Here is a 57671-nt window from a genome sequence, read left to right as displayed (position 1 = left end):
TTGGCCGTATACAAAGTTGCTTTTATTTACTCCCAATCGCCGATGGGATGGAAAGCTGAAAAAGTTTAGATATAGCAACCAGGGTTATAGAGAGAAATATACCTTTCTTCCTTTTACAAAGCCGCTTTTTCGTTACTTAAAGGGCATTTACAAGTTGGCGGAAGAGCGAAGAGACGCTACCATTTGGGCCAGATTCGCTTATATGTGGGATCAGCGCTTTTTATACCAGCCTCATATGGTGATCAGTCCGAATACCAAAAGGTATTTGCAACGTCGGGCCTGGCGGACATTACGTCAATTGGGGGAACAGGGTTCACCAGATTATGTACATATGGCCACAGAGCTTTTGTTGTGTTATGAAGACAATGACATGAATTGGTTTAATGGCTCTCGTATTCCGTATGGTACACAAAAAGTGATCTGTCAGATTTTGTATCGTCATAGCCGTTATATCAAACTGGAACATGGTGCCATCAAATTTAAGCATGATAAGGATATTCCCCGTTTTTTAAAGGAGAGGGCAGAGGCATTTCCTGAGTTATGGGATCAACATCCCGAGCAGTTATTAAGGATCATTCAAGAAGCAAAAGCCACTCCCGTGGTGCAGTTTGCTATTCGTGCCTTAAAACAGGGAAATCCTGCATATCTGGAAAAATTATCCCTTTCGTGTTTATGGGATCTATTGAAACGCTTTCATGAAGAAGACATTGTCGCTTTTGCGATGGAAAACATCACAAAGCGTATGGATATGAAAGAGCCTGATCTGGATCAATTATTCGGGTTGTTGAATCACTCTAACTATCATGTACGGACACGAGCGATAGAATTTGTGAAGCAAAACCGGCATCATTGGACTTTTGAGCAAATTGCCTGGCTGATCCAAAAGATGATCCAGCATCCATATACTTGGTATCTAGATGAATGGATTAAACTGATTGAACAGTGTTGGATGGAAGAGTTTAGACAGCTTGCCAGCTTTGAATGGATTCGGCCACTTGGCAGGTGTTATTGGTTAAGTACTGGACAAGAACAGCTGACTTGTATGGTATTGGATTTATTAATGGAAACAAAGTCCGGATGTAAATGGGAAGATCTGTTGCCTTTCTTGGGAAATTGCATACCCCTACATGTCCGTCAAAAAATCTATGATCTGTTTATGCGAGAGAAAGACCTTGTTGATATCAATGGAATGGTTGGTCTCATTTATGCCAATGTTTTCTATGAAGATGTGCATCAACAGTTTATCCGAAACTGGTTTCAAGAACATAAGGAGTGGTTGGAGCCGAGGCAATCGGAGTTGATCCAGGCACTGTTGAAAAAAGTAACCAGCAAGCAAACATCTTCAAATAAAAATGCTTTTGTAATAAAAGAATTGTTCGGTGAAGTTTTGTGGGAAAAATTTTGCACCCTTTCGTTAGAAGAGCTGTTACCACTGTTGGAAGTGAATGACAATATACCAGAGTGCCAAAACCTGGTGAAACAATGGTTTTTGAAGCATCGCCTGCATCTGATACAAAGCGATCCTGAATGGCTTCATTTGCTTTGGAGCTGGATGGTGAATGAACAGCTGCCTGCTGAGAATAGGACCTTCATAGGGAAAGATTTATTGAGTGGAATGTTTTGGAAAGAAACCTGTCAAGCAATTCCGCTCGAAAAAATATTGAAATTACTCCATAGTGATCTGCAGTCCCTGCGGGATTTTGCGCTGAAACTTTTGGAGTCCAAGCAAGTGCTTGCAGGGCAATTTCCTTCCCCCGAACTGCTGTCATTGGCACATGCTCGTGATGCAGCTGTACGTGCCTGGGCGCGAGACCGGTTGATTCAAGTCATGGAAAAGGTAGATGAAGATGGGCTGGTCTATTTAACGCAAACCGATTGGGATGATACACGGAACTGGATGTTTGGCTATCTCAAAACATTATCGGATGAAAAAGTGACACCGAAGCTGATTTACGGTTTATTGGATAGCGCTCGCACTGATATTCAGCAGTTTGCCATGGAAATGGCAGCGATCTATGAAAAACGGATCGATCTCACGGAGTTAATGCTAAGAGCAAGTGAGAGCCCTGATCTGAATGTCCAAGCCTATGCGCTTGATTTGGCAGACCGGGTACGCTGGGATGAAGAGATATTGCGAAGAATGGAATATTTCTTCCGCACGGTTCTCTTTTATGTAGGCAAAGGGCGGAAGTTAAAGCAAAAAGCGCTTCGATTATTACTGCAATTGGGAGAGAGCGATTCCAATATGGCGCAAATCGTTTTGTCGCTTTTGGCAGATGTGGCACGTACCAGCGGGCAAAAAGATTTTGAAGAAATATTGCGGATGATGGCGAAAATCAAACAGCGTTATCCAGAGACGAAGACGGTTATCCAAATGAAAAGAATCGAGGAGGCTAGATAGATGCTGTTTCAACAGACGTACGCCAAACCCAGTGGCATCCAGCATTTGAATGGGCAAACCCTGGTTGACTTTGCTCCGGATCTTGGGCGTGAGCCTACCTTTTTCCGGGGAAAAATTGCTGATCCTCTTCGTTATCGGGATGCGATGATTGCCCTTCGGGATGTAGTGGTATCGGATTTGAATTACAAGCCGAGAGATCATGGTGCTTATCAAGCCTGGGTACAAGAACAGTATATGTTGATGATTGCTGATGTATTGGAAGAACATCGAAAAGTCTCAGAACGCATGAAGGAAATCATCCTTCGGATCAGAGAGCTGGATGCGATTCAGGATCAGCGTAATCGTGACTTTTATAAAGCGAGGCAGCGATATTTTGACTGGCTGTGGGAAAACGACAAACCTGGCTGGTATGTGCTTGATCCAGTCATTACAGTAGCTCCGGATCAAGTCTTCTTTGAAGCTTTTTCTTTGGACGAATCGGCATATGGGCGTTTGGCCGTGCATGAACAGTTGTTTAGTGAAGTGAAAGAATTTCAGTATGGCACAACCAATATAGACTTTTCGGATGCGCTGTTGGGGGAGATCAAGCGAATTCGCTCCTATCGACCCACGGAATTTCAAATCGATCCTTCCGGTTTTGAAGTGGCAACGGCAGGGCGGGAAGTATATAAAGAGCAGAAGATCGATGTCCCGGAAAGCTGGATTCGAGGCTTCTTGCAAGTCCAGTCGGCTATGAACCTGCCAACTGTTTCATTTGATGTCCAGCCGATCGATATCTACAATCTCTGCCTATTCTTGCGCCGTCATCGTGAAAAACATGGTCCACGTTCGCTACGCTTTGTATTAAAACCAGGTGCAGAAGTCAAAGTGATCATTGAACCTTGGAATGAAATCTTGGTTTTCCGCGGCTCTGTTTATGGTGGAAGTGAAGCACGGGAAATTCGCACATGGGGTCGGCGTAGATTATTCTTGCTAGAGCGACTTTTACCATTAGCCAAGAAAATCACTGTACATCTGTTGGGAACCGGTTTGCCCAGTTTCTATATTGTTGATATGGGAGCCTTAAGCTTTACACTCGGTTTATCCGGTTGGACACGGAATGATTGGGGAGCAGCAGGAAATTTTGATTTGATGGTGGGCCAGAGTACAACCGTAACACCTGAGCAAAGTACCCTTGTTTTTGAACGATTAAAACAAAAGAAAACGGCCAGTATCGGGGAATTGGCCGCATCAACAGAGTTGTCAACCGATCTGGTTCAATCGGCCGTTCGGCAGCTATGCAGTGCAGGGCGTGTCATGTTTGATTTGGAGATCGGAAAATATCGTTTGCGTGAACTGACCCGTGATCCGCTACCCATGGATCAGCTCAAATATGCAAATCCACGAGAAGAAAAGGCGGACAAGCTCGTAATCAATGGAAATGTCCATCTGGAAAAAGTAGAGCGGCATGATGAGGGTACCATGCTGGCTGGAGTTATCCATGGACAATCTATTGAAATTCAACCATCTGTGGTTCTGGATCATGATCAACGGATCACAGATGCAAACTGCAACTGCTTTTTCCATCGCCAAAATCGCTTAATGAAAGGACCGTGTGAACATATTTTGGCCTTAATTGCTTTGTACAGGCAGAAAGAAAAGCATTGAGAACGGGGAGGAGAGAGCACTGTGTCAGAAGAACAGTTCCAGCCAATGACGCGAGAAGAATGGATTGAACGTATAAAGAAAGAAGGAAGAGAAGAAGTTATCAAAAAAGAAATGATCCGCCTGGGCTTCTGGAAAGAAGAACCGGTCGACCCTGCCACTGCTGAACAAATTGCTAAGGAACAGGAAGAGCGAAAACAGCTGGTGGAGGAGTTAAACCAACTCAAAAAGGAAAGTGAAAAGCTGCCCAATATTAAAGAAAAATTGAAAGAAGCAAGAGAAAAACGAATCGAAGAAAGTAAGAGAAAACGAGCGGAACGAAAAGCAGAGCGGGAAAAAGAACGGCAAGAGGCGAAAAAGCGCTGGGAAGAATACAAAGCCACTCATGTGATCCATGTAGGGGATAGCTTTTCAGCAGGCTTGCAAAATTTTGACCACGATGAAGAGAAACTCATCCGCTTGGGACTTCCGCTCATCCGTAGTGCCATGGAAATGGCTGAAGTCATGCATTTGCCTTTATCTCGACTCAAATGGTTAACCTATCATCGCAACACAGCTACTTTGTGTCACTACGCCCGCTTTACCATTCCAAAGAAAAATGGAGGCGTCAGGGAGATTTCCGCTCCCAAAAAGGAATTGCGTCAAGCACAAGCATGGGTCAAGGAACGAATATTGGATCGGATTCCCGTTCATCAGGCAGCCTATGGTTTTGTTCCAGGTAGAAGTACGGTTGATCATGCCAAGCAACATCTAAAACAGGCAGCTGTGATCAAAATGGATCTCAAAGATTTTTTCCCTACCATAAACTTTTGGCGAGTGAAAGGTGTTTTTCGCTCTTTTGGATATAGCGAAGCGATCAGTACTTTGTTTGCGCTCCTTTGTACGGAACCTCCCCGAACAGAAGTGGAATTTGATGGCAAGTATTACTATATTGCGATGGGTGAACGGCAACTGCCACAAGGGGCTTGTACCAGCCCGGCTCTAACCAATATTATCTGTCGCAGGCTGGATCATCGTTTAAGCCGTTTGGCAGAAACCTTGGGTTTTACCTACACACGTTATGCAGATGATCTGGCTTTTTCTTGTGATGAATCGGCACTCTGCCGGATCGGTGCGCTGATGACCAAAGCCAGAGACATTATTGATAGTGAGGGATTCATGGTTAATGAAGAGAAAACACGGGTATTGCGTTCTTCCCAGAGACAGAAAGTAACGGGGATCGTGGTCAATGAAAAGCCAAATATTAGCCGAAAAGAGTTAAAAAAGTTTCGGGCGCTCTTACATAATGTGGAGCGAAATGGTTTAGAGAAAGAAAATCGCCAGAACCATCCTCGTTTTTGGGAATATATCCAGGGATATGTCAGTTATATACGGATGGTACGTCCGGATTTGGGAGAGAAATTTTCAGAACAGCTTGTTCGCATTGCCAGGAAGTATCAGTTGCGTCTATCTGCACCTGTAAGTAAATAAAGAGAGAAAAAGGATCTGTTTCTTTAAAGGACAGTTCCTTTTGCTATAGACTTTTATTGTAATTGCTCAGAAAGCGATTCAGAGTGATTCATCGATCCTGATTTTGGGTTTCTTCCCTCTCCTTTCTACTTTCTCGTTTTTGGTGTCTATGATAAACTGAATAGGTGTATTTTGTTCAGGAAATTGTCCTTTGCTGTCATCATTTAAACCAGATATAATTTTAAATAACGATAAAAAATGGGAGTTTTTATATAAGATGTACTACACTTCAATTAACTAAATTTTCCAATAACTGATCAAAAGGGGAAATTTGCCTTGGAAAACGAAAAAAAAGATTGGCTGTCGAAGGCAGTCGAGAACGCAGGAAGTAAAGAGTTGACAAGACGCCAACTGTTAAAGCAAATTCCGAAGGCAACAGGTGTATTATTAGGTTCAGCACTTGTTACCCCGCATCTCCTTAAATCGATGGGGGTATCTTTTAACGCTCCCAATCAGGGCAAGCTGCTGCCGGCCCATCCACGTACGGTCAAAAAACTGGGACATGTAGATATTCGTGCAGAAAATCAAAAACCTGGAACAACTAAATGGAAAATTACCAAACCAGCACGGCCACAGCAATTACAGGGCTATGCTTCTGATTTTTCCGTTCAACCTGAGGGGACCATTACCTTTTTTGTGCATAGTACGAAGCCATATCGAATGGAAATTTACAGAATGGGGTATTATGGAGGCGCTGGTGGACGGTTGATGAAAGTGATTGATGGCATCCGTCCGACTAAACAGAATTTGACCCCCGATCCACATCATTTTGGAGCAGCATGGGCTCCGAGCCAAATTTTACGTATTCCATCGGATTGGCCAACAGGTGTCTATATCAATAAAATGACCAATGTAGATGGAAGGGAAAGCTATATCATCTTTGTGGTTACAGAAACTCACCCAGAAGCTGATTTCGCTGTTCAAATTGCGACCAACTCTTATCACGCTTATGATAACTGGGGTGGTAAGAGTTTGTATAGTTATAACAGTAAGGGTGGAAAGCAGGCATATCAGGTTTCTTTTAACCGTCCATTTCGGAATTACTATGGTTCAGGACTATTTTTCCAATATGAATACAATCTTATACGCTGGTTAGAAAAAGAAGGATATTCGCTTACCTATATTACTGACTGGGACATTCATTACGACATTTTGGAACGGGTCAATATCAAAGCACTCTTGATCGCGGGACATGCCGAATACTGGACGATGAAGATGCGCCAAAGTGTCGAAAAGTTGTCGGCAACGAAATTCAACCTGGCAAACTTTAGCGCCAATGTTTGTTATTGGCAAGTACGTTACCATGAGGATTCTACAGGCCGCCCTGGTCGCTTGATGGTATCATATAAACAGTTTGCCCAAGAAATGGATCCTTATCGAGTGACAAACAAAACGCTTACTACAACCAGATGGCGTGATCAACCTGTAAACATGCCCGAAGACAGTCTCTTTGGAGTTATGTATACAGGTATTCCAAAAGCGACCGTCCCGATGGTTGTAAGCGATGCTAAGCACTGGTTGTATGAAGGAACCGGTCTGAAAAATGGCGACAAGATTCCTGGGGTGATTGGTGGGGAAGTGGACAGTTATGTACGCAATCTCCCAGGTGTTGAAGTCATTGCCAAATCTCCAGTCATTTTGTACGGAAAGAAAAAATTGGCCAATGTTGTTTGGTACAATAAACCGACTGGAAAGAAAGCATTTTCTGTAGGTACATTCTATTGGAATTGGTTCCTTGATCCCATTCACCATACTGTCCAGGCGAAGGAAAACAAGCATATTCAACAAATTACCAAAAATGCCTTGCGTGAGCTGGCGAAATAAAGAGAACTGCTACCTGTTTTAGGTAGTAGTTTTTACTTGGGTTGTTAAAGGCTATTCTGCTTTGGGATCAGTTTTAATTGCAAAGAAAAAGGCCACCATCTGGTGGCAGTAGTCATTTCTAAGAAGAGTTTTTCTGTGGAATAGAGAAAGGAATGGAAGAAGAGAGGTCATTTTCTGTCCAAAGGTTTCCAAGAAGCGATTCCAGCCAAGCTTTGACGGGTATTATTTATGCTGGTCATTTTCTTTTTGTTCAGGATTGGTGGGAGACGTGTTGGTTTGGGCCAGGTTTTTAATCATTTCGTTGATATCAATGCCAGAGACCTGTTTCACCATTTCTGGTGTTTGAGCCATCAATTGAGTCACATAATTGCTGACTTTGTTGGCTCCACCGTCACTGCCAGAAGAATCGATGACGGTAATCTTATCGATATTCCCAAGCGGTTGGGCGATATGTTTAGCCAGCTCAGGCAGCATTTTGGCAATGAGGTCCAAGACGGCTGCTTGACCGTATTTCTCGAATGCTTCCGCTAGTTTTTGTTTGGCTTCTGCTTCTGCCAACCCTTTGGCACGAATGATTTCTGCTTCTGCCATCCCTTCCATTTTTTCCACTTCTGCTTTTGCAGCACCACGTGCTTTTTCTGCTTCTGCTTCCGCGAACCCTTTGGCACGAATGGTAGCTGCTTCCGCTTTTGCTTTGGCTTCCTGTTCAAAACGATAAGCTTCTGCAGCTTGCTCTTTGGCGTAACGTTCTGCATCCGCTTTTTTGCGTACTTCCGCATCATACTGTTTTTCGCGGCGGAGGATTTCTTTTTCTTCCAGCTCAATTTCTTTTTGCTTCCGTACCAATTCGATTTTCATCTGTTCTTCAACAACTTGTTGTTGATAACGATTTGCCTGTAAATGATAGGCTTGATCTGCTTCCGCTTTTTTCATGTCTTGTTCAATTTTAAACTCCGCGATACGAATTTCTTTGTTTTTCGTTGCTTCAGCAATATTGGTTTCGGCAATTAAGGATGCTTTGGTTCCTTCTTCACGAGCTTTAGCAGTTTGAATTTCTGTATCGCGAATGGCTTGGGCTTCAGCGATGTCCGCATCGCGCTTGACTGCGGCGATCCGGGGACGGCCGAGTGCTTCCAGGTAACCATTTTTATCGCGAACATCTTTAATGGTAAAGGAGATAATTTGCAAGCCCATTTTTTTCAGATCGACTGCAGCGACGGTTTGTACTTCTTGAGCAAATCTTTCACGATTCTGGTAGACTTCTTCAACTGTTAATGTACCAAGAATTGCTCTTAAATGCCCTTCCAATACCTCACGGGCTTCATCATTCAGCTGCTCATTGCTCTTTCCCATGAATTGTTCAGCAGCTGTGGCCAAATCTTCAAGGGAACTGCCAATTTTGATGATCGCGACACCATCGACGATAATAGGAACGCCTTTGGCGGTGTATACTTCCGGGGTGGAAACCTGTAATTTATGCGATAAAAGGCTAAGTCTTTCAGCCCGTTGGAAAATGGGAATGATAAAAGTACCGCCACCACGAATGATTTTGATTTTTCGACCGGATTCATCGGTCAAGACGTTTTTACGTCCCAGCATGCTTCCGGTTACGATTAATGCGTCTTCAGCCCCTACGGTTTTATAGCGGGACCAAAAAGCGATGGCTAGCACCAGCAGTACTCCCACGATCACTAAGACAAGAGACAGAGGGCCAGAAAGGAATTCCATTTATATCACTCCACTTTCTCATTGGCTAAGAAAGGCTGAACCAATAAAGTATGCCCAATGACATCAGAGACCATGATTTTGGTGCCTTGAGGGATCTCCTCTCCTGTTGCACTTTGGGCGATTTGATTGGTATTTCCTCCACTCGTTGTAATAATGACTTCACCGAGTCCCGTGGCAGGGATCGTCGTCGTTACCATTCCGGTTCTTCCTTTTAGGTCACTAAGGCGAAAGCCTACGGATGCTTCGATATTTTGGGCTGGTCGTATGAGTAAGTAGTAAAGGAGGAAAAAAGAAGCGACAGCCAGGATGAGTGAGAAGATGAGGCTCATGCTCCGGGTAAATGATGTATAGTTGGTGAATATCACTCCCGCTCCGCCGAAGACGGTTAATCCCCCAAAGACTGTAACGGAAGAGAGCATCGGAAGTTCAAAGGGGAAAAGGCTGTCCAATAAGCCGTCAAGAATATTGCTAAAAATGAAGCTAAGTAGGGTGACGGCTATTCCCAATAAAAAACAACACCAAAAAATAATCTCAAGTATGAAAATCCCCCCTTCGTTGTCTCTATTTTTATTATACAGAATCATATTCTGGAAAACGCGTAGAGAAAATAAAAAATCCATGGACAAGCCATGGAATATGAACGGAAATGAAAAGATGGAAACGGTTTTTAGTTTGTTACTTCAATGACTGACACGTGACTGTCTTTTATGGTTAGGAGATTTTAAGTGTCACGAAAAGCATGAGGACAGCCATAAACAATAGAGAAAGATTTAAAATCATAATGTATTTCTTTAAAATTGACTGCGCTTGTGCGGATTGAATCCCATTTTCCTTTAAGTTTTTTAAAAGTTTCGGCCCATAAAAGGAAATTGTAAAGATAAAGAGAAGAACAAATAGCAAACCAAATCGTTCCTTCACAATGTACCATAACTCTTTGGTACCAGAGTATTGCAAGAGCATGTATACACCCGCAAGCGTAGCGAGGACAGCTGTAGGAATAAACATGGTGAGGTTCCAGCGATGTGACTTGGAAAGGGCATACTCCATAGTCTGAACATTGTTAGAGCGAATGGCATCTCGCAGATACATGGCCATGAGCGCCGTACCACCGAACCAGGTGGCTATACACACTACATGAATAAATAAGGCAATTTTGTAATCCATTCTTTACACCTCTTTACTTAGGAAATAATAACCATATAATTGTTGATATTGGCATTTTTCCGTTCGCCACCTTTACCACCGTGAGCGCGTTTGAAGTGATCACTCTCTAGCCAGTTGAGGAAGTCTTCTTTGCTTTGAAAAACCGTTTCTGCAATGAGATGTGAATGATCCTCTGCTTGCAGTAGACGAAATGAAATAAATCCTGGTACTTGTTTCATTGACTCAGGTGCTTTGCTAAACCGTTCTTTCAGCCTGGTGAGTTGCTCTTCTGACTCGACTGGTAGTCGGTTTTGAACCAAATACATATTGAACCCCCATCTATTCATTATTGAAAGCAACCTCCAATAACAAACTATATCATCTTTTGGGGTGAAGCTAAAGAGAGCGAAAGGGCTATATACGAAAGGAAGCAGGGGTAATTGGATCACGATCTTCCAATCTCTAATGAAATTGTCTTTAATGACTCAAATGTCTAGAAAGTTGATCTAGAGATAGATAATAGATGAAATCGCTTTCAAAAAATTGGAATAATAGTTAGGAGGAACTTTTCATGGCAAGAAGGAGTAGGAAATGGGTGAGTCTGATCATCCTTCTCTGTATTTGTCTCACAGCTTGTAGTATGGTGGATCCTGTTGGAACAGATCAGCTTAGTTTGAGTCATGAACAAATATTACGTATTGCTGATACAAATGAATTCACTCATCTGGATCCAGCCAAAGCGGTAGATAATGGTTCGTTCATTCTTTTAAATAATGTTCAAGAAGGTTTGATGCGCATTAAAGATAAACAGCCCGTCAAAGGCATTGCTGAGGAAGTGAAAGTCAGCCCGGATCACCTCACTTATACATTCAGATTGCGAAAAGATGCCAAATGGAGTGATGGAGTTCCAATCACAGCCTATGATTTTGAATATGGTTGGAAGAGAATACTTGATCCTGAGCTGAAATCATCATACTCCTTTATCTTGTATCCGATTAAAGGAGCAGAAGCTTATCACGAGGGCAAAGGATCCGAAGAGCAGGTAGGTGTGACAGCGATTGATGAGAAAACGCTGGAGGTTAAACTGAAAGAGCCGATGTTGAACTTTTTAAGCCTGACCACATTGCCTGCTTATTTGCCCCAGCGAAAAGATCTGGTCAAAAAATATGGAGATCAGTATGCGACAACGCTTCAACATGTAGCTTACAGTGGCCCCTTTGTGGTAAAGGAATGGACACGGGCGAAAGTTGTTTTGGTCAAGAATGACAAGTATTGGGACCGAAACAGTGTCAGCTTGCAAAGAGTGGATATTCGTTTGGTCAAGAATATTGACAGTGCTGTTCAATTGTACCAATCCAACCAGGTAGATATTGCACCGATTAGTCGGGAATATATTGACTCTTTCAAGCAGTCGGAGGATCTGAAACGAGCAGAGAGAGCCACTTCGTACTATCTGGTCATGAATCAGAAGGATCATTTCCTTAAGAATCCAAATGTGAGAAAGGCCATCAGCCTCAGCATTGACCGTCTACAAATTACAAGCCAGATTCTCAAAGATGGATCTACACCTGCTGAAGCTTTGGTTCATCCAGCGATTACCGGATTGGGAAACAAGTCATTTCGAGATGTAACCAGAAAAAAATGGGTTACTTACAATCCGGATGAAGCCAAGGCTTATTTGGAAAAAGGACTGATGGAACTGAAAATGAAAAAGCCGCCAGAGAAGATTCGCTTACTTAGCTATGATGATGACAAAAGAGAAGTGGCAGTGGCAGTGAAGCAACAATTACGCAAGGTATTGGGATTAAATGTACAGGTAGAATCGGTATCCAGTGAGGAAAAGCTGAAGCGTCAAGAAGAAGGAAAATTTGATATTGCTGTTTCCAGTTGGGGAGCAGACTATAATGATCCGATCGCTTATTTGGAACTATGGTCCTCAAATGGGAAATTGAATATAGCTAATTTCGAGAGCAAAGAGTATGACACCCTGTTGAGACGAGCGCATAAAGAAGCCGATCCAGAAAAAAAGATTCAATATTTAAGTCAGGCAGAAAAAATACTGGTTCAAGATGAAGCGGTGATTGTTCCTATTTTTTACCGTGTCAGTTCCTATTTACAGAAACCTTATGTGCGGGATTTCTATAATCATGCCATTGGAGCCGATTATAGCTTGAAGTGGGTGTACTTGCGAGCTGAGAAAAAGTAATGGATCCTATTTCTCTCTCCTGCCAATTGAGTAAAAATACGAGGCCATCCTGAAAATATGGATGTGTTTCTCCAGCGCTTCGGGATGGGTTCTTCCTTCGTGACGACTTCTGTACCATCACAGTCACACCGTGGGAACCCATCCTTCCGCTTTATGGAAAACAGAACACCTTTTTCATTCCTTTGATGGTGTTGCTCATGAGGGTCTGTTGACAAACCCGGTTTTCCTTTTCCAGTTGCCCAACTTTTACTCATTTTTAAGAACCGGTATATAACGAAACTCTGTCAACAAGCGATTTCCTCCTTGATTTCTCAAAATCAAGGAGTTTTTTTTTGGGAAAGAAGATAAAAAGACAATGATAAACGAAAATCAAGAAAAATATTTTAATAATAGATGAAAATTTGATATTATAGAATGTGTATTACTTTTATTATTATAGCAATGATCTGGATAGGGGGAGATGGGATTGAAAAAAGGGTGGACTATTGCTCTAATTGCCTTATTATTTAGTATTTTTATATCAGCTTGTGGGTCAGCTGGGAACAAGACCGAAACCAGCGATAAGAATGTGCTCAGAATTGCTGAAATGGAGGAATTTACAAGTATTGATCCAGCAACAGTAGTAGATGGGGGCTCATTCATTTTGGCCAATCATATTTATGAAGGGCTCATGAGAATAGGCAAGGATAAAAAACCGGTTGAAGGAATTGCTAAAGAATATACGGTCAGTCCGGATAAGCGAACTTATACATTTAAATTACGTGATGCCAAATGGAGTGATGGTAAGCCCATTACGGCGAAGGACTTTGAGTTTGGCTGGAAACGGGTGTTGAATCCAGCTACAAAATCGGAATACGCTTATATACTGTTTCCGATCGACAAAGGCGAGGAATTCTACAATGGAAAAGCTAAAGAGCAAGATGTTGGAGTGAAAGCAATAGATGACAAGACATTACAAGTCACGTTAAAAACACCGATGATTAACTTCCTCGACTATACCATTCTTCCAGCTTATCTCCCCCAACGGCCTGATATGGTTGAAAAGCTGAAAAATGACCCGTTTCGTCATCCTGATCAAATCGTTTACAGTGGCCCTTTTATTTTGAAGAGTTTCCAGGCGTCAAAAATTGTTCTGGCAAAAAATGATAAGTACTGGGATCAAAAAAACGTCCATCTGCAGCAAGTGGATCTGCATGTGCTAAAAGATGTTGGAACCGCTATAAACTTGTATAATACCGGGCAAGTAGACATTACACCTCTGAATAGTGCTTTTATCGATAGATACAAAGACTCACCGGACTTGATAAAAGCAGAACGGGCTACCTCCATCTATATGGTTATGAACCAACGTCAGAAATTCACGCAAAACGTAAACATTCGGCGAGCGATTAGCTTGGCGTTGAATCGCCAGGTAATAGCGGACCGTATTCTGAAAGATGGGTCTCAACCCGCTCATGCTTTGGTTCATCCATCGATTGCGGGACTTGGAAGCAAATCATTCCGTGAAGCAACGAAAAAAGATCTGATTCCATATGATCCTGCTAAAGCGAAAGAATATTTCCAACGGGGACTAAAAGAGTTGGGAATGAGCCAGCCACCTGAGAAAGTCGTGTTACTGACAGGCAGCTATTATAGCAATATTGCTGCCGTGATCAAAGAGCAGTTACGGGTGACATTGGGACTGAATGTTGTGATTGAGACTCCAACTGCTAAGGTAGTGGATGATCGTAAAGAGCGTGGGGATTTTGATCTAACGATTTCTGCGTGGGGTGCAGACTATAATGATGCGATGGCTTATTTAGAACTGTTTAACACCAATGAAAACAAAAACTCTGCCGGTTTTAAAAGCGATGCATATAATCAACTGATTGTCCAGGCTCGTCAAGAAACGGATCAAACCAAACGGATCGAAATGTTGAGTCGGGCTGAAAAAATGTTGGTGGATGAGCAAGTCGTGCTGGCCCCCATCTATTTCCGTTATAGTGTGCTATTAAAAAAACCTTATGTTAAAAATTACTATACCCATCCGATTGGGGCCGATTACAGCTTGAAATGGGTCAAGTTAGAAAAATAAAGACAATGGCTTTTTGGTTTATGGAGTGGAAAAATTTCAACAAACGAGGAGCCCTCTTGTTTCGGTAAAGGCAAGAAGGCTCTTTTTTTAATTCAAATTTCCATCTTGTTTTTTATGGTATATATGGATCCAGCGAAGAAGATGAAAGTGAGAAGCAAACTGATGGAGCCAATGATCCAGAGGCTAGTATCAAGGATATCCCAATTCAGTTTTGCCATTGTGGCGATTCGTCGAAAGATGAAAAATGGGGAGGTGATTCCAAACAGGAACCATACAGGGATACTCACGAACTTGATATAGGAAAAGTTAAGCACGCCCCCGAAAATGCCTAGTGTGATCAAGTATGGAGCATATAGGAGATATTCACCCATTAGTTTGAGCTGATTTAGAATCAGAACTTCCCAGCTCATATTACCTAGAATATTCGGTTTGATAAGAGTGAAAAGATATATATTTACGTTTAGGATGATAAATATCAAACTGAGGATTTGTAGGGTGCGCAAGAACATGGCCGTACATTTTGTGGCGATTAACCACCAATGCGGGTAGGGAGAAGACAGCCACCAACCCATGGTTTTGTGATTCCACTCATAATAAATCAAAGCACTTGAAAAACCTGGGAGGGCAAACAGAAGCCAAGTATACATCCAATGGATCTGTGTAGCGTTTGGTACTTGTGTAACCGTGGAGAACAAATAAAGAAAGCCGAAGCTGATACTGAATAAAAGCACAGCGATAGCATAAAGGGTATATTTTTTAGGGAAAATCATTTGATAATCTTTTTTGACCATAGACCAGAAGGCTGTCATTGGAATACCTCCCGATATACTTTTTGGATGGAACCTACTTCTACCCGAAGTTGTTCTGCATCTCCTTCTTTGACAACTTTTCCATTTTGGAGCAAAATGACATGTTCAAATAATCCTTCTGCTTCATGGATTTCATGAGTACTGATGATTAGCGTCACTTCTCGCTCAGATAACAGCTCAATCAGTAAATCAATGATTTTTTCACGAGAGATCAAATCAATCCCCGACAGAGGTTCATCTAGCAGGAAGAGATCGACTTGCCGCGCCAGGCACAGGATTAACTGTAAGCGCATGGTTTGGCCTTTGGAGAGCTCTTCCACTTTTCTTTGCGGGTCGAGTTTCATAAAGTCGAGATATTCCTTCGCTTTCTCTATCTGAAAGTGTGGAAATATGTTTGCGGCATACTGAATGGCTTCATCAATACGCTGGAATTTATACCATTGGGAAAGGTCGCCGAGATAAGCAATACGCTCTCTGATCCGCCAATTAGGCGTTTCATCAAATACTTTTATCTCGCCAGATGTTGGTTTCATGATTCCAGCGATGAGTTTCAACAGCGTTGATTTCCCGGCACCATTTTCACCCAGCAAACCAATTGCTTTTCCTTTAGGAATCGCCATCGACACATCATGAAGTGCGATCTTTTTGCCGTAGCGACGGGTTACATGGCGCAACTCTACCGCTTTTTGCATTCCCAATCCATCTCCTTTAGCCACTGTTGGGCTGTTTTTTGATCAATGCCCAAAGAACGCATGGTTTGTACGAAAGCCTCCAAAGCCTCATTGGCCAACTTTCTTTTGATCTGGTAAACCGTTTCTTCTGAGGTTGTAATAAAGGTTCCTTGCCCTCTTCTTTTTTCACATAAACCGTCGTGTTCCAGTTCCAAGTAAGCACGTACGACTGTGCTCGGATTCACTTTCAGTTTTTGGGCCATCTCGCGTACAGAAGGTAATTTGGTACCTAAAGCAATCTCTCCTCTTGCGATGGCATGACGAATTTGTTCAACGATCTGTTCATAAAGCGGAATGGAAAAATCAATCGTGAAAGTGAGAGGTCCGACGCTTCTCGTTTCCATGGCTCCTTTCCTTTCATAGTGTATGAATTGTTTGGTTTCACTCCATACACTTTGTTCTTTTAAGTGTATTATAACACTCCATACAGTTAATGCAAGAGAAAATAAAAAATTTTTGGATGATATCTTTATCCTGGGGATGGTCCATGGTAATTCATAAGTAGTGTAGAATGGATATAATGAAGCTGATCGTAAAGGAGGAGCTTTCATGATTTGGGGGATTGGAACCGATATCATTGAGATGGAGCGAATTGAAAAAGCAGGATTGGATCGTTTGGCTGCAAGGGTTTTAACCGAATCCGAGAAGCAAATGATGCCGATGGCTCCGAAAAGAAAATTGGAGTTTCTCGCAGGGCGGTTTGCAGCAAAAGAGGCGATTTCCAAAGCATTGGGAACCGGAATCGGTGAGATCGTAAGTTTCCAGGATATCAGGATTATCAATAATGAAAATGGGGCTCCAAAAGCACAAATATCCGCTGAAACGATGCAGTGTTTATTTTCAGATAAGAAGGTAAACATTCATCTTTCTATTTCTCATAGTGAGAAGTATGCTTTGGCTACAGCAGTGGTGGAAGAGATCTGAGCATATCTGCTTTAGATTGGACATACATATATAACACGGTTAGGAGGGACAAAGGTGTATCTCGTGACAGCTCAAGAAATGAGGCGCCTGGATCATTATGCGATCGATACACTGGGAATTCCAGGTGTGGTGTTAATGGAGCACGCTGGAAAAGCGGTAGCGGAAAAAATCACAGCTCGGTTTCCTGAGCCAAAAACAGCAGTCGTTCTTTGTGGAACAGGAAATAATGGTGGAGATGGTTGGGTCGTAGCTCGGCATCTGCTGTTTGCTGGGTGGAAGGTGTATCCTTGGCTGATTGGAAAAGAGGAAAAACTTACACCGGACGCACGTGTTTTTTATGATGTTTGTTGTCGTTTAAATCCTGTTTTTACGGATTCATCCAATCAACTTGCCCAATTGAAACAACATTTGCAGTCAGCGCAGGTGATTGTGGATGCTCTTTTGGGAACGGGATTTAAAGGAGAGCTTCGGCAGCATGTACAGGATGTGACTTCTCTTGTCAATCAACACCCAGACGCCTGGGTGATGGCAGTGGATATTCCAACAGGAGTGGATGCAGATACGGGAGCAGTTTCCAGAGAGTCGATTCGAGCACATCAGACGGTTACTTTTGGCTATCCCAAATGGGGACATTATTTGCGTCCTGGTGCAGACTATTGTGGCGATGTGTCTGTGGTGGATATTGGCCTTCCCAAAGAATTTCCTGCCGATTTGCAGCCTAAAGCTCGTCTGAATGTTCCCTTGCTGTGGGAAGCACATCAAAAAACACGTGATCCATGGGCGCATAAAGGGACGTATGGGCATGTTCTGATTATTGGTGGTACAAGAGGAATGCTAGGGGCTGTTGTAATGGCAGGAGCGGCGGCTTATCGAATGGGAGCAGGGATGGTAACGATAGCCGTTCCAGACGGTCAAGCGACTGCACTGGCTGCCAAGGTTACACAAGAATTGGTATGGACCTGGCCAGGAGAGGATGTATTTACAGCGGAAAGTGCGAAAAGATTTGCTGACAGGGCTTCTCGCTTTTCTTCGGTAGCGATCGGACCTGGATTGGGACGTTTTCCAGGAGAAGATATTTGGCTATCCCAGCTGCTCAGAGAGGTGGAGGTTCCGCTCGTGTTAGATGCGGATGCCCTCAATATTCTAGCTGATCATCCTCACCTTTTTGCCGAACGTTCGTCAGCTTTTCCAACGATTCTCACACCACACCCAGGAGAAATGGCTCGTTTACTGCGTTGTTCAGTATCTGAAATTGAAGCAGCTCGTCCACAAATGGCTCAGACTCTTGCTGATCAAACAGGGATGATTGTCATATTAAAAGGTCGATTTACGATTATTGCTTTTCCAGAACGAGGACAAATTGTGAATACGACAGGTAGTCCAGCTTTAGCCAAAGCAGGATCAGGTGATTTGCTAACGGGTATGCTAGGTTCGTTCCTAGCACAGGACATTCCTGTAGATCAAGCAGTGCCAATGGCGGTTTATTACCATGGACGTGCGGGCGAGATTGCTAGCCGATCAATGTCAGCTCATCGTGTATGTTATTCTGATTTACTAGATGCACTGAAAAGCTGTCAATAGAAAGGTTCCCTTCCCTAACCGACACATTTCCCGGGAAATTGACGAGGTGAAGCCATAAATGTGTCGGACCAGATGGATATTTGTCTTTATTTTCCAGATATTTTTGCTTTTGGTTGGTTGTGGCGAAAAAGATGCAAAATCGGTTGTCAATGATTTGTCCAAGCGATCAGAGAAGATGGAATCTTATATGAGTCATGGAAAGTTAACGATTCAAACAGGTCAAGAACCTCAAGTCATTGATATCGAGGTTTGGTATAAAAAACCGCATTATTATCGTGTAGCCCTGAAAAATACAAAGAACAATATTACACAGATTTTATTACGGAATGATGAAGGGGTTTATGTTTTAACCCCAAGTATCAAGAAGAGTTTCCGTTTCCAAAGCGATTGGCCGGAATCAAGCGGTCAAATTTACTTGTATCAATCCATCCTCTCCAGTATTATTGATGATCAAAAGCGTCAATTTCAAAAAGGTGACAAGGAGTATTTATTTGAGGTAGCTTCTAAACATACACTCAACCAAAATTGGAAGAAACAAAAGGTTTGGTTGGACCAAGATCTGAATCCGAAGAAAGTAAGTGTCTTGAATGCCAAGGACGAAGTGATGGTGGAAATGGTATTTGACCGTTTCAAACTGGATGCTTCTTTTGATCAGGATGCATTTGATATGCAACGGAATTTGAACCACTTGACAGAAGAATCAAAGCAAACAATCGCTGGATTGGATATGAAAAAAGAACAGGATTTGGCTTCAGTGGTACCAGCTTATATTCCAATGGGCAGTCGGCTGGATGGAGAAAAAACGGTTCAGACGATCCATGGTCCAGCAGTGATTGTAAGATACGCTGGAGCTCAACCTTTTACCATTGTGCAAAAAAAGGCACAGGAAATGGAAACGTATTTATCGGAGTCAGTGAAGCCGGTCATGCTCTATCAAGGATTTGGCATTCTGTTTTCACAAGAAAATCAAAAACAGCTCAAATGGTTGGATGGAAAGCGAGAGTTTGAGCTAACAGGTAACTTGCCTGAAGAAGAAATGGTTAAAATAGCGAACTCCTTTGCTGGTCAACCAGATAAATAGGGGGATGTTGGCAAATGGACAGATGAAGGTTTCCTGTCCATTTTTTTATATTCTCTGGTATAATATCGAGTATGAAATTGAGTTATCGGTACAGATATTGATTGGATGAAAATGAATGTAGGCGAAATTTACGCTTAAGGATGACAGGATATGAGTGATAACCCCATTAGAGAAGAATGTTCCTCTTATCAGGTTCTTCTCACGCGAAAAACCCGAATGATGCGCATCATGGACAATCTTGTTGTTCTTTTGGGGCTTCTTGTACTGCTCCCGTTCTTTGAATGGCGGAGTACTCCATTTATACTTGCTTTTTTATTTTTTGTCTTGCTCGTGTTTATCATTTCTCCACTGATATATCTGTATATATTTCATCCACGTTACACACTTTATTCAGACCGGTTAGTTGTACGAATTGGAAAAAAGGTAGACACTATTTTATTGACAGAGATTGAACAAGAATACGATCTACGTTATTATTTCCGTATTCGCGGGAAAAGGACACCCTTATTGGTCAGTGATTCATTTATTGATGAATTAAATTATCAGCTGGAAGTGATAAAACGTGGATGGAAAACATAAAGATTTGAGTAAATATGGCAGAGATACGGTGATTGAAGTTGATCTTGACGCAATTCATCATAATATCCAGCAGTTTAAGCAACATCTTCCCGTCAATACAATGATCATGGTTGCAGTAAAGGCAAATGCTTATGGTCATGGGGCAGTCCTTGTATCCCAAGCAGCTTTGGAAGCTGGAGCAAATGCACTGGGTGTCGCATTTGTCGATGAGGGAATCGAATTGCGTGAAGCCGGAATCCAAGCACCTGTTCTTGTGTTTGGATTTACTCCATCTTATGCAATTGCCGATGCTTTAAAGCATCATCTTGCTTTAACGGTTTATGATGAAACCAACTTACTTGCGATTCATGAGAAAGCGAAGGAACTTGGAATAGAAGCAACGGTTCATGTCAAGGTCGATACGGGCATGGGGCGACTCGGTCTGACTCCAGATCAGGCAATTGACTTTTTAGAGAAGGTACGAGAGCTGCCTTATGTGCGATTGGAAGGACTTTTTACCCATTTGGCCACAGCGGATGAAGCGGGTAAAACTTATATGAACTATCAGTTATCTTCTTTTGATAAGGTGGTCAAACGGGCAAAAGAAATGGGAATAAATATCCCCATTATTCATTGTGCTAACAGTGCCGCCTCCATTGATGCGCCGAATCATGCTTATAATATGGTCCGAATTGGGATCAGTCTGTATGGGTTATATCCTTCACAAGAAGTAAACAGGCAAAAGGTTCAATTGAAGCCTGCTCTTACGTTCAAGTCTCGAATCATTCACTTGAAACAACCGCCAAAAGGTACAGGAATCAGTTATGGAAAAACGTATGTAGCAAGAGGCGATGAGTGGATCGCTACTGTTCCGGTTGGTTATGCGGATGGTTTTAGTCGTCAACTGTCTAACAGCGGCTTTGCTTTGGTCCGTGGGGTAAAGGTTCCCGTCGTCGGGCGGGTATGTATGGACCAATTGATGTTAGATGTAACGAATGCAATGCCTGTAAAAGTAGGAGATGAAGTTGTTTTTTATGGCAGGCAGGGAGAATTGGAGATTCATGTAGATGAAGTGGCTGCACAGTTGAACACAATTAATTACGAAGTCACTTCCATGTTATCACGTCGGATTCCCCGGATTTATCTGAAAAATGGCCAACCTGTAGCGATCGTCAACGATTTGAGAAGATCAAATTCATTTCTCTAGATTTCGAGGAGGAATTTGTACAACTGGAACGAATAGATTTTAATATGTGTGTGATTTCAACGATTTGTAGGAATTCATTTTAAGTATATTTTTGCATTTAATTAATCATAATGGTAGTATTGATAAGGGAATCGCTAATGGTGATGATTGGTTGGGGGTGCACGAACTTGTCAGGTACCAAGAGAATTATGATCAGTCTGCCAACGAATTTATTAAAAGAAGTGGATGGTATGGTAGAAAAGGATAAATCCAATCGCAGTGAATTTATTCGCCAAGCGATGAAATTATATTTACAGGAGCGTAAAAAGCGGCGTATTCGTGAAGCGATGCAAAGAGGCTATATGGAAATGGCTAAGATTAATTTAAATATTGCCTCGGAAGCGTTTGAAGCAGAGGAAGAAGCAGATCATACTTTAGAGCGCTTAGTTAGTGGGGTGTAAACAATTTGATTGTTAAACGTGGCGATGTTTATTTTGCAGATCTTTCCCCTGTGGTCGGATCCGAGCAGGGTGGGGTACGTCCTGTACTAGTGATCCAGAATGATATTGGTAATCGATTTAGCCCCACTGTGATCGTCGCCGCGATTACTGCCCAAATTCAAAAGGCAAAGTTGCCTACACATGTTGAGATTGATGCAAAAACGTATGGATTTGACCGTGATTCAGTGATTCTGTTAGAACAGATTCGCACAATTGATAAGCAAAGGTTGACTGATAAAATCACCCACTTGGATGAAGAGATGATGAATCGAGTCAATGAAGCACTACAGATCAGTTTAGGGCTCATTGATTTTTGAAACCAGGGGAGTGCGGGAGTGCCCGCTCTCTCTTTTTTTTGGAGATAAATTGGGTTCACTTATTTCATCGTCGCCCGTTCTGTGTTATTTTAATTACGAAAGCTGAAGATATAACCAATAAAAATAACTTCATTGAGTATGTATACAAATGACAGACATGTTATTTTGGGCTTTCAGAGTAAGATGGTTAAAAGATTGAAGTTTTACGTGTTTTTCTGGTTTTTTACATGGTGATCATTGAAGTGATCCTTTACTGCTTAAAAAGGAAAGAAATGATGACAGGTAAAAGCATCGGGCGGTGTGTTAGAGCCTGTCATGATTCGAAAATGGATGATGAAATCATTCATTTGTGAAAGAAATGTCGTTGTTCAGGATTGTCGATGATGTTTTAGGAGGAATATTTCAACTCTGTCATAAATAGTAAAAACATGCTGAACATTGATGTTTAACCGAAGATATCGGATCCAAGGGGATTTTTACATGAATATTGATTTGCAAAAACAATACGAGAGACTGTTGACTGCCTATATTCAAGATACGAGAGAAGATCATTTGTATGGTGCTCAACAATTAAGTAAGTGGATCTTGCAGCAGCGAGTACCACCAGAAGAAGTGGTGAACTTCCACATTAGTACCCTAAAGAAACTGTTGCCAAACCTCCCAAATGAGGTAAAAGTTTCTTTTGACTTTTTGATTGAAGTGATGATTGGTTATGGGGTGGCTTACCAAGATCGAACCAATTTGGTCAACCGACAACGAGAACTGGAAGATGAGATCGAAGTAGCAGTACGTATGCAACAGACTTTGCTGCCAAAGTGTCCTCCGCCTTTAAAGGGAGTGGATATTGGTGTACTAAGTGTCGCTGCCAATCGCATGAGTGGGGACTATTATAACTTTGTTGATCATGGAAAAGGTTCTCTTGGTATTGCCATATCGGATATCATCGGTAAGGGAATTCCTGCAGCGTTATGCATGTCCATGATTAAGTACTCGATGGACCGTTTGGATGATCAACCGCTTTCGCCATCAGAGGTTTTGCGAGGCTTAAATACTGTTGTGGAAAGAAATGTAGATTCAAGTATGTTTATTACCATGGTATATGGGGTATATGATTCGTTGAATCATCATTTTCGCTATGCAACAGCAGGCCATGAACCTGGACTTCTTTTCAGGGCAAGTGAAGATGAGTTTAGTGATTTGGAAACACAGGGTTTGGTCCTTGGAGTAGAGAAAGATGTCGATTACCCAGAGTATACCATTGAACTTTTTCCTGGAGATGCGATTATTCTGTTTTCAGATGGGGTAACTGAATGTAAAGTGGATGGTAAATTTTTACAAAGAGATCAGTTGAAGCAAATTATTCGGGAGCATTTGGAGTTGCCAGCTCAACAAGCAGTTGAGGGCGTTTACCAACGTTTGTTTGAAATGGCCAAATATCAATTGAAGGATGACCAAACCATTATGATCATAAAACGAGTCGAGTAGTTAAGAAAGCATAGGTTGGAGGGCGAAAGACGGTGAATGTGTTGATCAAAGAAAAGGAAGATGCACAAAAGGGTGTGACCATTTTTGTTGAAGGCGAAGTGGATGTGTATACTGCTCCACAGTTAAGGGAAAAGTTGCTTCCTTTGTGTCAGAACGGGAACACCGTATATGTAGACCTGTCCAAAGTGGATTATATAGATAGTACAGGATTGGGTGTGTTGATTGGAGCTTATAAGGCACAACGAGCCACAGCAGGAAGGTTGATTTTGACAGGAATGAACGCTCGGTTGAGCCGAATTTTTCGCATTACGGGACTACATGAGATTATTGAAATTGAAGATCGGAAGCAGGAGGATGGAAAAGAATGAAGGAGCAGCCCTTAGATTCAGTGAATTTGACCATTCCTGCCAAACCAGATTATGTAGGAATCGCTCGTTTGACAGTTTCCGGCATTGCTAATCGGATGGGCTTTTCCTATGATGACATTGAGGATCTGAAACTTGCCGTTTCTGAAGCCTGCACCAATGCAGTGGATCATGCATATAGCGGTGGAGATGGTGACATTGAAGTGTGTTGCAGTATCTTTGGAAACCGTTTGGAAATCGAAGTCATCGATCGTGGGCACAGTTTCAATATCAGAGAAGTGGAAGAGCGTACGGGACCCATTAGTTTTGAGCCATCCATGAATGCTTTGCGTGAACGTGGTTTAGGGATTTACCTGATGAAAACATTGATGGATGATGTGGATATCAAGGGAGATAATGGTGTCATTGTCAAGCTGACTAAGTATCTTCGAAAAAATGAGGTGGAGCCGCATGTCAAATCGCCCGCATCCTACCCCTACAGATGAAGAGCAGGTTTTGGAGATGATTGGGCGGTATCAAAAAAACGGCGATGTGCAGGCACAAGAATGGCTTGTTGAGTATTATCGTGACTTGGTTGAGACTCTTGCCTATAAATTTGCACGTGGTTCAGAGCCATATGAAGACTTGATTCAAGTAGGTATGATCGGCCTTCTTGCTTCGATCCGCAGATATGACCCTTCTTATGGCCGAAATTTTGAAGGGTTTGCTGTACCTACAATTGTTGGGGAAATCAAAAGGCATATCCGTGATAAGACATGGAGTGTCCATGTTCCCAGACGAATTAAAGAGTTAGGACCTCGGATCAAAAGTGCCGTAGAGGAACTGACGACCAAACTGCAACGCTCTCCGCAAATCAAAGAGATTGCTGAATATCTGGATGTGTCGCAAGAGGAAGTTTTGGAAACGATGGAGATGGGACGGAGCTATCAAGCCGTTTCGGTCGATAGTCCGATTGAGGCCAGCAGTGATGGGAGTCAGGTGACTTTACTTGATTTGGTAGGAACAGAAGATAGAGGATACGACCAGATTGATCGCAAACTGTTACTGGAGAAAGTATTTCATGTGCTTACGGATCGAGAACGAGAAATTTTGCAGATGACCTTCTTTGATCACCTCAGTCAAAAGCAAGTAGGAGAACAGCTAGGTATTTCGCAAATGCATGTTTCCCGTTTACAACGTCGTGCTCTGAAAAAACTACGCCAAGCGATTCGAATGGAATTGGCTGAAATTATTGGATAAAAAGAGTGTATCTAGCAAACCTGAGCTCAGGGTTTGTCAGATACACTACTTTTTATTTTGAAAGAGTTGCATTGCCATAAAAAAAGTTCCTTTTCTAGTTGGGGATAGTTGCTTAAGAATTGAAACATAACCAACATGGAAAAGGAATCCCACGGCATAGATTCTTTGTCAACAAACTTACTCTCAAATAGTGCTGGAAGGAGCGTATTTAAAGCTTCTCTTTGGATGACACATTTTCTTTTTTGGTTGTTTTTTTTGGATATGTAAGAGTATTTGGTTGTTTTTTCCTTTTGAAATATGTAATTTACCTTCCAAGTGCAATTGATGTTTCTTTTTGCCGGTTTGTTTTTCAATCAGTAGAGTAAAAGGATAGATGGAATGTTTCGGTTGCTTGAATGTCCATGTACAATGGAGCCGGTTTTTTAAATGAATAGTAAACGAGTTTGGCAATTGTGTATTTGAATCAGACAATAGTTTATTTTCAGGTAAATAATCGGGTAGGGAAAGTTTCGGTTTCGGTTGAAGCAAGTTGGGCTGCCAATGGGTACGATTCGAAAATTGATCCAATCGTTGATGAAGCGGAAGATGCTTTTTTTGTTGAAACGCGGGCTGAGGAGATTTATTGTGGGATGGTAGTTTTGTTATTATTTTGTCTTTTTGTACAGTGATCGAAGCCGTCTGATGATCAGCCGAAGATTCGTTGGATGCTTTTGACTCATTGTGAACTTGTTGTGTGAAGCGGCTCGGTTGGTGAACATCCCGCAAAATAGGCGATACCCGATTCTTTTTCGACGGCAAGTCTTGTGCTGTGTTCTCGGTTGTTTGTGTTTGCTTTTTATTCACTAGCAGATCAGGTAATAATTGGCGAAAAAAAGTTGGAGATGAGTATTGGGTGATGGTAAATGCTCCACCCGCAAGAAAGAGTGTGACAAAGATGGTAGTACTTGTTTTCCTCATCCAATTTTTTCTTTGTTTCGTAGAGTTTGCATTTTTTTCATTGGGTTGACAGGGAAATAGTGGCTCAAGATCTGTGCGGAAACCTTCCAATAGCTCAAGGGCTTCCTCCAACTCATGATCTTTCATGGGGAATTCCTCCTGTTATTTTCGTTGGTTTCCACTATTTTACACGATTCGGCATAATTAATTCAATATAAAAAATATATAGAATTCAATTTCGAAGCATTTTTGGAGCAAGAGAAGAGATGTTGAATGAGATTTTGTAACCGATTATAGAATGCTAGTTTGGAAAAACAACTTTTCACCGCTGGACTGGCGGATTGAGCTTGGTCAATATCCTGTCAGTAGATAGGAGTTTCCAAGAATGGTGTGTGCAGAAGGAGAAAAGGTGAGTGAAGCCAGAAACCGCTCATCCAAGATTGCACAAGGATACCCCTCCCCTTGGATGGCGGGAGGAATTATGCGTTGAACATGTGATGCAAGAGGAAGCAGGTAGGTTAACCTATCTGCTCTTTTTGCTTGTCAGAACCAGAACAGTAATTTCTGGACGGCAAAAGAAGCGAAGAGGCAAAATGGTTGTGCCAATCCCACGGTTGACATACACTTTTAGCGAACTTCCCTCAACTTGATGGAAACCCTGTACGTATTTTCGGCCATAAGGAGGAGTGACAATATGTCCGATCAAAGGAAGGCGGATTTGTCCACCGTGACTATGTCCGGATAATTGTAACGCAACCGGTTTTTTTCTCGCCTGGTCAGCGAAATCGGGACAGTGGGAGAGTAAAATGGTGCATGTATGACTGTCAAGTCCATGTAATGCTTGAACCAAATTGGGGTGGCCCGTTAGTTGATCATCCACACCTGCAATCGCAATTCGATCATTCCCTTTTTGAACCAACTGATGTGAATTAACCAGGACATGAAAACCGCTTTGTGCCAGTCCTTGTTGAACCATTTGCGCATTTCCACGATAATCGTGGTTTCCCAATACAGCATACTTGCCAAGAGGAGCTTGTAGCTGTGAAAGATAAGGAATGGCTGCTGAGATTACATTTGGATCTTTATCAATCAGATCGCCTGTAAAACAGAGAAGATCGGGTTTTAATTGCTGTATGTGTTGGACCAAACTGGATAGGTCAGATGGATCCAAATAAAAACCCAGGTGTAAATCACTGAAGTGAACGATGCGTGTATGTTGAAACGAGGGAGGGAGTGAAGGAAGGAACAGCCATTGCTCTTTTATTTCGATCCACTTGGGCTCGAGGCTGTAGGAATAAATTCCACTTATGCCAAGAAGACTAAGACCTAACCATTTTGAAAATGACTTTTTCAAAAATTGCCGACGGGAGAGTTCCGTTTGTGACATGGAGATTCCTCCATTTAGCTTAAAAATCCAGCAGGCTAACTTCTATTCTAACAAATGGTTTTTTGTAGAAAAAGAGAAACAACTTTATGAAGTGTGAAGTGATACAATAAAATGGGATGGTTGTAAATGGATAAAATTTCATGTGTCATGTTTGATTGAATGTTCTAGGTGGTGAGAGTCATTGGATTTGGAACGGATGTATTATGTAATTGCGGAGGAATTGAGCCTAAGAACGCATCAGGTCAAAAGAAGTGTTGAGTTGATGCAGGAAGGGAATACGATCCCTTTTATTGCCCGTTATCGAAAAGAGCAGACAGGAGAGCTTGATGAGGAAAAGTTGCGTGCCATTGAGGAGCGCTTTCACTATTTGACTCAATTAAATCAACGGCGGGAAGAAGTGCTTCGCTTAATTGATGAACAAGGAAAATTGACGGATGAATTGCGCCAAAAGATCGAACAGGCGACGAAGCTGCAAGAGTTGGAAGATCTGTATTTGCCCTTTCGTCCCAAAAGAAAAACACGGGCATCTGTCGCCAAAGAAAAAGGATTGGAACCACTGGCTAAAGCGATGCTGGAAGCGGTGGACACGGCCAGTGTGGAAGCTCAAGCTGAAGAGTATGTCAATGAAGAATCCGGTGTGGCAACCGTTGAAGATGCTTTACAAGGAGCGATGGATATCCTGGCGGAAGAGTTGGCAGAAGACGCCGAAATCCGCAAGTGGGTTCGTGAATATACATGGAATACTGGAATCCTTGTCTCAAAAGCCAAAGATCCTGAAAAGCGTTCCGTGTATGAAATGTATTATGATTTTAGCGAACCTGTACATACGATCCCATCTCATCGCGTGCTCGCTGTCAACCGTGGGGAACGGGAAGAGTTTCTCAAGGTAAAAATAGTGGTGGAAGAAGAGCCGATTTTTCAACGTCTGGAAGCATGGTTCCCACATCCACCGCACGACTATTTAAAAGCAGTCGTACAAGATAGTTACAAGCGTTTAATTGCTCCCTCCATTGAACGTGAAGTGCATGCCCAGATGACGGAAAAAGCGGAAGAACAGGCCATTCATATTTTCTCGGAAAACTTGCGCCATTTATTGTTACAACCACCTGTTCTTGGAAAAACAGTATTGGGAATCGATCCCGCCTATCGAACAGGTTGCAAGTGGGCTGTTGTGGATGACACAGGCAAACTGTTGGAAGTTGGAGTGATTTATCCGACACCTCCGCATAATCAAGTGGAAGAAGCCAAACAGACTGTATTGAAATTGCTTGAAACTTATCCGATCGATATTATTGCGATTGGAAATGGAACAGCTTCGCGGGAGACGGAAAGCTTTATTGCTAACGTGATTAAAGAAGTGGACCGCACCGTTTATTATGTGATTGTCAATGAGGCAGGAGCGAGTGTGTATTCAGCCTCCAAACTCGCAAAAGAGGAATTTCCAGATCTGGATGTTGCAGAGCGTAGTGCCATTTCCATTGCCCGCCGTTTGCAAGACCCGCTTGCTGAATTGGTAAAAATCGATCCGAAATCGATTGGAGTCGGTCAATACCAACATGATGTATCGCAGAAAAGACTGAGTGAAAGTTTGTCAGCAGTCGTGGAGTCCGCGGTCAACTATGTAGGTGTCGATGTGAATACAGCTTCCCCTGCTTTATTAAACTATGTTTCCGGCATTAGTTCGACAGTAGCCAAAAATATTGTCAAAAAGAGAGAGGAAATTGGACGCTTTACCCATCGGGAGCAGTTAAAGGAAGTTCCACGTCTTGGTGCAAAAACGTATGAGCAATGCATTGGGTTTTTACGGATTACGGATGGCCTCAATCCTTTGGACAAGACCCCGATCCACCCTGAATCCTATCCGGTTGTAGAAAAGTTGTTTGCCTTGATTGAGATGGACAAAACACAAATTGGCAGTGATGTCTGCAATGAACGGCTGCGTCAATTAGATGTAGAAAAGACAGCGGAGCAATTGGGATGTGGTGTCCCTACTTTAAGAGATATTATTGAGGCTTTACTTCGCCCCGGAAGAGATCCGCGTGAAGAATTGCCACCACCTCTTTTGCGCTCTGATGTATTGGACATCAAGGATTTGCATGTTGGCATGCATCTGAAAGGAACAGTTAGAAATGTGGTGGATTTTGGTGCTTTCGTTGATATTGGCTTGAAAAATGATGGACTCGTCCATATTTCGAAATTGAGCAAGAAATTTGTCAAAAATCCGATGGATATTGTCACAGTCGGCGATATCGTAGATGTTTGGGTCATTGCTGTAGATGAAGAAAGGGAACGCGTTGGTTTAAGCATGATTCCATATCAAGACTTGGAACAAAAATAAATGGACAAGGGAACCTAGTATGCAAGCCTCATACTAGGTTTCTTAATTTTAGGCGGTTATGTGGAGATCGGCCGCTTTTTTCTACGGGAAATTTCTTTTGCTTGAAATGAAAACCAACATTCGTTTAAAAATCGAATTTGCCTTCGATCTTTCATATAAAATGCATGCATTAATTGTTTCATTAACCATTTGGGCAACAGAATCGCCCCCTTTTTATAGCTGCTTTTATTTTTCAGTTTATGAGATAATAAAGGTGTTCGTGTCTAATCAGTCGTGCAATTCGCATGTAATGGAGGAATTGGAATGACTTTGAATGACTGGTTTCAAAAAGGAATGACTTATCAGGAATATGTAGATTCTATGCAGATCAATCGTGAAGAATTATTATCGATATATGAAAATGTGTATTTATCAGAAGAGGAGAAGGTCTTTTTTGCACAAGGAAAATCAAAGAACTGGCGCATTATCGTGTTGACAGCAGATTGGTGTGGAGATGCCATGCTATGCGTTCCCATTATGAAGCGAATTGCTGAGGTTGCTTCGTTTGATATGCGATTTTTGATTCGCGATGATAACCTGGAACTGATGGATCAATATTTAACCAATGGTACAGCTCGGGCGATCCCTATTTTTATCTTCATTGATGAAAAAGGGCAAGAAAAAGCGGTCTGGGGACCGAGAGCACCAGAAGTCCAACAGATGATCACGGAGATGCGGAGTGCTCTACCGCCAAAAGAAGATCCAACATTTGAACAGAAGCAAAAAGAGATGTACCGGGAGTTTCGTGAAAAAATCTGCACGGACCGGACGATTTGGAAAGCAGTCAAGCGTAGTGTAAAGGAAAAATTGGAACAAGTATTCCAGATGGGGTGAGGGCTTATGACTTTGCGGGTTGGATTTATTGGCCTGGGGATTATGGGAAGATCGATGTGGCAACATATTTACCGTGCCGGTTTTCCCGTTACGGTTTGGAATCGAACACGTTCCAAAGTGGATGAGGCGGTTCAACTGGGAGCCAAACCGGCCAACTCTCCGAAAGAATTAGCAGAAAAAAGTGACATCATTATTACGATTGTCGGTGATACACCGGATGTGCTTGAAGTGGTCGAAGGGGAAAATGGTGTATTGAAAGGAGCCAGACCGGGAGCCATTTTTATTGATATGAGTACCATTTCACCAGATACGACCAGGCAAATAGCCGCACATGCGAGGGAAAAAGGGGTCTCCATGTTAGATGCTCCCGTTAGTGGCGGAGATGTCGGGGCACGGCAAGGGACTCTTTCCATTATGGTGGGAGGCGAAGCTGAAGTATTGGAAAAGGCACTGCCTGTGCTAGAGCCGATGGCAAAATCCATTGTGCACTGTGGGCCCATTGGTGCGGGGCAAACAGTCAAGGCATGTAATCAGATCTTGTGTGGTTTAAACTTGCTAGGGATGGTTGAAGCGTTCGCTTTTGCCAAAAAAGCAGGAGTAGATTTGGAAAAAATGTTGGAAGTAACAACCCAAGGTGCGGGTGGATCTTGGGCATTGTCCAATTATGGGCCACGGATCATTAAGGGAGATCTGGCTCCAGGCTTTTCAGTTCGCTTTCAGCAAAAGGACTTGCGTATTGTGTTACAAGAAGCGGAGCGAATGAATCTGCCTCTCTTGGGAACGGCTGTCGTGCAGCAGTTGCTGCGCTCAGTACAAGCACTTGGAGGCAATGAGGATGGAACTCATGCTTTGATTCGTGTAATGGAGCAATTGGGGCAGATCGAGATTGTACCTAAGGAAAAAGGCTGTTGACTTTTTTAGGGGTTGTTGGCAAAAAATTGCCATGTTAACAGTAGGAATTTTTGAATTGGAAAAGGCTCCTTGTCAACAGATCCTCATGTTGCTGAGTAATACCATCAAGGGATGATTTTTCTATAAAGCAGAGGGATGGGTTCCTTACCGTGTGATGGGACAGAAGTTGTCACGGAGGAGGGAACCCATCCCGAAGCGCGGGATATTTCCATCTTGTTGGCCAAAGCTTTTTTCATCTACTGGACAGTGATTTTTTCTCCAGTTTCACTGGTGATGGAAAACTTGGCTTTCTTGGAATTAATGGAACCTTTAGGAATAACAATAAAGCAACGTGCCGGGTATTCTTTGTACATAGAAGGGATGCCCGGGTCGCTGTAAGTATAGTCTGCAATATTTACTTTAATGTTAATCAAATCATCTGCTTTTTTCTCTATAGCTGTGGGGATCAGCTTTTTTCCATAAAGTTTTTTGTCAGATGCCTGAATCAGAATCACATCATTTTGATCCCAGGTAAACTGCTTATCCAAATTCCCTGCATGTTGTTCTTTGGTATAATACCAAATACCTCCTGAACCTCGGGCAGGAACCTCATCAAATGTAAAATATTTCGTTTCAAAGGTGATTTCTGGATAGGTTTCTTTTGCTGGCATCGCTTGTGATGAGTTGGATGAGTTGGAGGACTGGCTACTGTTTTTGGAATCGGATGTTTTGCTTTCTTCCCCTGTTCCTTTGGGAAGCAAGCCACATCCAGAGACAATGAATACCAAAACGAGAGCCATCATCAAAATCTGGGAGATTTTTTTCATCTTCTATCCTCCTTTTATTTCTTCAAGATGGTTATCATTTTATATCCAATATTTTATTAATGTCAAATAGTAGAAATTCTGATCATTTCCGCATATGTTTCGTGCACGTTGTTTTTATTGGTTACATACCCACATATTTGGCTACCAATGATTTGGCGATTGAAATGTCATCGGTTCCCTGAACGAGAACACGACCATCCGGGAAAATAACCAGTCGGTATGGGTCAATTGTTGCCCTGAGCAAAAAAGGGGTTTTTTCTATATCAGCGACTGGTTCCAGCTTTTCAGCCAATTGATTCAAGTTCATTTGCAGGGAGTCTGCTGGAGAGATTTGAATCGTTTGTCGTCCGCAGAGTGAGATTGCCTGTTCTTCTGGGTGAGCAGGCTCCAGAAATTCATACTTTTGCTGCTTGCATACGGGACAGTCCGATTTTGCTTTTACTTTCATAGCAATATAATGATTATCCCAGAGTTCAAAATGGCGCATCCGTGGATCCAGGGCTTCTGTTGCACCAATCAGTAATTTGAGTGCTTCTGTAGCCTGGAAAGAAGCAACTATTTGAACAACAGGTCCAATGACACCAGCTGTATCACATGTTTCGCTGCTACCAGGAGCAGGGGGATCAGGGAAAAGGCAGCGCAAGCAGGGAGTGATGCCAGGTCGAATCGTAAACGTCATTCCCCGTGCACTCACAGCTCCTCCATAGATCCAGGGGATTTGATGTTTGATGCTGACATCGTTTATTAGGTAACGAACAGAAAAATTGTCTGTTCCATCTAGTATTAAATCAACCGAGGATAGGAGTTTTTCGGCATTACGCCAAGTAAGATCCGTAACATGTGCCTCTATCGTTACACTTGAGTTGATCCTTTCCAGTTTTTCTTTAGCAGCAATCGCCTTGGGCAGCTGATTTTGAGCATCCATTTCGTCATAGAGCATTTGTCTTTGCAAATTGCTTTCTTCTACGAAATCTCGATCGATGATACGGATGTAGCCAACACCTGCACGAACCATATGATTTGCCAAGGCTGTACCTAAAGCACCCATCCCTACGATTGCAATCCGTGAAGATTGCAAACGAGCCTGACCATCTTTTCCAATCGGTGGAAACAAGATTTGTCGTGAGTAACGAGTCATGTCTACAGTCATCTGGATCGCTCCCTTTATAAGCTCGTTTTTATTTTCGCATGAACGGAAACGATATGAAAACCTTTTTTTGTGAATGGTATTTGGCAAGAAAGGAAAGAGATAAGGAAAAGGTACATTTGGAGGGATGGTTTTGGAAAAGAAAACGTATTATGTTTCCATTGATTTAGGTCCATATGCTGGAGAGATTCGGGATCAACCTGATCCAACTGATCCGGTATTTGATTTTGAAATTCAGGCGACATCTGAAGAGATTCAGAAACTGGAACATTTATTTTCAGAGATTGCTGAAGAAGATTATGATACATTTATTCAAGCCCACTTGCCTTATCGAACCGAAGAACGAATGGAAGAACACAACTATGATGATCGGATCAAAGCTGTATACCAACTCATTTATCATTTGGGAACAAAAGAGACAAAAAAACGTATGAAAGAGTCCGGAATGATCATATAGATGAATGGACAGAGAGATCAGGTGAATAGCGAACGTTGGTTCGTTGGTTTTGCTTGATCTTCTTTTTATTTCACTTTATACTTAAGTTAAGAATGGTCAAACAGGAGGAATGTTTTGTGAATCCAAATTTCCCAGGCATGCACACGAATGCCTCAACTGCAGCCAGAACGTCACAACGTTTGGTTCAACGTGCTTTTTCGTGGATGTTTGTGGGTTTGTCGCTTACGGCGATTATTGCCATTGCACTTTCGATGAATCCCAATGTTCCACAAATGCTAGTACAAAATAAAGCGATCTTTTATGGGATTATCGCTTTAGAGTTGATTACAGTCTTTGGCTTGTCTTTTTTGATAAACCGGATCTCTTCGTTTATGGCTACATTTGCTTTCTTCTTCTATGCTGCGTTGAATGGGATTACCTTTACGCTCATTTTGGCTTACTTTAACTTGGGAACGATCGGAGCAGCCTTCTTCATCGCAGCAGGAATGTTTGGAATCTCGGCTTTGATCGGCTATGTAACCAAACGGGATTTAACCAAACTCGGCTCCATTGCTTTGATGCTGTTAATCGGAATTCTCCTGGCCAGCCTGGTTAACATTTTCTTTATTAAAAGCGGTTTGATAGGTTTGGTCATTTCTTATGTTGTGGTTGCTTTGTTCTGCTTTATCACCGCTTATGATATTCAAATGCTCAAGGCGATTGCAGAGCAAGTTGCAGACGAGGAGACTGCAACCAAGTATGCGATTTTTGGTGCATTGATGCTTTATATTGATTTTCTGGCGATCTTCAAAAACCTGATTTATATTTTAGGTAATGATGATTAATCAGTAGTGGGAATAAGGATCTCTATAAACACTATAGAGATCCTTTTTATATGGTTCGGAATCGCTTTATAGGAAATGACAAGGAAAAAATTTTTTTTATAAAAAATCCCTTGACGAAAACGGATATCCATGATAGATTATAAGAGTCGCTTCGAGATAATGAAAAACGAAAGCGAAAAATGGTTAAAGCCTCTTGCAAAATGATAAAAGATGATTTATAATAAATCTCGCCGTTGATGATAAAAGAACAATTGAATCAGCATTCCTCAGTAGCTCAATGGTAGAGCACCCGGCTGTTAACCGGTAGGTTGCAGGTTCGAGTCCTGCCTGAGGAGCCAATGCGGAGAGATACTCAAGAGGCCGAAGAGGACGGTTTGCTAAACCGTTAGGGGGCTAAATGCCCCGCGAGGGTTCGAATCCCTCTCTCTCCGCCATTTATATGTGGCCCGTTGGTGAAGCGGTTAACACACCAGCCTTTCACGCTGGCATACAGGGGTTCGAATCCCCTACGGGTCACCATTTGGACGGTTAGCTCAGCTGGGAGAGCACCTGCCTTACAAGCAGGGGGTCGGCGGTTCGATCCCGTCACCGTCCACCATTGATATGGAGCTGTGGTGTAGAGGCCTAACATGCCTGCCTGTCACGCAGGAGATCGCGGGTTCGAATCCCGTCAGCTCCGCCAGTTGTGGCGACCATGGCGAAGTGGTTAACGCACCGGATTGTGGCTCCGGCATTCGTGGGTTCGATTCCCACTGGTCGCCCCATTTGTTGGGGAGTAGCCAAGTGGTAAGGCAACGGACTTTGACTCCGTGATGCGTAGGTTCGATCCCTACCTCCCCAGCCATCCATGAGCCATTAGCTCAGTTGGTAGAGCATCTGACTTTTAATCAGAGGGTCGAAGGTTCGAGTCCTTCATGGCTCACCATTTCGCGGGTGTGGCGGAATTGGCAGACGCACTAGATTTAGGTTCTAGCGCCTCTGGCGTGGGGGTTCAAGTCCCTCCACCCGCACCAATTATGAAATGAATATCCTGCCCATGCGGTCGTGGTGGAATTGGCAGACACGCTACTTTGAGGGGGTAGTGGTCGTATGACCGTGCGAGTTCGAGTCTCGCCGACCGCACCACTTTTACATAAAACTGCTTGCACTACCAAGCGTTTTATTGTATGATTACTATATAATTACGGGGTGTGGCTCAGCTTGGTAGAGCGCCTCGTTCGGGACGAGGAGGTCGCAGGTTCAAATCCTGTCACCCCGACCAAAGTCCGAAGGGGTTAGGCAATTAAATATGCGGGTGTAGTTCAGTGGTAGAACATCGGCCTTCCAAGCCGAATGCGAGGGTTCGATTCCCTTCACCCGCTCCAAACCTTTAGGGTCGTGGCAATGGCTGCGGCCTTTTGTTTTTTGCTATTTTGTTTATGAATCAGAAGGGGATGAAGCAATGAATGATGAATTTTCTTTCATCCGCTCCCTTATAGCGCATCGGTTTGTAGAGAGTGAGCGGATCGAAGTCGATGTGGGCGATGATGCGGCGGTGGTCATTCCGCATTCTGATCGCTCACTTGTCATGACTTGTGATACTATGGTAGAAACGGTCCATTTTCTGCGTAAAACGATGAGTCCAGCAGATATTGGGTGGAAATTGCTCGCTTCCAATTTAAGTGATTTGGCGGCAATGGGAGCAGTACCGACTTATGCTTTGATTTCTGTGGCTGTTCCACCTTCATGGCAGGCAGAGGAAGTAGAGGAAATTTATCACGGAATTTATGATTTGGCTAGAGAGTGGAAAGTAAGCTTGATGGGTGGAGATACGGTACGAATTCCTGAATATCTGACCCTGACATTGACTTTGCTGGGGGAGGTAGGGCGTGGCGAGGCTTTGTTACGTTCTTCAGCAAAACCAGGGGATGTGGTGTTTGTCACAGGAACAGTGGGAGATGCTGCAGCCGGTTTGCACCTCCTTTTGCATCATCCAGATCAACGCTTCAACTACCCCGCTTTAGTCCAGGCACACTGTCGACCCAATCCCCAGTTACATATTGGAAAGTGGTTGGTCAGTACCCGTTTTCGACCCGCTTGTGATGATATTAGCGATGGACTGGCTCAGGAAGCGTGGGAAATAGCGGAAGCGAGCCAAGTCTGTATCGTTTTGGATAGAGAAAAAATTCCCATATCTGAACAGCTTTTACAATATGCAAAGGCAGTTGGACAAGATCCTTTTGAGTGGGTATGGTTTGGTGGAGAAGATTATCAGCTGATAGGTACAGTACGGAAAGAATATTGGGCAAAACTAAAAGAAACAGTTAAAGAAAAAGGTTTTCTTCTTTCCATGATTGGTAGAGTCGAATCAGGAACACCGCAAGTGGAGGTAGAGAGCGAAGGAATACGGATGGTGTTACCAAAACGCGGGTATAATCATTTTGCAGATAGGTGATCACGATGGCTTGTCAGTTTATTTCACATTCAGAAGCAGAAACGAAAGACTTGGCACACCGTATTGCCAAATTGTTGCAGCCAGGCGATGTTCTGGCTTTGGAAGGGGACTTAGGGGCAGGGAAGACCACTTTTGCCCAGGGATTGGCAGAGGCTCTAGGTGTGACAAGGCAAGTAGATAGTCCCACTTTTACAATTATCAAAGAGTATGCAGGAGATATACCTTTTTATCATATGGATGTATATCGTTTGGAAACGGTAGAAGAAGAATTAGGGCTGGATGAGTATTTTTATGGGGATGGCATTTGTTTGGTTGAATGGGCTTCGCGGATTGCTTCTATATTGCCAAAAGAAACGATCTATCTTGATTTGAAAGTGCAATCAGATGGATCCAGGCAAATCCAGATTCATTCTTCACATCAACGGGCGATTCATCTATGTAAGGGGTTGGCTTTGTCATGAAAATACTGGCAATGGATACAACGACTTTGGTTATGGGCGTGGCTGTCTTGGAGGAAAACAAGGTTTTGGGCGAAGTTACTACGAATTTGCTAAAAAACCATTCGGTCCGTCTGATGCCAACTATTGATCGCCTGTTAAAAGATTTGGATTTGAAGATGACCGATATGGATGTGATCGCTGTAACCAGTGGTCCTGGTTCTTATACAGGAATCCGCATTGGAGTGACTTCTGCCAAAACAATGGCCTGGGCTCGAAAAATCCCTCTCTATAGCGAATCGAGCCTGACTGTACTGGCAATGAACGGTTTCCGGTTTCCGGGATTGGTTGTTCCGATATTTGATGCGAGAAGACAACGCGTTTACTCGGGCGTTTATCGTACTTGTGGAAATAAGATGGAAGAAGTCATGAAGCAGCAGGTTGTTTCCATTCATGAATGGTTGGAACAAATAGCGAAGCGGGAGGAACCCGTACTGTTTTTGGGGGATGATGTCCAATCATTTCGCGAGTTGATCATCCAACATCTAAATGAGCGAGCAGTTTTCGGAGATCCAGCTGAAAATATCCCTCGTCCGAGTCAATTGGGTTGGCTGATCTGGCAAAAGATCATACAAGGCGAAAAACCAGAAAGTCAAGCCTTTACGCCCAATTATCTTCAATTGACACAAGCTGAGGCCAATTGGTTACAAAAGCAGGGGAATGGAGAGAGTGTTCATGAATCACAAGGAAGAGAAAATTGCATTTCGTCCGATGGAAGTGTCTGATCTTCCGCAGATTCTGGAAGTGGAAATGAACTCTTTTAGTGCTCCATGGCCCAAACAAGCTTTTTATAATGAGCTGGTACGGAATCAGTTTGCTCGCTATACAGTGCTGACAGTAAATGATAAGGTTGTCGGTTATTGTGGGCTATGGATTATTTTGGATGAAGCGCACATAACCAATATTGCCATTCATCCTGATTATCGTGGACGAGGCTTGGGTAAGGCCACGCTTACTTATGTCATGGAAATGGCAAAGATGCTTGGGGCAACAAAAATGACTTTGGAAGTGCGAGTTTCCAATCATATTGCACAATCATTGTATAAAAAATTAGGGTTTGTTCCTTCCGGAATCCGCCCCAAATACTATTCAGATAATCAAGAAGACGCATTAATTATGTGGGTGACATTAAATGATACAAAAGCAAAGTCTGGTACTTGGGATTGAAACAAGTTGTGATGAAACTTCAGCAGCCGTGGTAGCCGATGGGACCAGAGTGCTATCCAACGTCATCTCTTCACAGATGGAAGTCCATCGCCGTTTTGGTGGAGTTGTGCCTGAGGTGGCTTCGAGGCGGCATGTGGAGAGAATCACGCTCATTATCGAACAGGCACTCCAGGAGGCACAGGTTGAATTGGGTGATTTGGATGCGATTGCTGTTACTCAAGGCCCTGGACTGGTTGGTGCCTTGCTAATCGGAGTTGCAGCAGGCAAAGCTCTGTCTTTCGCGTCAGGGATCCCATTGGTAGCAGTACATCATATTGCGGGTCATATCTATGCCAATCATTTAGTTAAACCTTTAGAATTTCCGCTTGTCTCGTTAGTTGTGTCGGGAGGACATACGGAATTGATCTATATGGAAAAGCACAATCATTTTGAACGTCTCGGTCAAACAAGAGATGATGCGGCTGGAGAAGCTTTTGACAAGGTAGCACGTTTGATGAACTTGCCGTATCCAGGAGGTCCACAGATCGATCGACTCGCTGTTGAGGGATCCATCAGTTATGACTTGCCACGTGCTTGGCTAGAGCCTGACTCTCTCGATTTTAGCTTTAGTGGTTTAAAATCGGCTGTCATGCAATTGATGCAAAAAGCAAAACAAAGACAGGAAGAAATTCGTCCAGCTGATCTGGCAGCCAGCTTTCAACACGCTGTCATTGATGTATTGGTTGAAAAATCGATTCGAGCCGTGAAAAAAACAGGCGTGAAACATCTGCTGTTAGCGGGTGGAGTTTCAGCGAACAGTGCATTGAGAGTACAGTTGAGTAAACGGTGTGAACAAGAGCAGATTGATTTGCGGATTCCGCCCCTTGAACTTTGTACGGATAATGCTGCGATGATTGCAGCAGCGGGTACTTTTCTCTTTTATGAAGGAAAGTTTGCTGACTTAACTTTGAATGCCGATCCTGGCTTACCTTTAACTTATTCTTAAAATCCCATGGGATACTCTCGGGATGAAATCGGATCAGTAGAAAGAATGTCCTGGTAAACAAAAAGAAATATGTTCGGAGAAAATGAAAAATGAGAGTGGATCAACCGTTAACCCAAAAAGAGGATTGTTGACAAACAAGGAATTTTGTCAACAAATCTCTAAGAGGGTTGACGGTTTTTTTATGGGATCAAGCTTGTGGTTCTAAAAAATAAAGAGAATCGTACAATTGTTTAAGTGATAATGGATTTTAACTAAGGATTGAGAAGCGTCAATGCAAGAAGACTCTGCTTCTATCTGTAGCCGAATTTTGGTAGATCAATCACTGTGTACAATTTGTATCTTTTTAATGACGAATTTTAAATATTTATTTACAAGGTACCAAATTAGTGTTTAATTGAGAATATGTATCTTTAAATGCTATGGTTGATTGGATAATGTTGGTTGCCATACTTTTTTTGAAAGTAGGTGTTTTAAATGTTTAATATGATTATTAAAAGCATGGTACAAAAAACATTTGATGCACTGAATCATGGAAATGTGGGTCCTTTGCTTAAAATGTGCGCAAGTGATGTCAAGCACACCTTTCCAGGTGATCACGCTTTAGGTGGGACAAGGAAAAGTGTAAAAGGTTTAGAAGATTGGTTTAAACGTATATTTAAATTGCTTCCTAACCTTCGATATGAAGTGAAAAACATTGATATAGATGGATCTCTGAGCGACTGTAAAATAACCATTTCCTGGGCAGATGAGGCAACGACTTCGGATGGGAAAAGTTATGCGAATGAAGGTACCTATATTATTCATGTCAAAAATATAAAAATTGTGGAAATTAAAACAATTGTACGTGATGTGAGGAAAATTGACGAGGTATGTGAGCATTTGGCGCAGCTAGGTGTAGAGGAAGCCAGTGCAGCACCCATCGAATACTGATGGCAACCAGAGAACGTTTGGTAATAACCTGACCATAAAAAAGTGGATTTTTTACTGATCTCAACCAGAGCACAAGGGCTCTGGCTTTTTGTTTCATATGATGAAAGGTCGTATCCCTCTTGCAAGATATGGATACTGGCATGACTGGAAACTTTATCAACAAGCTGAAAAGGAATCTATTCATAAAAAAAAGCGACCCAAAATCGGTCACTTTTCCTATTCATCAGCCAGTTCTGCCCATTCATCTGTTTTTTGTGATAACGTTTTTTCCAGTTGTTCCAGCTCATCCTTTAATGCTGCACTTTTGATGGGATCAGAAAACAGATCAGGTTGGCACAATTCTTCATGGATAGCGGTAATCCGTTGTTCCAGATCCATGATTTCCTGTTCCAGCTCCGCAATCCTTTGTTGCCGCTGTTTTTGGCGACGTTGTTCTTCTTTTTCTTTTTGCCGATAAGTTTGTGCTGAATGCTGTGTGGATGTTTCTTGGCTTGCTTCTTCCAGTTTTTCAAGTGCTTTTTTCTCCAGGTACCATTCATAGCTACCCGGATAATCTTTAATTCCTTCGGCAGAAACTTCCCAAATGCGACTGGCCAAGCGATTAATAAAATATCGATCGTGTGAAATGAATAATAACGTACCAGGATATCCTTCCAGGGCTTGTTCCAGTCGCTCTTTACTAAACATATCGAGGTGGTTGGTGGGCTCGTCCATCAACAGGAAGTTGGCTTGGTTCAGCAATCGTTTCAAAAGTGATAGACGAGCTTTTTCACCACCGCTTAAGTCTTCCACTCTTTTAAACACATCTTCGCCACTAAATAAAAATTGTCCCAGATAGGAACGCACGGTTGTTTGATCAAAGTGAGGATGCTCATCCCAGATTTCATCAATGACTTGTTTTTCAGGATGGAGATCTTTCTGTTCTTGATCATAGTAATCTACCTGGACATTGGTTCCCCACCTGATCTCCCCCTGATGAGGCGGAAGATGTCCAGCAAGGGTTTTAAGTAAGGTAGATTTGCCTATACCATTGGGACCTATGATGGCGATTCGTTCCCCTCGTTCAATTCGGAAGGAAAGGTCCTGAAGGATTGGGGTTTCATAACCCACGCTTAATTGGTCCACTTCCAATACTTGTTTTCCACTCGTTACAGCGATATCAAAACGAATCGCTGCCTGTTTCATTTGTGTGATCGGTTTTTCGATTCGTTCCATTTTTTCCAGGACTTTGCGCCTGCTTTGAGCTCGTTTACTGGTAGAAGCACGAGCAATATTGCGTTGAATAAATTCTTCCATCTTTTTGATTTCGGCTTGCTGTTCTTCATAAGCTTTTAATTGGCTCTTTAATCGTTCCTCTTTTTGCTGGATATAGGAAGTATAGTTTCCAACATAGCGGGTTGCCTGGTTTCTTTCAAGTTCGTAGATGACCGAAACCAGACGGTCCAGAAAATAGCGGTCGTGGGATACCAGTAGAATGGCCCCATTATAATTACGAAGGGTTTGTTCTAACCATTCGATGGCTTCAATATCCAAATAGTTGGTAGGCTCGTCCAAGATCAGGAGATCGGGTTCTTCCAGTAGCATTTTGGCTAGTGCGACACGTGTTTTCTGTCCACCGCTAAGTTCAGAAACCATAGTGGTATGGGGGTCAACGTGTCCCATTCCCAATCCATGTAAGGTGCTACGGATTTTAGCTTCATATTCGTAACCGCCTTGTTCCTCAAAGGCTTCTTGCAACGCCGCATATTTTTCCAATGTTTTTTGATACCGTTTCTCATTCGAGTAAACGTGTTCTTGTCCCATTTCTTTTTCCAATTCTCTTAGTTCTGTCTCCATTTGTTTCAAATGAGAAAACACTTGCATGAGCTCTTGCCAAATTGTTTCTTCGGAGGTAAGACCGCTATCTTGGGCTAAATAACCAACCCGAGCTTTTTTGGCAAGAATAATCTCACCTGCATCAGGGTGTAGTTCGCCTGCGATAATTTTAAGTAAAGTCGTTTTACCAGCTCCATTTACTCCAACTAATCCAACCCGTTCTTTTTCATGCACTTGTATCTGGACTTGGCGTAGAATTTCTTTACTACCAAATGATTTATCAATGGATTTTGTCTGTAAGATTAGCATTATCTTCACCTCATTTCTTATAAGTCTATATAAGAATGGAAGCTTGAGCAATCAAAGCCGAATGCACAGGCGTGATTGTGAAACTTTCTTGAACAAAATGAACAAAATAACTATAAAGTTTTTAAAAGATATTATTTGTAAAATCCTTACATAAAATAATAGATTTATATAATATTAATGTAGATGGAAGAAAGATATATCTTCGGTGCTTTCGTAACTATTAATATATAACATTTATTTTTAAAATTATATTAGTTTTTCGAAATTACAAGATAAGATGGGTTTCAGGAGTTTGGAATGATTCTTTCACGCGTAAAGGGAAGGGGAGAGGGATTTTGCATCATCTCTCTGATTTACAAAATGTGATTAGGAGGGATTGGTCATGCTAACCATTTTAGGTTTTTCCATGATTGCAGTCTTTATGTTTTTAATTATTACCAACCGTATGTCAGCTCTAGTTGCTTTGGTTGCTATACCTATCTTGTTTGCCTTAGTCGGTGGTTTTGGACTTGAAATCGGCTCCATGATGTTAGAAGGTGTAAAAAGTGTAGCACCGACTGGCGTTATGCTGATGTTTGCCATTTTATATTTTGGAATCATGATAGATGCTGGATTGTTCGATCCTCTTATTTCCAAGATATTGAAAATCGTAAAGGGAGACCCTCTAAAGATTGTAATAGGAACTGCGGTTCTTGCCATGCTTGTAGCTTTGGATGGAGATGGAACGACTACTTATATCATAACGGTTTCGGCAATGCTTCCCCTTTATCAACGGCTCGGAATGAATCCGCTGATATTGACATGTATGGCCATGTTAGGCTTTGGAATCATGAATATGACTCCATGGGGTGGACCTACGGCGAGAGCTGTGAGTGCATTGCATCTGGATGTCGGTGAAGTATTCACTCCGCTTATTCCTGTCATGGCTGGTGATATTCTTTGGATTCTTTTTACGGCATATATCTTGGGAAAAAAAGAACGTAAAAGACTGGGGATTGTGGAACTGGAATACTCTTCTAATGAATTGAAAGCTTTGCAAGAACAGGCGGCAACGATTGAGTCAGACGAAATCAAGCGTCCAAAGTTGCTATGGTTTAACTTGTTGCTAACGGTCGCTCTATTGGTCGGACTAGTCATGAGTGTAATGCCTCTGCCTGTGTTATTTATGATCGCTTTTGTAATCGCTCTCATGTTCAACTATCCAAAATTGTCAGAGCAGAAAGAACGGATCAAGAGTCATGCAGGAAATGTATTGGCTGTTGTATCGCTTGTCTTTGCATCTGGTATTTTTACTGGAATTTTATCAGGAACAAAAATGGTTGATGCCATGGCCAATAGTTTAGTCTCTATTATTCCTGAATCGTGGGGCCCCTATTTTTCTGTCATTACTGCCATAACAAGTATACCGTTTACTTATTTCATGGCAAATGATCCTTATTATTTTGGTGTTCTACCCATCATCGCCAAAACGGCAGCTGCTTATGGAATTGATGCTGCGCAAATTGCCCGAGCATCTGTACTTGGACAACCTGTTCATGCGATGAGCCCGTTAATGGCTTCTGCTTATTTATTAGTTGGAATGGTTGGGGTTGAATTTGGAGAACATCAGCGATTTATATTCAAATGGGCTTTGGGATCTTCATTTGTCATGATTGTCGTTGCCCTACTTTTGGGGGTAATTTCTTTCTAGAACAGGAATAATATGATATCCCCTTTGTTCTTCCTGATCCCGTTCGGAATGCGAGGGATTTGATTGATACTGCTAAAAAACGCCTGGTTTCTTGTACTGAGTGGCATGGGAGGATATTTGCTGTCATTTACTGGAATGTCAATCGCATGGATGATCGGCTCTTTCATTGTAGCTGGAATTCTCTCGATATTTCGCCCAAAATGGTCTGGAATAGCTGATCATCCAAAAGGCCTGCAAGTTTACTGGAGAAACATTGGACAGTGCATCTTGGGGATCGAATTAGGCCAAAAAATAAATGCCTCTGTCTTGCATATATTTTCCGAAAACTGGCTGATCATATTGGTGATGCTTTTATTATCTGTTGCGTTTTCCGTGCTTTCAGGGTTTGTCGTATGGCGATATGGTAAAACAGATATCGTAACCAGTTTTTTTGGAACAGCCCCTGGCGGACTCTCTGCCATGCCCAGCATTGCAGAGGAAGTAGGGGCAAATACCGTAATTGTAGGCATTCTTCAAACCATCCGTATATTATTGGTTATCGGTATGATCCCTCTGATCATCTCTTTTTGGAGTCCAGGTCATCTTCATATATTGGACTTGAAAAATTTCATGACATCTTATTCTGATCTTTATGGTCAAGCAAATGAAGGGAAAACTCTTTCATATATGTCGACTGTTGTGTTGGTGGCAGGCGCTTTGGGTGGATATTTGATCGGGAAAAGTGTGAAACTGCCGGCACCTTGGTTGGTTGGAAGTATGTTGGGGGTTTGCTTTGTTCACAGTCTTTGTACTTTCTATATGAAGCCAGAAACGATCGCATGGTGGCCTCATTGGCTTATTAACCTGTCTCAAATATTTATTGGTGCCAGTATCGGTTCACGCTTAAATCAAGAGATGTTTACAAAGACAAAAAAAGTCATTTTCATTGGAATGTTGAGTTCACTTGTTTTGATATTTTCGATCTTTTTTCTTGCTTTGTGTATTTCAGAAATAGCGGGAATTGACTTTATTACTTCTCTATTGGCATTTGCACCTGGTGGGATTGCAGAAATGGCTACCCTATCCGTTTTACTTCATGCAGATTCGGGCTTTGTAATGGTCGTTCAAGTGCTTAGGATTATCATTGTGTTATTGGTTTTACCTTCTCTCTTTAAAATAGTGATGAGAATATCCAGCTAATTGACGAAGTTTCCGTTTATGCCGGGTTTGTCGGCAGTCCCTCATGTTCCCAAGCAACACCATATGTCTGTTTACTATAAAGCGGAAGGAACCATCACAAAGCGCAGGAGTTGAAGATCTCCCATTTTGCACCTTTAAAGAGGTGCAATTTATTTTTTCTGGAAGTTGTTTTCGCTGGAGAAAAGCGTCAGCTGCAAGTCAGACGCAAAAATCTGCTCCATCTGAGAACACACTGAATTTAAGGATAGAAGAGAGAAAAACAGGTTAAAACTGTTGTGAATATAAAGACACAACGGGCAGATTGTTGACAAAGTTTCCGCTTATGCCGGGTTTGTCAACGGCCACACAACGGGAATGAATCATAAGAAATATTTTTGTACCCAAGGAATAGAATGATATGATTACATATAAAACGAATGCCAACCCAATCATAAGTGTTGTATATGACTGTACGGAGTAATATTGTAATTTTTACAAAAGGATTGGTTGTGATGAATCAGAAAAAAGAGTTGAGAGAGCAGATGATTCTAAGAAGAAAGCTGTTGTCACCTTCGTATATGGCTGAAAGTTCACAACGAATTAGTAAAAATTTAACACAGGCTTCTTTTTATATTCATGCGGATATGATTCTCTTTTATATGGCATTTCGTAATGAAGTAAATGTGGGATTAGCCATGGAAGAAGCGTGGAAAACAGGAAAAAAAGTCGTTTTACCTCGGGTCAATCCGAAAGAACGGACCATGAGTTGCTATCAGGTAGAGTCATTTGCAGAGCTAAAGCCCGGCTCTTATGGTATTTTAGAACCACCAGCTGACCCAGAAAAAGAGGTCCATCCAGCTGAATTATCTTTGGTAGTGGTACCAGGCGTGGCTTTTGACCATCAAGGGTATCGTTTAGGGTATGGCGGAGGTTATTATGATCGCTTTTTCAGCCAATATCCTTCCTGTCTGAGAGTGGGGGTGGCTTATCCGGAGCAGATCGTGGAAACGGTTTATCCAGAAAGTCATGATCAGCCCTTGAATTATTTAGTAACCTCTCAAGGAATATTCAATTTTTAGTTGTTTGGAAAAAGTTTGAACATGATATATTTATATATCATACCAATAAGATAATAAAGTGAGTTATGATATATTTAAAAGTAGCTTGATTCTATAAATATGGGGGTTCGTTATGGGTGAGCAAAAAATCCCACAAGTAACAGCGAAACGTTTACCACTTTATTACCGTTACTTAGAAAAATTGCATGCGATTGGCAAGCAACGTGTTTCTTCTGCCGATTTAAGCGATGCTTTGCAAATTGACCCTGCCACCATTCGACGTGATTTTTCGTATCTGGGCGAATTGGGAAAAAAGGGATATGGATATAATGTAACTTATTTACTTCAGTTTTTACGTGACTTTTTAAAACAGGATGAAGTCACCAATGTGGTATTGGTAGGTGTAGGAAATCTAGGAACTGCCCTTTTACGTTATAATTTTTACCGTAGTCACAGTACCAAAATCGTGGCTGGATTTGATAAAGATCCAGCTAAAATTGGAACGGATGTCGATGGAATTCCTGTGTATTCGATGGATCGCTTTAAGGAAGTGACCCAACTGCATAATGTTGAAGTGGCGATTTTGACGGTGCCTGTAAATGTTGCGCAGCAAACCACCGATTTTCTGGTTGAATCAGGCATACGCGGTATCTTAAACTTTACTCCAGCGAGACTGAATGCACCATCGCATGTTCGTATTCACCATATTGACTTAACTTCGGAACTCCAAACACTCATTTACTTCTTGAAAAATTTCCCTGCGGATGAAGAAAATAATGGTGAAGAGAAAAGTAATATGTAGCGTCGGTTAGAAATAGAATGATCGAAGGAGTAAACACTATGCATGATGACCAAGCCCAGCCCTTATCAGAACATCTACGTGAATTACGAAACCGCATTCTATGGGTCCTCATTTTCTTTCTTATTGCTTTTATTGTGAGTGTCGCCTATGCCAAAGATATCTTTGAGTGGGTTCGGCAAGACTCCATGCAGCATGTTCCGCTTTATACATTTAGTCCAGGGCACTCGCTAAAAGTATGGATGCAGATTGGGTTTATTGGTTCCGTTGTCTTGACCTTGCCTGTTGCGCTATACCATATTTGGCAATTTGTGCGTCCAGGGCTCAAAAAGAGTGAGCAAAGGGCCGCTTTGCTCTATATTCCTGCGGCCATTTTGCTGTTTGCCGGTGGCATCTTATTTGGCTACTATGTGTTATTTCCTTATCTCATTCAATTTTTGCAAAGCTTGAATCGGCAATTGGGATTGCAGGAAATGTATAATGTTTATGAATATTTCAGTTTTATGGTGAACATTATTTTACCCCTTGGTTTCTTTTTTGAGTTGCCAGTGATTGTGCTATTTTTAACAAGGATCCATATTATTACTCCGCAGTTTTTGGTCAAGATCAGGCGATTTGCTTACTTGGCATTAGTGATTATTGCTGCAGTGATCACTCCACCTGATGTAATCTCTGCGATTATCGTTACGATTCCGCTTATTTTCTTATATGAAATTAGTATTTTGCTTTCACATTGGTTAACCAAAAAATTGGACAAAGAAGATCAACCTCAGTTGGAAGATGAAGAATTGGAAGGCTAGGGTAAAAGCCTTCTTTTTCTATACTTACATACCTCTCACTGGATTTGGAGAGACTGGATGATGATTACACGTGAATAGAGGAGGCGTCTGTTCCATGAAAAAAACATCTTCTCGCTCCTTCCGCTGGGGTTGGTTGCTGATTTTTGGTGCTCTTCTTTTGGTATGGATTTCACCGAAAGCCAGGAAAAATGCAGGACGATGGGGACAAAAGGGAAAGCGCTGTGTTCAGGATCTTATCCATCGCTTATGGAAAAGGAAGACAGATATCGATTCTTTTGATGGATGGATGGACGAAAACATGGAGGAAAGTGTCGTTCACTTGTATGATGATCGCAGTAAAAATAGTTTGGTTTTTACCGATACCGATTAAAATTAAAAATTTTTTCCGTGTATCTCTTATTTTTGAATTCATTCGTTTGTTATTTTCTTTTTTCAGGGACTTGCAAAACGGTTTTCAGATGAATAATATAGTAATTGGATGTTAGCACTCGACCGAATCGAGTGCTAACAAAAAGAAAGGACCACCTTACCCTAACAAAGGAGGGCATATCATGATCAAGCCATTAGGTGATCGAATCGTTTTAGAGGCTATTGAGAGAGAAGAAAAAACTGCCAGCGGAATCGTATTGCCAGAAACAGCAAAAGAAAAACCACAAGAAGGCCGTGTGGTAGCTGTTGGATCTGGACGTCTTGATGAAAAAGGAAACCGTGTACCATTGGAAGTAAAAGTGGGAGATCGTGTGATCTTCTCCAAATACGCTGGTACCGAAGTAAAATATGACAACAAAGAATATCTGATCCTTCGTGAAAGTGACATCTTGGCTATAGTTGAGTAATCTGAACTAGGCTTTTCTATATAAAATTAAAAACCCTACATAAGGAAAGGGGATGCACGAAAATGGCTAAAATGATCAAATTTAGTGAAGAAGCTCGTCGTGCTATGCTGCGTGGTGTAGATGCACTTGCTGACGCTGTAAAGGTAACCCTTGGACCAAAAGGACGTAACGTTGTATTGGAAAGAAAATTCGGTTCTCCGCTCATTACCAATGACGGTGTTTCCATTGCAAAAGAGATCGAATTGGAAGATCCATTTGAAAATATGGGTGCGCAACTGGTAAAAGAAGTTGCAACCAAAACCAATGATGTAGCTGGGGACGGAACCACAACTGCTACCGTTCTTGCACAAATCATGGTTCGCGAAGGTTTGACCAACGTTGTAGCTGGTGCAAACCCAATGATCTTGCGTAAAGGTATCGAAAAAGCTGTAAATGCTGCTGTAACTGAAATCAGAAACATTGCTCAACCGATCGAAGGAAGAGAATCCATTGCTCAAGTAGCTGCAATCTCCGCTAACGATGAAGAAATCGGAAAACTGATTGCTGAAGCGATGGAAAAAGTAGGAAAAGATGGTGTAATTACAGTAGAAGAATCCAAAGGATTCAACACTGAACTCGAAGTAGTAGAAGGTATGCAATTTGATCGTGGATACATTTCTCCATATATGATCACAGATACTGACAAAATGGAAGCTGTGCTCGAAGAGCCATACATCTTGATTACCGATAAGAAAATCGGAAGCATCCAAGACATTCTCCCAATCCTTGAAAAAGTGGTACAACAAGGAAAACAACTTCTTATCATCGCTGAAGATGTAGAAGGAGAAGCGTTGGCTACCCTCGTTGTAAACAAATTGCGTGGAACCTTCACTGCTGTAGCTGTAAAAGCTCCTGGCTTTGGTGACCGTCGTAAAGCCATGTTGCAAGATATCGCCATTCTCACCGGTGGTCAAGTCATTACCGAAGAGCTTGGCCTAGACCTCAAAACGGCTAGTGTCGACATGCTCGGTCGTGCACGTCAGGTACGTGTAAGCAAAGAAGACACCATTATCGTAGACGGATACGGTGAACCATCTGATATCCAAGCACGTATTGCACAAATTCGTCAACAACTCGAAGAAACCACTTCTGAGTTTGACAAAGAAAAATTACAAGAGCGCTTGGCTAAACTCGCTGGCGGTGTAGCAGTCATTAAAGTGGGTGCTGCTACTGAAACCGAGTTGAAAGAGAAAAAACTCCGCATCGAAGATGCTCTCAACGCTACTCGTGCCGCTGTGGAAGAAGGTATCGTAGCAGGTGGTGGTACTGCACTGGTTAACGCCATCAAAGCAGTTGAAAAACTCGAAGAAACCACCACTGGCGATGAACAAACGGGTGTAAAAATCATCAAACGTGCTCTTGAAGAACCTGTTCGTTTGATCGCTCAAAACGCTGGTTATGAAGGATCTGTCATTGTTGAGCGCTTGAAAAATGAAAAAGTGGGCATTGGTTTCAACGCTCTCACCGGTGAATGGGTCAACATGATCGAAGCAGGTGTAGTAGACCCAGCAAAAGTAACCCGTTCCGCACTGCAAAATGCTGCTTCTGTAGCTGCTATGATCCTCACCACTGAGGCTGTTGTTGCTGACAAACCAGAAGAAAACAAAGGTGGTAACCCAGACATGGGTGGAATGGGCGGAATGGGCGGTATGATGTAATATCGCCTCATAAAAAAACTCCTACGGCTTTTCGTAGGAGTTTTTATTTTTAACTTAATGCAGGTCTTCCTCTCTTAAGCTTGTCCTCCAATTCTTTTAGATATGCGATTTGGGAAGGAGGTAAATGGGATTGATGCTGAGACAGAGACCAGTAGAGATAGGAGAAAATGGAACGGAATTCAATAAAAAAATCAACGTACTCTTTCCAGTCCGATTGCAACTCATTTTCCGTTAAATAGCCATCAGCAAACGCTTTTAAGAAAATTTCCTTAAACAGGGATCGTTCCGCTGGATCAACGGTCATACAAGCATGATATAAAGAGATGGCGATATCATAGGTAAAAAAATGATGCTTACAGTCGGAAAAGTCAATTAATTGCAGATTGCCGTCATTGTCGATCAGAAAATTTTCATGGGTCAAATCATTGTGGATAAGCCCATATGTTTGTTCTGATTTAGGGAAAGTGGAGATGATTTCCAGATATGCTTCCCATCTTTTTAAAATGGACTTGTCAATCAAAGAAAGATCATGGTGATAAATCTCACCTTCATTCCAATGTTCGACGGGAGAGTCGGTTTGACTGCGAAAAAATTTGAAAGAAAGTGCATGCATTTTTCCCATGACTTGTCCCCATCTTCGAAATAATTGATCGTTCCATTCAGTTGGACAATAGGGATCAATTTTTTTACCTTTTGCTTTTTCAAAAGAAATCACACAGCATGGAAATGGAAGTTTATGAATGATTTCAACCTGTTGTCCTTTTTTGGAAAGAACGGTTTGTGGGATAAAGAGACCATGTTTTCTGAGAAACTCCACCCACTCTAGCTCCATATATAAAAGGCCTTCATCTCTCATGGCAAGGGGGATGAGTTTTAAGACATAGGTTTGTCCATTTCGCTTATACTCATATACGTTTTTATAAAAGCCGCCAAGTATTTTCAATGATGCTGGATCTCCATCAAATCGTTCACATGCTTCCTGAAGAATATCTTGGCTCCACATAAAAAGTTCCTCCATTCTTCTTGCAATCTTGCACTGGATAGTATGAGCAGGTTGATTAGTTGAACGTTTGGCTGTGGAAAATGAAGGCGGTAGAGCAAGCTCACAATGATCCACTTTGTTCAATAGAATGATATCGTTACTTTGTGCATGAAATGAATAGGAAGTATTCCATTTTATATACTAACGTATTTGCAGATGGACGAAGAGATACCTTCTCATAGGATAGCTTGTTTCATCCTGCTTGTGTTGATGGTTACTTGTATAAATTTTGTCTAGATTTTTCATTGATCGGAAAAGCAATCTGTTTTTAGTTATATCGTTTTATCGATATAGTGTGTAGTTGATAGGGTATAATATTTTTGATTGGTGAATGGGAGGGAACTCGACAATGGAGGCTTCTGATCGTTTAGAAAATAAGAACAGTTACACAGAAAATCTCTGCTCTACAGAAAACCATACAAGAAAAAGCAAAACTTCACCCAAGGTTAAAAATAACCTGATTACACGTTTAAATCGGATTGAAGGCCAAATTCGTGGTGTCAAAGGCATGATTGAAAAAGATACCTATTGTGATGATGTCTTGAATCAAATTGCCGCCATCCAATCTGCTTTAAACAGTGTAGGCAAAATTTTGTTAGAAGGTCATATGCGTAGTTGTGTTGTAGAACGAATTCAGGAGGGAGATTATGAAGTGATTGATGAGTTATTGACTACAATGAAAAAATTAATGAAATAATAGCATAGAGATGAAAACGGCAAAGCATTGGTTTATAAAGATCCGCATGATATCAATGAATCCAGCTTGACCGGTTCTTTGAGGCTTTGTTATCATAATGAACGGTAGATCTAAAGCCCGTATATGTTTAGGAATATGGCCTAAACGTTTCTACCCGACTACCGTAAATAGTCGGACTACGAGCGATAGGTTACCTGGAATCCTGAATTTTTTCTTCATTTGGGTATAATCATGGATCGTATGAAGAAAATAGGGAGCCGGGACCTATATCGCGACAGAGGCGGTATAGGTACCCGGTTTTTTTCTAAGGTAAACCATATGTGAGAAATGAGGGATGGACCATGGAAAAAACAATGGAAAAAGTTGTAGTTCTCGACTTTGGTGGACAATATAACCAATTGATTGCTCGTAGGATTCGGGATTTAGGGGTCTATAGTGAACTGTTGCCACACCATGTTTCGGCAGAAGAGCTAAGAAAATTGGCTCCAAAAGGGATTGTGTTCTCAGGCGGTCCTAATAGCGTTTATGATTCCAAAGCCCCAAAATGTGACCCTAGTATTTTTGAATTAGGGATTCCAATCCTGGGTATTTGTTATGGCATGCAACTGATCGCTGCTCACTTTGGGGCAAAGGTAGATCGGGCAGAAAAGAGAGAATATGGAAAAGCAGAAATGGAAGTCGTTTCTGATTCTGTTCTTTATCGGGATTTAGATCGTTTCCAAACTGTATGGATGAGTCATACAGATGTTGTGGTAACTCCGCCGGCCGGGTTCCAAGTCGATGCCAGAACTCATTCTGCACCTGTAGCAGCGATGAGTGATCCAGCCAGAAATATTTATGCCGTGCAGTTCCATCCAGAAGTTCGTCATACGGTATATGGGAATGATATGATTTCGCATTTTCTGTATGATGTTTGTCAGTGCTCAGGCAATTGGTCGATGGAGACTTTTATTGAAGATGCTGTCAGCGAGATTCGCCAGCGTGTTGGTAAGGAAAAAGTGCTTTGTGCTTTGAGTGGTGGTGTTGATTCTTCGGTTGTAGCAGCACTGATCCATCGAGCCATTGGGGATCAGCTGACTTGTATGTTTGTGGATCACGGCTTTCTGCGCAAAGGGGAAGCGGAAAGTGTTGTGAAAACTTTTGGTGAGCATTTTCAAATGAACTTGATCAAAATCGATGCCCGTGAGCGCTTCTTGCAAAAATTGAAAGGTGTAACAGATCCTGAACAGAAGCGAAAAATCATTGGTAACGAATTTATTCGCGTATTTGAAGAAGAATCTGCAAAGCTGGGAGATCATCGCTTTTTGGGACAAGGCACATTGTATACCGATATTATTGAGTCTGGTACAGATACAGCACATACCATTAAGTCCCACCACAATGTAGGCGGACTTCCTGAAGACATGAAAATGGAATTGATTGAACCGCTGAATACCTTATTTAAAGATGAAGTGCGCCGTGTAGGTGAAGAGCTGGGTTTGCCAGCAGAAATTGTATGGCGTCAGCCATTCCCTGGTCCAGGACTGGCTATCCGTGTGATCGGTGAAGTGACCGAACATAAATTGAATATTGTGCGTGAATCGGATGCGATTTTGCGTGAAGAAATTAAAAAGGCGGGCTTGGATCGGGAAATTTGGCAATATTTCACGACACTGCCTGACTTCCGTAGTGTTGGTGTAATGGGAGATGCGCGTACTTATGCTTATACCGTAGGAATTCGAGCAGTTACATCCATTGATGGCATGACAGCAGATTGGGCACGTATTCCTTATGAGGTATTGGAGCGCATTTCTACCCGGATTGTGAACGAAGTCGAAGATGTCAACCGTGTGGTTTATGATATTACATCGAAACCACCTTCAACCATTGAGTGGGAGTAGGATCGGAGGTATCTCATGACAAGCATTCGTGCAAAATTGGCTCGCTTCTTTGGGTTTGAAGAATATGGGACCGATTTGAAGACAGAGATATTAGCAGGCGTTACCACCTTTTTTGCGATGGCATATATCTTACTGGTAAACCCGTCTATGTTGGGGAAACAAGCGGGGATGGATCTTGGAGCTGTATTTGTGGCGACAGCTGTTTCTGCAGCCCTTGGGACTTTTTTAATGGGAGTGATTGCGAACTATCCGATCGCTTTAGCTCCAGGTATGGGTTTGATTGCTTATTTTACCTATGTGGTTGTTCTCGATATGAAAATACCGTGGCAAACAGCCTTGGGAGCTGTATTTATATCCGGTGTCATCTTTTTTATTCTTACGGTTACGAAAGTACGTGAATTAATTATTAACGCTATTCCTGCGAGTTTAAAGTATGCAGTATCTGCCGGTATTGGGCTGTTTATCGCTTTTATTGGCTTGAAAAATGCACAGATCATCATCTCTTCCAAAGCGACCTTTGTTACTATAAATCCAGATATTGCGCATAAGCCGGAAATCCTTTTAACGTTGTTTGGTCTCATTTTCACGATTATCTTAATGGTACGCAAAATTAAAGGAGCCATTTTTATCGGGATGATCGCCACTGCTATCGTGGGGATGCTGACAGGATTGGTGAAAGTTCCTCAAAAGATCTTCGATGTTCCACCAAGTATTGCTCCAACATTGTTTAAATTAGATGTTCCAGGTGCACTGGATTTAGGACTGGCTACGATTGTATTTGCTTTTTTATTTGTTGATTTGTTTGATAATGCGGGTACATTGGTGGGAGTGGCGAATCAGGCCGGTTTATTGAAAGATAATAAGCTGCCTCGTGCAGGAAAAGCCTTGCTCACAGATTCAATTGCTACGATGAGTGGAGCGATGCTGGGGACATCCACTGTCACCTCTTATATTGAGTCCTCAGCAGGTGTTGCTTCAGGTGGACGCACAGGAATGACATCTGTTGTAACATCCCTATGTTTTGTGATGTCCTTATTTTTCTTTCCGCTTATTGAAACATTTGCATCTGTATCTGCCATTACATCTCCAGCATTGATTATCGTAGGAATCCTGATGGCGGGAAGCATGAAGAAAATTGAATGGGATACGTTTTCTGAGGCAGTCCCGGCTTTCCTGACCATCATTATGATGCCACTTTCTTTCAGTATTGCAACCGGTATTGCGATCGGATTTATTATCTATCCTTTGATACAGGTAGTGGCTGGAGAATGGCGTAAGGTTCATCCGATTATTTATGTATTGGGCGTGGTATTTGTTTTACGCTTTGTATTTCTCGGAGCGATCTGATCCGGCGATTTATATGAACAAGAATATTGGCTAACCGTTTGAGCCTCTAAAGAAGTGAAGAGGCTCTTTTTTTGCATGAAAAAGAGGGATTTTTCGCATGTTATGGGGAAGGGGGTATGATCATGATCGGGTTATGTCAGTATTTACTCATTTTTCTTCTTATTTGGTCTGGTTTTTGGCCGTATAGTTTAGAAGACAAGACAGACTCGCTGATTCTAAAAATAGTGGCACAAAAAGAACAGGCAGTGAACAAAAAAGACTGGGGCGTCTATCAATCTGTTTTAGACGCAGAAAAGCCTTTTTATAAACAGGAACAAAAAAGATGGTTTGAAGATGCAATCAAATATATAGATCCAGGATCTTTTCGGTTAAAAGTCCTTTCTCTGTCGCGAAAAACTCCTCACGAATATCAAGCATGGATTGATCAATCTTATCGAAAAAACGGAAAGAAATATGCGATTCAATATCCACTGCGTTTTCGATATACCCCTATGGGATGGAAAGATGCTGATTTGATTTTTCATCAAGTGAAAAACGATTTTATATCTGCTTATTTTACGGATCTTTCGCTAAAGGAAGAAGGAGTACTTGCATTAAATGTGTTGAAGAAAGCAGCCAGGATCTTGAAAGAAAAGTATCGATGGGAGCCCAAACAAGTAGAAGTGAAGCTTTATCATCAACCCGAACTGTTTCGCCAGTCGATTAAGCTTTCTCTTCCGCAATGGGCAGTTGGATGGCATGAAGCCAATCAGGCTATAAAGTTTATCGGGGGTGTGATCAGTAAAGAGGAGATGGCTTCAGGGATGGTTCATGAGCTGATCCACCAGATGATTAGCGAATTGACAAATGACAATGCGGCATATTGGCTTCAAGAAGGGGCAGCAACCTACTATGAAAGACATTTGTTAGGTACCAGTGACAACATCCAGATCCCATCGATCGTTTACTCTCTGCCTGAACTGGAAAAGATCCATTTGGAGAGCTTGCCAAGTGATCAAGCTTATTTGTATTATCAGTCGTGTTATCGGATTTTTGATTTTTTGATCCAGCAATATGGAGAAAAGAAAGTAAAAGAGCTATTTTCCCAATTGGCTAAGAAAGCTTATCTAGATCAAGAAAGCGATCAAAAACAAGAACGGACAGTGAGAAGAACAAAAGAAGCAATCAAAGAGGTATTAGGCATTTCAAGTGAACAGTTGGAGAAAAAATGGAGATCGTCGTTAAAAAAAGATATTGACTTCCCAAAGGTAATCTGATATATTAGTGATCGTTGCTAATACAGAGATGCAACAGATCCAGAAAATGTTTGTAAAAAAAATTGTTGACATGAAGGATTAAATGTGATAGAGTAATAGATGTCGCTGCTCAAAAAAAGCGAGTGACAAAAAGTGTTCCTTGAAAACTGAAGAGTGAAGCATGACCTCGTTGATTCGATAGAGCAAATCAAACTTTTTTTGGAGAGTTTGATCCTGGCTCAGGATGAACGCTGGCGGCGTGCCTAATACATGCAAGTCGAGCGGGGTTATTTCCTTCGGGAAATAACCT

54 protein-coding genes, 12 tRNA genes, 1 rRNA gene and 1 riboswitch (1 of these 68 running past the window's edge) are annotated in these 57671 nt (G+C 42.1%); of the genes, 53 read left to right on the top strand and 14 right to left on the bottom strand.

What is annotated here, in order from left to right:
• The 4 genes from BMZ78_RS15190 to BMZ78_RS15175 all read left to right on the top strand — a co-directional run.
• Positions 1 to 2401, top strand: the 3' portion of a protein-coding gene (locus BMZ78_RS15190) for a hypothetical protein (RefSeq protein WP_093231268.1). Its footprint begins 278 nt before the window's first position; only the last 2401 of its 2679 coding nucleotides appear in the window; its start codon lies off the left edge, out of view; its stop codon occupies positions 2399 to 2401.
• Positions 2402 to 4048, top strand: coding sequence for a hypothetical protein (locus tag BMZ78_RS15185; protein WP_093231267.1), 1647 nt, complete (start codon positions 2402 to 2404; stop codon positions 4046 to 4048).
• Between the two features lie 21 nt (positions 4049 to 4069).
• On the top strand, positions 4070 to 5515 hold the full coding sequence (locus tag BMZ78_RS15180) for a reverse transcriptase family protein (protein WP_093231266.1): 1446 nt from the start codon (positions 4070 to 4072) through the stop codon (positions 5513 to 5515).
• Between the two features lie 315 nt (positions 5516 to 5830).
• Positions 5831 to 7378: a N,N-dimethylformamidase beta subunit family domain-containing protein gene (locus BMZ78_RS15175; RefSeq protein WP_093231265.1), complete on the top strand. Its 1548-nt coding sequence runs from the start codon at positions 5831 to 5833 to the stop codon at positions 7376 to 7378.
• 222 nt (positions 7379 to 7600) lie between these two features.
• Here BMZ78_RS15175 and BMZ78_RS15170 read toward each other — a convergent pair whose 3' ends face one another.
• The 4 genes from BMZ78_RS15170 to BMZ78_RS15155 form a co-directional block, all read right to left on the bottom strand.
• Positions 7601 to 9106, bottom strand: a complete 1506-nt coding sequence (locus tag BMZ78_RS15170; RefSeq protein ID WP_093231264.1) for a flotillin family protein — start codon at positions 9104 to 9106, stop codon at positions 7601 to 7603.
• A gap of 5 nt (positions 9107 to 9111) precedes the next feature.
• Entirely contained in the window at positions 9112 to 9690 is a 579-nt protein-coding gene (locus BMZ78_RS15165) for an NfeD family protein (RefSeq protein WP_482255530.1), read from the bottom strand.
• A 127-nt stretch (positions 9691 to 9817) separates the two neighbouring features.
• The gene (locus BMZ78_RS15160) at positions 9818 to 10270 is read right to left on the bottom strand and encodes a hypothetical protein (protein ID WP_093231262.1); all 453 of its coding nucleotides are present in this window, start codon (positions 10268 to 10270) and stop codon (positions 9818 to 9820) included.
• A gap of 17 nt (positions 10271 to 10287) precedes the next feature.
• Positions 10288 to 10575: an antibiotic biosynthesis monooxygenase family protein gene (locus BMZ78_RS15155; protein WP_175482511.1), complete on the bottom strand. Its 288-nt coding sequence runs from the start codon at positions 10573 to 10575 to the stop codon at positions 10288 to 10290.
• Between the two features lie 245 nt (positions 10576 to 10820).
• Here BMZ78_RS15155 and BMZ78_RS15150 point away from each other — a divergent pair, with 245 nt between their 5' ends.
• Both BMZ78_RS15150 and BMZ78_RS15145 read left to right on the top strand, forming a co-directional pair.
• Positions 10821 to 12455: a peptide ABC transporter substrate-binding protein gene (locus BMZ78_RS15150; protein ID WP_093231260.1), complete on the top strand. Its 1635-nt coding sequence runs from the start codon at positions 10821 to 10823 to the stop codon at positions 12453 to 12455.
• 466 nt (positions 12456 to 12921) lie between these two features.
• Positions 12922 to 14529 carry a peptide ABC transporter substrate-binding protein gene (locus BMZ78_RS15145; protein ID WP_175482510.1) on the top strand — a complete coding sequence of 536 codons (1608 nt, stop codon included), beginning with the start codon at positions 12922 to 12924 and terminating at the stop codon, positions 14527 to 14529.
• Between the two features lie 92 nt (positions 14530 to 14621).
• On the opposite strand, the gene BMZ78_RS15140 is transcribed toward BMZ78_RS15145, so the two are convergent.
• Genes BMZ78_RS15140 through BMZ78_RS15130 form a run of 3 tightly spaced genes read right to left on the bottom strand, consistent with a single transcriptional unit; the run spans position 14622 to position 16413 of the window.
• Positions 14622 to 15338 carry a hypothetical protein gene (locus BMZ78_RS15140; RefSeq protein ID WP_093231258.1) on the bottom strand — a complete coding sequence of 239 codons (717 nt, stop codon included), beginning with the start codon at positions 15336 to 15338 and terminating at the stop codon, positions 14622 to 14624.
• The gene (locus tag BMZ78_RS15135; protein ID WP_093231257.1) at positions 15335 to 16030 is read right to left on the bottom strand and encodes an ABC transporter ATP-binding protein; all 696 of its coding nucleotides are present in this window, start codon (positions 16028 to 16030) and stop codon (positions 15335 to 15337) included. Before BMZ78_RS15135 ends, BMZ78_RS15140 begins: the two co-directional genes overlap by 4 nt.
• Entirely contained in the window at positions 16015 to 16413 is a 399-nt protein-coding gene (locus BMZ78_RS15130; protein ID WP_093231256.1) for a GntR family transcriptional regulator, read from the bottom strand. The genes BMZ78_RS15135 and BMZ78_RS15130 overlap by 16 nt, the downstream gene beginning before the upstream one ends.
• 205 nt (positions 16414 to 16618) lie before the next feature.
• On the opposite strand from BMZ78_RS15130, the gene acpS reads away from it, so the two are divergent.
• The 11 genes from acpS to sigB all read left to right on the top strand — a co-directional run bounded on the left by acpS (position 16619) and on the right by sigB (position 25305).
• Positions 16619 to 16993 carry a holo-ACP synthase gene (acpS, locus tag BMZ78_RS15125; RefSeq protein ID WP_093231255.1) on the top strand — a complete coding sequence of 125 codons (375 nt, stop codon included), beginning with the start codon at positions 16619 to 16621 and terminating at the stop codon, positions 16991 to 16993.
• Between the two features lie 54 nt (positions 16994 to 17047).
• On the top strand, positions 17048 to 18574 hold the full coding sequence (locus BMZ78_RS15120) for an NAD(P)H-hydrate dehydratase (protein WP_093231254.1): 1527 nt from the start codon (positions 17048 to 17050) through the stop codon (positions 18572 to 18574).
• A 58-nt stretch (positions 18575 to 18632) separates the two neighbouring features.
• On the top strand, positions 18633 to 19655 hold the full coding sequence (locus tag BMZ78_RS15115) for an outer membrane lipoprotein-sorting protein (protein ID WP_093231253.1): 1023 nt from the start codon (positions 18633 to 18635) through the stop codon (positions 19653 to 19655).
• 150 nt (positions 19656 to 19805) lie between these two features.
• Positions 19806 to 20234 (top strand): hypothetical protein, encoded by a 429-nt coding sequence (locus BMZ78_RS15110; RefSeq protein WP_093231252.1) that lies wholly within the window; start codon positions 19806 to 19808, stop codon positions 20232 to 20234.
• A complete protein-coding gene (gene alr / locus BMZ78_RS15105) occupies positions 20218 to 21420 on the top strand; it encodes an alanine racemase (RefSeq protein WP_425263942.1) in 1203 nt (400 codons plus the stop codon). The genes BMZ78_RS15110 and alr overlap by 17 nt, the downstream gene beginning before the upstream one ends.
• Positions 21421 to 21563: 143 nt before the next feature.
• On the top strand, positions 21564 to 21860 hold the full coding sequence (locus BMZ78_RS15100; RefSeq protein ID WP_093231282.1) for a CopG family ribbon-helix-helix protein: 297 nt from the start codon (positions 21564 to 21566) through the stop codon (positions 21858 to 21860).
• 5 nt (positions 21861 to 21865) lie between these two features.
• Complete coding sequence (gene ndoA / locus BMZ78_RS15095; protein WP_093231251.1) at positions 21866 to 22216, top strand: type II toxin-antitoxin system endoribonuclease NdoA; 351 nt, start codon at positions 21866 to 21868, stop codon at positions 22214 to 22216.
• 480 nt (positions 22217 to 22696) lie between these two features.
• Positions 22697 to 23701, top strand: a complete 1005-nt coding sequence (locus BMZ78_RS15090; protein WP_093231250.1) for a PP2C family protein-serine/threonine phosphatase — start codon at positions 22697 to 22699, stop codon at positions 23699 to 23701.
• 32 nt (positions 23702 to 23733) lie between these two features.
• Positions 23734 to 24069, top strand: a complete 336-nt coding sequence (locus BMZ78_RS15085) for an STAS domain-containing protein (RefSeq protein WP_093231249.1) — start codon at positions 23734 to 23736, stop codon at positions 24067 to 24069.
• Positions 24066 to 24551, top strand: coding sequence for an anti-sigma B factor RsbW (gene rsbW, locus BMZ78_RS15080; protein WP_093231248.1), 486 nt, complete (start codon positions 24066 to 24068; stop codon positions 24549 to 24551). The genes BMZ78_RS15085 and rsbW overlap by 4 nt, the downstream gene beginning before the upstream one ends.
• Positions 24517 to 25305, top strand: a complete 789-nt coding sequence (gene sigB, locus BMZ78_RS15075) for an RNA polymerase sigma factor SigB (RefSeq protein ID WP_093231247.1) — start codon at positions 24517 to 24519, stop codon at positions 25303 to 25305. The genes rsbW and sigB overlap by 35 nt, the downstream gene beginning before the upstream one ends.
• Before the next feature lie 183 nt (positions 25306 to 25488).
• Here the strand turns inward: sigB and BMZ78_RS15070 are convergent, their stop codons facing one another.
• Together BMZ78_RS15070 and BMZ78_RS15065 are read right to left on the bottom strand one after the other, a co-directional pair.
• Positions 25489 to 26388, bottom strand: coding sequence for a hypothetical protein (locus BMZ78_RS15070; RefSeq protein ID WP_093231246.1), 900 nt, complete (start codon positions 26386 to 26388; stop codon positions 25489 to 25491).
• A 376-nt stretch (positions 26389 to 26764) separates the two neighbouring features.
• Positions 26765 to 27628, bottom strand: coding sequence for a metallophosphoesterase (locus BMZ78_RS15065; protein WP_093231245.1), 864 nt, complete (start codon positions 27626 to 27628; stop codon positions 26765 to 26767).
• A gap of 181 nt (positions 27629 to 27809) precedes the next feature.
• Here BMZ78_RS15065 and BMZ78_RS15060 point away from each other — a divergent pair, with 181 nt between their 5' ends.
• Positions 27810 to 29966: a Tex family protein gene (locus tag BMZ78_RS15060; RefSeq protein ID WP_425263941.1), complete on the top strand. Its 2157-nt coding sequence runs from the start codon at positions 27810 to 27812 to the stop codon at positions 29964 to 29966.
• 56 nt (positions 29967 to 30022) lie between these two features.
• Here the strand turns inward: BMZ78_RS15060 and cmpA are convergent, their stop codons facing one another.
• Positions 30023 to 30148, bottom strand: coding sequence for a cortex morphogenetic protein CmpA (gene cmpA, locus BMZ78_RS15055; protein ID WP_425263943.1), 126 nt, complete (start codon positions 30146 to 30148; stop codon positions 30023 to 30025).
• 121 nt (positions 30149 to 30269) lie between these two features.
• Between cmpA and BMZ78_RS15050 the strand changes: the two genes are divergently transcribed.
• Both BMZ78_RS15050 and BMZ78_RS15045 read left to right on the top strand, forming a co-directional pair.
• A complete protein-coding gene (locus BMZ78_RS15050; protein ID WP_093231243.1) occupies positions 30270 to 30839 on the top strand; it encodes a thioredoxin family protein in 570 nt (189 codons plus the stop codon).
• Between the two features lie 6 nt (positions 30840 to 30845).
• A complete protein-coding gene (locus BMZ78_RS15045) occupies positions 30846 to 31751 on the top strand; it encodes an NAD(P)-dependent oxidoreductase (protein ID WP_175482509.1) in 906 nt (301 codons plus the stop codon).
• A 236-nt stretch (positions 31752 to 31987) separates the two neighbouring features.
• Here the strand turns inward: BMZ78_RS15045 and BMZ78_RS15040 are convergent, their stop codons facing one another.
• Together BMZ78_RS15040 and BMZ78_RS15035 are read right to left on the bottom strand one after the other, a co-directional pair.
• A complete protein-coding gene (locus BMZ78_RS15040) occupies positions 31988 to 32557 on the bottom strand; it encodes a hypothetical protein (RefSeq protein WP_093231242.1) in 570 nt (189 codons plus the stop codon).
• 121 nt (positions 32558 to 32678) lie between these two features.
• Complete coding sequence (locus tag BMZ78_RS15035; RefSeq protein ID WP_093231241.1) at positions 32679 to 33707, bottom strand: ThiF family adenylyltransferase; 1029 nt, start codon at positions 33705 to 33707, stop codon at positions 32679 to 32681.
• 130 nt (positions 33708 to 33837) lie between these two features.
• On the opposite strand from BMZ78_RS15035, the gene BMZ78_RS15030 reads away from it, so the two are divergent.
• The 20 genes from BMZ78_RS15030 to BMZ78_RS14935 all read left to right on the top strand — a co-directional run bounded on the left by BMZ78_RS15030 (position 33838) and on the right by BMZ78_RS14935 (position 40998).
• Positions 33838 to 34161, top strand: a complete 324-nt coding sequence (locus BMZ78_RS15030; RefSeq protein WP_093231240.1) for a hypothetical protein — start codon at positions 33838 to 33840, stop codon at positions 34159 to 34161.
• A 116-nt stretch (positions 34162 to 34277) separates the two neighbouring features.
• Positions 34278 to 34985, top strand: a complete 708-nt coding sequence (locus BMZ78_RS15025) for a Bax inhibitor-1/YccA family protein (protein WP_175482508.1) — start codon at positions 34278 to 34280, stop codon at positions 34983 to 34985.
• Positions 34986 to 35248: 263 nt separating this feature from the next.
• Positions 35249 to 35323: transfer RNA gene (locus BMZ78_RS15020), tRNA-Asn, on the top strand.
• 4 nt (positions 35324 to 35327) lie between these two features.
• Positions 35328 to 35419 (top strand) — tRNA-Ser (locus BMZ78_RS15015).
• Between the two features lie 9 nt (positions 35420 to 35428).
• Positions 35429 to 35504 (top strand) — tRNA-Glu (locus BMZ78_RS15010).
• A gap of 3 nt (positions 35505 to 35507) precedes the next feature.
• Positions 35508 to 35583: transfer RNA gene (locus BMZ78_RS15005), tRNA-Val, on the top strand.
• A 7-nt stretch (positions 35584 to 35590) separates the two neighbouring features.
• Positions 35591 to 35667 (top strand) — tRNA-Asp (locus BMZ78_RS15000).
• A 6-nt stretch (positions 35668 to 35673) separates the two neighbouring features.
• Positions 35674 to 35749: transfer RNA gene (locus BMZ78_RS14995), tRNA-His, on the top strand.
• A gap of 5 nt (positions 35750 to 35754) precedes the next feature.
• Positions 35755 to 35829, top strand: a tRNA-Gln gene (locus tag BMZ78_RS14990).
• Between the two features lie 5 nt (positions 35830 to 35834).
• Positions 35835 to 35910 (top strand) — tRNA-Lys (locus BMZ78_RS14985).
• A gap of 4 nt (positions 35911 to 35914) precedes the next feature.
• Positions 35915 to 35998, top strand: a tRNA-Leu gene (locus tag BMZ78_RS14980).
• Between the two features lie 25 nt (positions 35999 to 36023).
• Positions 36024 to 36110, top strand: a tRNA-Leu gene (locus tag BMZ78_RS14975).
• A 59-nt stretch (positions 36111 to 36169) separates the two neighbouring features.
• Positions 36170 to 36246 (top strand) — tRNA-Pro (locus BMZ78_RS14970).
• Positions 36247 to 36275: 29 nt separating this feature from the next.
• Positions 36276 to 36349: transfer RNA gene (locus BMZ78_RS14965), tRNA-Gly, on the top strand.
• Positions 36350 to 36426: 77 nt separating this feature from the next.
• Complete coding sequence (gene thiL, locus BMZ78_RS14960) at positions 36427 to 37419, top strand: thiamine-phosphate kinase (RefSeq protein WP_093231238.1); 993 nt, start codon at positions 36427 to 36429, stop codon at positions 37417 to 37419.
• 5 nt (positions 37420 to 37424) lie between these two features.
• Entirely contained in the window at positions 37425 to 37880 is a 456-nt protein-coding gene (gene tsaE, locus BMZ78_RS14955; RefSeq protein ID WP_093231237.1) for a tRNA (adenosine(37)-N6)-threonylcarbamoyltransferase complex ATPase subunit type 1 TsaE, read from the top strand.
• A complete protein-coding gene (gene tsaB, locus BMZ78_RS14950) occupies positions 37877 to 38641 on the top strand; it encodes a tRNA (adenosine(37)-N6)-threonylcarbamoyltransferase complex dimerization subunit type 1 TsaB (protein WP_093231236.1) in 765 nt (254 codons plus the stop codon). Before tsaE ends, tsaB begins: the two co-directional genes overlap by 4 nt.
• Positions 38592 to 39083, top strand: a complete 492-nt coding sequence (gene rimI / locus BMZ78_RS14945) for a ribosomal protein S18-alanine N-acetyltransferase (protein ID WP_093231235.1) — start codon at positions 38592 to 38594, stop codon at positions 39081 to 39083. The genes tsaB and rimI overlap by 50 nt, the downstream gene beginning before the upstream one ends.
• Entirely contained in the window at positions 39049 to 40068 is a 1020-nt protein-coding gene (gene tsaD, locus BMZ78_RS14940) for a tRNA (adenosine(37)-N6)-threonylcarbamoyltransferase complex transferase subunit TsaD (protein ID WP_093231234.1), read from the top strand. Before rimI ends, tsaD begins: the two co-directional genes overlap by 35 nt.
• 474 nt (positions 40069 to 40542) lie before the next feature.
• Positions 40543 to 40998: a nuclear transport factor 2 family protein gene (locus tag BMZ78_RS14935; protein ID WP_093231233.1), complete on the top strand. Its 456-nt coding sequence runs from the start codon at positions 40543 to 40545 to the stop codon at positions 40996 to 40998.
• Between the two features lie 216 nt (positions 40999 to 41214).
• Here BMZ78_RS14935 and BMZ78_RS14930 read toward each other — a convergent pair whose 3' ends face one another.
• Entirely contained in the window at positions 41215 to 43122 is a 1908-nt protein-coding gene (locus tag BMZ78_RS14930; RefSeq protein ID WP_093231232.1) for an ABC-F family ATP-binding cassette domain-containing protein, read from the bottom strand.
• Positions 43123 to 43504: 382 nt separating this feature from the next.
• On the opposite strand from BMZ78_RS14930, the gene BMZ78_RS14925 reads away from it, so the two are divergent.
• The 8 genes from BMZ78_RS14925 (at position 43505) to groL (ending at position 51160) form a co-directional block, all read left to right on the top strand.
• Positions 43505 to 44812, top strand: coding sequence for a CitMHS family transporter (locus tag BMZ78_RS14925; RefSeq protein WP_093231231.1), 1308 nt, complete (start codon positions 43505 to 43507; stop codon positions 44810 to 44812).
• 63 nt (positions 44813 to 44875) lie between these two features.
• Positions 44876 to 45991, top strand: coding sequence for an AbrB family transcriptional regulator (locus tag BMZ78_RS14920; protein WP_281244585.1), 1116 nt, complete (start codon positions 44876 to 44878; stop codon positions 45989 to 45991).
• 491 nt (positions 45992 to 46482) lie between these two features.
• Entirely contained in the window at positions 46483 to 47049 is a 567-nt protein-coding gene (locus BMZ78_RS14915) for a 5-formyltetrahydrofolate cyclo-ligase (protein ID WP_175482507.1), read from the top strand.
• Positions 47050 to 47161: 112 nt separating this feature from the next.
• Entirely contained in the window at positions 47162 to 47830 is a 669-nt protein-coding gene (locus tag BMZ78_RS14910; RefSeq protein ID WP_093231229.1) for a redox-sensing transcriptional repressor Rex, read from the top strand.
• 38 nt (positions 47831 to 47868) lie between these two features.
• Complete coding sequence (tatC, locus tag BMZ78_RS14905; RefSeq protein ID WP_093231228.1) at positions 47869 to 48627, top strand: twin-arginine translocase subunit TatC; 759 nt, start codon at positions 47869 to 47871, stop codon at positions 48625 to 48627.
• Positions 48628 to 48721: 94 nt separating this feature from the next.
• On the top strand, positions 48722 to 48997 hold the full coding sequence (locus tag BMZ78_RS14900) for a hypothetical protein (protein WP_093231227.1): 276 nt from the start codon (positions 48722 to 48724) through the stop codon (positions 48995 to 48997).
• Positions 48998 to 49178: 181 nt separating this feature from the next.
• Positions 49179 to 49463, top strand: coding sequence for a co-chaperone GroES (gene groES, locus BMZ78_RS14895; RefSeq protein ID WP_093231226.1), 285 nt, complete (start codon positions 49179 to 49181; stop codon positions 49461 to 49463).
• 62 nt (positions 49464 to 49525) lie between these two features.
• Entirely contained in the window at positions 49526 to 51160 is a 1635-nt protein-coding gene (groL, locus tag BMZ78_RS14890) for a chaperonin GroEL (RefSeq protein ID WP_093231225.1), read from the top strand.
• Between the two features lie 49 nt (positions 51161 to 51209).
• On the opposite strand, the gene BMZ78_RS14885 is transcribed toward groL, so the two are convergent.
• Positions 51210 to 52163 carry a phosphotransferase enzyme family protein gene (locus BMZ78_RS14885; protein ID WP_175482506.1) on the bottom strand — a complete coding sequence of 318 codons (954 nt, stop codon included), beginning with the start codon at positions 52161 to 52163 and terminating at the stop codon, positions 51210 to 51212.
• 388 nt (positions 52164 to 52551) lie between these two features.
• Between BMZ78_RS14885 and BMZ78_RS14880 the strand changes: the two genes are divergently transcribed.
• From BMZ78_RS14880 to BMZ78_RS14860, 5 genes are all read left to right on the top strand, one after another.
• Complete coding sequence (locus BMZ78_RS14880) at positions 52552 to 52899, top strand: metal-sensitive transcriptional regulator (RefSeq protein ID WP_093231223.1); 348 nt, start codon at positions 52552 to 52554, stop codon at positions 52897 to 52899.
• Between the two features lie 97 nt (positions 52900 to 52996).
• A riboswitch (purine riboswitch) is annotated at positions 52997 to 53098 on the top strand.
• Positions 53099 to 53240: 142 nt separating this feature from the next.
• Positions 53241 to 54779, top strand: coding sequence for a glutamine-hydrolyzing GMP synthase (gene guaA / locus BMZ78_RS14875; RefSeq protein WP_093231222.1), 1539 nt, complete (start codon positions 53241 to 53243; stop codon positions 54777 to 54779).
• Positions 54780 to 54794: 15 nt separating this feature from the next.
• Positions 54795 to 56126, top strand: a complete 1332-nt coding sequence (locus tag BMZ78_RS14870) for an NCS2 family permease (RefSeq protein WP_281244584.1) — start codon at positions 54795 to 54797, stop codon at positions 56124 to 56126.
• 122 nt (positions 56127 to 56248) lie between these two features.
• Positions 56249 to 57382 (top strand): peptidase MA family metallohydrolase, encoded by a 1134-nt coding sequence (locus BMZ78_RS14865; RefSeq protein WP_175482505.1) that lies wholly within the window; start codon positions 56249 to 56251, stop codon positions 57380 to 57382.
• A 195-nt stretch (positions 57383 to 57577) separates the two neighbouring features.
• Positions 57578 to 57671: ribosomal RNA gene (locus BMZ78_RS14860) — 16S ribosomal RNA — on the top strand; the annotation flags it as partial.

The organism is Thermoflavimicrobium dichotomicum (assembly GCF_900114055.1).
Lineage (GTDB): Bacteria > Bacillota > Bacilli > Thermoactinomycetales > Thermoactinomycetaceae > Thermoflavimicrobium > Thermoflavimicrobium dichotomicum.
The sequence above is the reverse complement of the archived record's forward strand: the minus strand, read 5'-3'. Positions and strand labels throughout refer to the sequence as shown.

Coding starts and splice junctions, on each gene's coding strand:
- BMZ78_RS15115 (WP_093231253.1), top strand. CDS start 18,633: ATGTGTCGGACCAGATGGATATTTGTCTTTATTTTCCAGATATTTTTG.
- acpS (WP_093231255.1), top strand. CDS start 16,619: ATGATTTGGGGGATTGGAACCGATATCATTGAGATGGAGCGAATTGAA.
- BMZ78_RS15090 (WP_093231250.1), top strand. CDS start 22,697: ATGAATATTGATTTGCAAAAACAATACGAGAGACTGTTGACTGCCTAT.
- BMZ78_RS15160 (WP_093231262.1), bottom strand. CDS start 10,270: ATGGATTACAAAATTGCCTTATTTATTCATGTAGTGTGTATAGCCACC.
- BMZ78_RS15150 (WP_093231260.1), top strand. CDS start 10,821: ATGGCAAGAAGGAGTAGGAAATGGGTGAGTCTGATCATCCTTCTCTGT.
- BMZ78_RS15070 (WP_093231246.1), bottom strand. CDS start 26,388: ATGAAAGATCATGAGTTGGAGGAAGCCCTTGAGCTATTGGAAGGTTTC.
- BMZ78_RS14865 (WP_175482505.1), top strand. CDS start 56,249: ATGATCGGGTTATGTCAGTATTTACTCATTTTTCTTCTTATTTGGTCT.
- rimI (WP_093231235.1), top strand. CDS start 38,592: ATGAATCACAAGGAAGAGAAAATTGCATTTCGTCCGATGGAAGTGTCT.
- tsaE (WP_093231237.1), top strand. CDS start 37,425: ATGGCTTGTCAGTTTATTTCACATTCAGAAGCAGAAACGAAAGACTTG.
- BMZ78_RS15135 (WP_093231257.1), bottom strand. CDS start 16,030: ATGCAAAAAGCGGTAGAGTTGCGCCATGTAACCCGTCGCTACGGCAAA.
- BMZ78_RS15035 (WP_093231241.1), bottom strand. CDS start 33,707: ATGACTGTAGACATGACTCGTTACTCACGACAAATCTTGTTTCCACCG.
- BMZ78_RS14915 (WP_175482507.1), top strand. CDS start 46,483: ATGAATCAGAAAAAAGAGTTGAGAGAGCAGATGATTCTAAGAAGAAAG.
- tatC (WP_093231228.1), top strand. CDS start 47,869: ATGCATGATGACCAAGCCCAGCCCTTATCAGAACATCTACGTGAATTA.
- BMZ78_RS14870 (WP_281244584.1), top strand. CDS start 54,795: ATGACAAGCATTCGTGCAAAATTGGCTCGCTTCTTTGGGTTTGAAGAA.
- BMZ78_RS14885 (WP_175482506.1), bottom strand. CDS start 52,163: ATGTGGAGCCAAGATATTCTTCAGGAAGCATGTGAACGATTTGATGGA.
- BMZ78_RS15140 (WP_093231258.1), bottom strand. CDS start 15,338: ATGACAGCCTTCTGGTCTATGGTCAAAAAAGATTATCAAATGATTTTC.
- tsaB (WP_093231236.1), top strand. CDS start 37,877: ATGAAAATACTGGCAATGGATACAACGACTTTGGTTATGGGCGTGGCT.
- thiL (WP_093231238.1), top strand. CDS start 36,427: ATGAATGATGAATTTTCTTTCATCCGCTCCCTTATAGCGCATCGGTTT.
- BMZ78_RS14900 (WP_093231227.1), top strand. CDS start 48,722: ATGAAAAAAACATCTTCTCGCTCCTTCCGCTGGGGTTGGTTGCTGATT.
- rsbW (WP_093231248.1), top strand. CDS start 24,066: ATGAAGGAGCAGCCCTTAGATTCAGTGAATTTGACCATTCCTGCCAAA.
- BMZ78_RS14910 (WP_093231229.1), top strand. CDS start 47,162: ATGGGTGAGCAAAAAATCCCACAAGTAACAGCGAAACGTTTACCACTT.
- BMZ78_RS14935 (WP_093231233.1), top strand. CDS start 40,543: ATGTTTAATATGATTATTAAAAGCATGGTACAAAAAACATTTGATGCA.
- BMZ78_RS15170 (WP_093231264.1), bottom strand. CDS start 9,106: ATGGAATTCCTTTCTGGCCCTCTGTCTCTTGTCTTAGTGATCGTGGGA.
- BMZ78_RS14930 (WP_093231232.1), bottom strand. CDS start 43,122: ATGCTAATCTTACAGACAAAATCCATTGATAAATCATTTGGTAGTAAA.
- BMZ78_RS15045 (WP_175482509.1), top strand. CDS start 30,846: ATGACTTTGCGGGTTGGATTTATTGGCCTGGGGATTATGGGAAGATCG.
- BMZ78_RS15110 (WP_093231252.1), top strand. CDS start 19,806: ATGAGTGATAACCCCATTAGAGAAGAATGTTCCTCTTATCAGGTTCTT.
- tsaD (WP_093231234.1), top strand. CDS start 39,049: ATGATACAAAAGCAAAGTCTGGTACTTGGGATTGAAACAAGTTGTGAT.
- BMZ78_RS15165 (WP_482255530.1), bottom strand. CDS start 9,690: ATGATTCTGTATAATAAAAATAGAGACAACGAAGGGGGGATTTTCATA.
- guaA (WP_093231222.1), top strand. CDS start 53,241: ATGGAAAAAACAATGGAAAAAGTTGTAGTTCTCGACTTTGGTGGACAA.
- BMZ78_RS15185 (WP_093231267.1), top strand. CDS start 2,402: ATGCTGTTTCAACAGACGTACGCCAAACCCAGTGGCATCCAGCATTTG.
- groL (WP_093231225.1), top strand. CDS start 49,526: ATGGCTAAAATGATCAAATTTAGTGAAGAAGCTCGTCGTGCTATGCTG.
- BMZ78_RS15130 (WP_093231256.1), bottom strand. CDS start 16,413: ATGGAAACGAGAAGCGTCGGACCTCTCACTTTCACGATTGATTTTTCC.
- BMZ78_RS15100 (WP_093231282.1), top strand. CDS start 21,564: ATGATTGGTTGGGGGTGCACGAACTTGTCAGGTACCAAGAGAATTATG.
- BMZ78_RS14880 (WP_093231223.1), top strand. CDS start 52,552: ATGGAGGCTTCTGATCGTTTAGAAAATAAGAACAGTTACACAGAAAAT.
- cmpA (WP_425263943.1), bottom strand. CDS start 30,148: ATGAAACAATTAATGCATGCATTTTATATGAAAGATCGAAGGCAAATT.
- BMZ78_RS15065 (WP_093231245.1), bottom strand. CDS start 27,628: ATGTCACAAACGGAACTCTCCCGTCGGCAATTTTTGAAAAAGTCATTT.
- BMZ78_RS15155 (WP_175482511.1), bottom strand. CDS start 10,575: ATGTATTTGGTTCAAAACCGACTACCAGTCGAGTCAGAAGAGCAACTC.
- BMZ78_RS14925 (WP_093231231.1), top strand. CDS start 43,505: ATGCTAACCATTTTAGGTTTTTCCATGATTGCAGTCTTTATGTTTTTA.
- groES (WP_093231226.1), top strand. CDS start 49,179: ATGATCAAGCCATTAGGTGATCGAATCGTTTTAGAGGCTATTGAGAGA.
- sigB (WP_093231247.1), top strand. CDS start 24,517: ATGTCAAATCGCCCGCATCCTACCCCTACAGATGAAGAGCAGGTTTTG.
- BMZ78_RS15050 (WP_093231243.1), top strand. CDS start 30,270: ATGACTTTGAATGACTGGTTTCAAAAAGGAATGACTTATCAGGAATAT.
- BMZ78_RS15040 (WP_093231242.1), bottom strand. CDS start 32,557: ATGAAAAAAATCTCCCAGATTTTGATGATGGCTCTCGTTTTGGTATTC.